At 27.6% G+C, this 57,671-nt stretch carries 41 protein-coding genes, 3 tRNA genes, 2 rRNA genes and 1 CRISPR repeat array; of the genes, 38 read left to right on the top strand and 8 right to left on the bottom strand.

Annotated elements, in window-relative coordinates:
- Positions 1-41: 41 nt before the first annotated feature.
- From HTZ87_RS00005 to HTZ87_RS00040, 8 genes are all read left to right on the top strand, one after another.
- Positions 42-1,460, top strand: coding sequence for a DnaA ATPase domain-containing protein (locus tag HTZ87_RS00005; RefSeq protein WP_174892539.1), 1,419 nt, complete (start codon positions 42-44; stop codon positions 1,458-1,460).
- A gap of 138 nt (positions 1,461-1,598) precedes the next feature.
- Positions 1,599-2,720: a DNA polymerase III subunit beta gene (locus HTZ87_RS00010; RefSeq protein ID WP_174892540.1), complete on the top strand. Its 1,122-nt coding sequence runs from the start codon at positions 1,599-1,601 to the stop codon at positions 2,718-2,720.
- Positions 2,720-2,932: an RNA-binding S4 domain-containing protein gene (locus tag HTZ87_RS00015; RefSeq protein WP_174892541.1), complete on the top strand. Its 213-nt coding sequence runs from the start codon at positions 2,720-2,722 to the stop codon at positions 2,930-2,932. The genes HTZ87_RS00010 and HTZ87_RS00015 overlap by 1 nt, the downstream gene beginning before the upstream one ends.
- Positions 2,933-3,046: 114 nt before the next feature.
- Positions 3,047-4,645: a DUF2130 domain-containing protein gene (locus HTZ87_RS00020; protein WP_174892542.1), complete on the top strand. Its 1,599-nt coding sequence runs from the start codon at positions 3,047-3,049 to the stop codon at positions 4,643-4,645.
- A gap of 253 nt (positions 4,646-4,898) precedes the next feature.
- On the top strand, positions 4,899-8,405 hold the full coding sequence (gene cas9, locus HTZ87_RS00025) for a type II CRISPR RNA-guided endonuclease Cas9 (protein WP_174892543.1): 3,507 nt from the start codon (positions 4,899-4,901) through the stop codon (positions 8,403-8,405).
- A 93-nt stretch (positions 8,406-8,498) separates the two neighbouring features.
- On the top strand, positions 8,499-9,395 hold the full coding sequence (gene cas1 / locus HTZ87_RS00030) for a type II CRISPR-associated endonuclease Cas1 (protein ID WP_174892544.1): 897 nt from the start codon (positions 8,499-8,501) through the stop codon (positions 9,393-9,395).
- Between the two features lie 4 nt (positions 9,396-9,399).
- The gene (gene cas2, locus HTZ87_RS00035; protein WP_254616016.1) at positions 9,400-9,705 is read left to right on the top strand and encodes a CRISPR-associated endonuclease Cas2; all 306 of its coding nucleotides are present in this window, start codon (positions 9,400-9,402) and stop codon (positions 9,703-9,705) included.
- Positions 9,705-10,466, top strand: a complete 762-nt coding sequence (locus HTZ87_RS00040; RefSeq protein WP_174892545.1) for a hypothetical protein — start codon at positions 9,705-9,707, stop codon at positions 10,464-10,466. Before cas2 ends, HTZ87_RS00040 begins: the two co-directional genes overlap by 1 nt.
- A 31-nt stretch (positions 10,467-10,497) precedes the next feature.
- Positions 10,498-12,649: a CRISPR direct-repeat array (repeat unit 36 nt; unit sequence ACTTTAGTGCTATACTATTTTTAAGCAATACAACAC).
- 207 nt (positions 12,650-12,856) lie between these two features.
- Here the strand turns inward: HTZ87_RS00040 and HTZ87_RS00045 are convergent.
- The gene (locus HTZ87_RS00045) at positions 12,857-13,252 is read right to left on the bottom strand and encodes a hypothetical protein (protein ID WP_174892546.1); all 396 of its coding nucleotides are present in this window, start codon (positions 13,250-13,252) and stop codon (positions 12,857-12,859) included.
- Between the two features lie 201 nt (positions 13,253-13,453).
- Here HTZ87_RS00045 and HTZ87_RS00050 point away from each other — a divergent pair, with 201 nt between their 5' ends.
- From HTZ87_RS00050 to HTZ87_RS00095, 10 genes are all read left to right on the top strand, one after another.
- Positions 13,454-14,449, top strand: a complete 996-nt coding sequence (locus HTZ87_RS00050; RefSeq protein WP_174892547.1) for a hypothetical protein — start codon at positions 13,454-13,456, stop codon at positions 14,447-14,449.
- Between the two features lie 201 nt (positions 14,450-14,650).
- Positions 14,651-17,503: an excinuclease ABC subunit UvrA gene (gene uvrA / locus HTZ87_RS00055; protein WP_174892548.1), complete on the top strand. Its 2,853-nt coding sequence runs from the start codon at positions 14,651-14,653 to the stop codon at positions 17,501-17,503.
- A gap of 44 nt (positions 17,504-17,547) precedes the next feature.
- Entirely contained in the window at positions 17,548-18,483 is a 936-nt protein-coding gene (gene hprK, locus HTZ87_RS00060) for an HPr(Ser) kinase/phosphatase (RefSeq protein WP_174892549.1), read from the top strand.
- Entirely contained in the window at positions 18,476-19,465 is a 990-nt protein-coding gene (gene lgt / locus HTZ87_RS00065) for a prolipoprotein diacylglyceryl transferase (protein WP_174892550.1), read from the top strand. The genes hprK and lgt overlap by 8 nt, the downstream gene beginning before the upstream one ends.
- Before the next feature lie 7 nt (positions 19,466-19,472).
- Entirely contained in the window at positions 19,473-20,402 is a 930-nt protein-coding gene (locus HTZ87_RS00070; RefSeq protein ID WP_174892551.1) for an NAD(P)/FAD-dependent oxidoreductase, read from the top strand.
- A gap of 52 nt (positions 20,403-20,454) precedes the next feature.
- Positions 20,455-23,154, top strand: a complete 2,700-nt coding sequence (locus tag HTZ87_RS00075) for a cation-translocating P-type ATPase (RefSeq protein ID WP_371813976.1) — start codon at positions 20,455-20,457, stop codon at positions 23,152-23,154.
- A 58-nt stretch (positions 23,155-23,212) separates the two neighbouring features.
- Entirely contained in the window at positions 23,213-23,647 is a 435-nt protein-coding gene (rplM, locus tag HTZ87_RS00080; protein WP_174892552.1) for a 50S ribosomal protein L13, read from the top strand.
- Between the two features lie 2 nt (positions 23,648-23,649).
- Positions 23,650-24,045, top strand: a complete 396-nt coding sequence (rpsI, locus tag HTZ87_RS00085) for a 30S ribosomal protein S9 (RefSeq protein ID WP_174892553.1) — start codon at positions 23,650-23,652, stop codon at positions 24,043-24,045.
- Between the two features lie 62 nt (positions 24,046-24,107).
- Positions 24,108-24,184, top strand: a tRNA-Ile gene (locus HTZ87_RS00090).
- A 122-nt stretch (positions 24,185-24,306) separates the two neighbouring features.
- Positions 24,307-25,791 carry an APC family permease gene (locus HTZ87_RS00095; protein ID WP_174892554.1) on the top strand — a complete coding sequence of 495 codons (1,485 nt, stop codon included), beginning with the start codon at positions 24,307-24,309 and terminating at the stop codon, positions 25,789-25,791.
- A gap of 106 nt (positions 25,792-25,897) precedes the next feature.
- Here the strand turns inward: HTZ87_RS00095 and HTZ87_RS00100 are convergent.
- Positions 25,898-25,973: transfer RNA gene (locus HTZ87_RS00100), tRNA-Lys, on the bottom strand.
- A gap of 6 nt (positions 25,974-25,979) precedes the next feature.
- Positions 25,980-26,065, bottom strand: a tRNA-Leu gene (locus HTZ87_RS00105).
- Between the two features lie 210 nt (positions 26,066-26,275).
- Between HTZ87_RS00105 and HTZ87_RS00110 the strand changes: the two genes are divergently transcribed.
- The 14 genes from HTZ87_RS00110 to HTZ87_RS00175 all read left to right on the top strand — a co-directional run bounded on the left by HTZ87_RS00110 (position 26,276) and on the right by HTZ87_RS00175 (position 44,629).
- A complete protein-coding gene (locus HTZ87_RS00110; RefSeq protein WP_174892555.1) occupies positions 26,276-27,100 on the top strand; it encodes a TIGR00282 family metallophosphoesterase in 825 nt (274 codons plus the stop codon).
- Positions 27,101-27,235: 135 nt separating this feature from the next.
- Positions 27,236-28,741: ribosomal RNA gene (locus HTZ87_RS00115) — 16S ribosomal RNA — on the top strand.
- A gap of 311 nt (positions 28,742-29,052) precedes the next feature.
- Positions 29,053-31,939, top strand: a 23S ribosomal RNA gene (locus HTZ87_RS00120).
- The 16S and 23S rRNA genes sit together here, the layout of an rRNA operon.
- Before the next feature lie 223 nt (positions 31,940-32,162).
- Entirely contained in the window at positions 32,163-33,989 is a 1,827-nt protein-coding gene (locus HTZ87_RS00125) for an ABC transporter permease (protein WP_174892556.1), read from the top strand.
- Entirely contained in the window at positions 33,989-34,705 is a 717-nt protein-coding gene (locus tag HTZ87_RS00130; protein WP_174892557.1) for an ABC transporter ATP-binding protein, read from the top strand. The genes HTZ87_RS00125 and HTZ87_RS00130 overlap by 1 nt, the downstream gene beginning before the upstream one ends.
- Positions 34,683-35,699 carry an aromatic motif membrane protein gene (locus HTZ87_RS00135; protein ID WP_174892558.1) on the top strand — a complete coding sequence of 339 codons (1,017 nt, stop codon included), beginning with the start codon at positions 34,683-34,685 and terminating at the stop codon, positions 35,697-35,699. The genes HTZ87_RS00130 and HTZ87_RS00135 overlap by 23 nt, the downstream gene beginning before the upstream one ends.
- Positions 35,686-36,561, top strand: a complete 876-nt coding sequence (locus tag HTZ87_RS00140) for an aromatic motif membrane protein (protein ID WP_174892559.1) — start codon at positions 35,686-35,688, stop codon at positions 36,559-36,561. The genes HTZ87_RS00135 and HTZ87_RS00140 overlap by 14 nt, the downstream gene beginning before the upstream one ends.
- Complete coding sequence (locus HTZ87_RS00145; protein WP_174892560.1) at positions 36,548-37,558, top strand: aromatic motif membrane protein; 1,011 nt, start codon at positions 36,548-36,550, stop codon at positions 37,556-37,558. Before HTZ87_RS00140 ends, HTZ87_RS00145 begins: the two co-directional genes overlap by 14 nt.
- A 232-nt stretch (positions 37,559-37,790) precedes the next feature.
- Positions 37,791-38,945, top strand: coding sequence for a hypothetical protein (locus HTZ87_RS00150; protein ID WP_174892561.1), 1,155 nt, complete (start codon positions 37,791-37,793; stop codon positions 38,943-38,945).
- A 134-nt stretch (positions 38,946-39,079) separates the two neighbouring features.
- Positions 39,080-40,096, top strand: a complete 1,017-nt coding sequence (trpS, locus tag HTZ87_RS00155; RefSeq protein WP_174892562.1) for a tryptophan--tRNA ligase — start codon at positions 39,080-39,082, stop codon at positions 40,094-40,096.
- A complete protein-coding gene (thrS, locus tag HTZ87_RS00160; protein WP_174892563.1) occupies positions 40,083-41,828 on the top strand; it encodes a threonine--tRNA ligase in 1,746 nt (581 codons plus the stop codon). The genes trpS and thrS overlap by 14 nt, the downstream gene beginning before the upstream one ends.
- Entirely contained in the window at positions 41,821-42,264 is a 444-nt protein-coding gene (locus tag HTZ87_RS00165) for a hypothetical protein (protein ID WP_174892564.1), read from the top strand. The genes thrS and HTZ87_RS00165 overlap by 8 nt, the downstream gene beginning before the upstream one ends.
- Positions 42,265-42,374: 110 nt before the next feature.
- Positions 42,375-44,195, top strand: a complete 1,821-nt coding sequence (gene mnmG, locus HTZ87_RS00170; RefSeq protein ID WP_371813982.1) for a tRNA uridine-5-carboxymethylaminomethyl(34) synthesis enzyme MnmG — start codon at positions 42,375-42,377, stop codon at positions 44,193-44,195.
- Positions 44,195-44,629, top strand: a complete 435-nt coding sequence (locus tag HTZ87_RS00175; protein ID WP_174892566.1) for a 23S rRNA (pseudouridine(1915)-N(3))-methyltransferase RlmH — start codon at positions 44,195-44,197, stop codon at positions 44,627-44,629. Before mnmG ends, HTZ87_RS00175 begins: the two co-directional genes overlap by 1 nt.
- Positions 44,630-44,795: 166 nt before the next feature.
- Here the strand turns inward: HTZ87_RS00175 and HTZ87_RS00180 are convergent, their stop codons facing one another.
- The 3 genes from HTZ87_RS00180 to HTZ87_RS00190 form a co-directional block, all read right to left on the bottom strand.
- On the bottom strand, positions 44,796-45,569 hold the full coding sequence (locus HTZ87_RS00180; protein WP_174892567.1) for an MAG0110 family membrane protein: 774 nt from the start codon (positions 45,567-45,569) through the stop codon (positions 44,796-44,798).
- 50 nt (positions 45,570-45,619) lie between these two features.
- Complete coding sequence (locus HTZ87_RS00185) at positions 45,620-47,752, bottom strand: transglutaminase domain-containing protein (protein WP_174892568.1); 2,133 nt, start codon at positions 47,750-47,752, stop codon at positions 45,620-45,622.
- Between the two features lie 169 nt (positions 47,753-47,921).
- Positions 47,922-48,893: a hypothetical protein gene (locus HTZ87_RS00190; protein ID WP_174892569.1), complete on the bottom strand. Its 972-nt coding sequence runs from the start codon at positions 48,891-48,893 to the stop codon at positions 47,922-47,924.
- A 335-nt stretch (positions 48,894-49,228) separates the two neighbouring features.
- Here HTZ87_RS00190 and rpsD point away from each other — a divergent pair, with 335 nt between their 5' ends.
- From rpsD to asnS, 5 genes are all read left to right on the top strand, one after another.
- Positions 49,229-49,828 (top strand): 30S ribosomal protein S4, encoded by a 600-nt coding sequence (gene rpsD, locus HTZ87_RS00195; protein ID WP_174892570.1) that lies wholly within the window; start codon positions 49,229-49,231, stop codon positions 49,826-49,828.
- Between the two features lie 21 nt (positions 49,829-49,849).
- Positions 49,850-50,065, top strand: a complete 216-nt coding sequence (rpmE, locus tag HTZ87_RS00200) for a 50S ribosomal protein L31 (RefSeq protein ID WP_174892571.1) — start codon at positions 49,850-49,852, stop codon at positions 50,063-50,065.
- A gap of 77 nt (positions 50,066-50,142) precedes the next feature.
- On the top strand, positions 50,143-50,487 hold the full coding sequence (rbfA, locus tag HTZ87_RS00205; protein WP_174892572.1) for a 30S ribosome-binding factor RbfA: 345 nt from the start codon (positions 50,143-50,145) through the stop codon (positions 50,485-50,487).
- Entirely contained in the window at positions 50,487-50,954 is a 468-nt protein-coding gene (locus HTZ87_RS00210; protein WP_174892573.1) for a YhcH/YjgK/YiaL family protein, read from the top strand. Before rbfA ends, HTZ87_RS00210 begins: the two co-directional genes overlap by 1 nt.
- A 1-nt stretch (position 50,955) precedes the next feature.
- Positions 50,956-52,314 carry an asparagine--tRNA ligase gene (asnS, locus tag HTZ87_RS00215; protein ID WP_174892574.1) on the top strand — a complete coding sequence of 453 codons (1,359 nt, stop codon included), beginning with the start codon at positions 50,956-50,958 and terminating at the stop codon, positions 52,312-52,314.
- A gap of 436 nt (positions 52,315-52,750) precedes the next feature.
- On the opposite strand, the gene HTZ87_RS00220 is transcribed toward asnS, so the two are convergent.
- Both HTZ87_RS00220 and HTZ87_RS00225 read right to left on the bottom strand, forming a co-directional pair.
- Positions 52,751-54,628 (bottom strand): AAA family ATPase, encoded by a 1,878-nt coding sequence (locus HTZ87_RS00220; protein WP_174892575.1) that lies wholly within the window; start codon positions 54,626-54,628, stop codon positions 52,751-52,753.
- A complete protein-coding gene (locus tag HTZ87_RS00225; protein WP_174892576.1) occupies positions 54,628-55,011 on the bottom strand; it encodes a hypothetical protein in 384 nt (127 codons plus the stop codon). Before HTZ87_RS00225 ends, HTZ87_RS00220 begins: the two co-directional genes overlap by 1 nt.
- 570 nt (positions 55,012-55,581) lie before the next feature.
- On the opposite strand from HTZ87_RS00225, the gene HTZ87_RS00230 reads away from it, so the two are divergent.
- Positions 55,582-57,633, top strand: a complete 2,052-nt coding sequence (locus tag HTZ87_RS00230; RefSeq protein ID WP_174892577.1) for a leucine-rich repeat domain-containing protein — start codon at positions 55,582-55,584, stop codon at positions 57,631-57,633.
- The last annotated feature ends 38 nt before the right edge of the window (positions 57,634-57,671 follow it).

The raw sequence follows: 57,671 nt of genomic DNA on the forward strand, positions 1-57,671 counted from the left end.
ATTAGGTTTTAATAAATGAAAAAAAGTTATAAAATTAGTATATGAATTTAATAAATAAATATTCAAAAGAGAACGAAGAAAACGTTTTGTTGAATTACACAAACGAAATTAAAAATTTTATGAAAGAACATATTAACGATAATATGATTTGAAAAACTTTCATAAAAAATTTAAGCGTAACAAAATATGATGATAATATAGTAAAAATTTACATTCCAAATGTTAGTGAGAGTATTTTAAAAGGTCACCAAAAAAATTATGGTGATTTATACGAAAAATGTATTGTTAAAATTTTTGGAAATAATGCACAATATGAATTAACTCATATTAATCAGATGGAAGAAAATAAAAAAATAATAAAACAAAAAATTGAAGATAGCATAAAAGAAACAATCAGTATAAAAGCAGAAAGTAATAAATTATTAAACAACTTTCAACCGAATTATACATTTGATAATTACTTAAAATTAGACTTCAATAAAGAAGCTATAGATATATGTAAATCTATAATAAACGATAATAACGGATTTGATATTTTATATATATCAGGTTCTTCTGGATTAGGTAAAAGTCACCTGCTACACGCGCTAGGTAATGAATTTAAAAAGAATCAAAAAAATGGTGTTTATATAAGTCCTGAGCTATTTACTCGAAAGATTTCAGAGATGTATACAGAGAATAATTCTAAGAAAATTTCAAACTTACTAAATTTCTTTTCTAACTTGGACATAGTCATTTTCGACGATTTTCAAGTATTTGCAGAAGGGCAAAAGAAACAAACAAAAAACTTTATATATCAGATTTTAGACAATAGAATTCAAAATAATAAAATGACAATAATTTCGTCTGAAAGTGAATTGTTCCAATTAGAAAATCAATTTGAAAATAAAATCTATACAAGGCTTCAATCAGGTTTAGTTACAAAAATAAATACACCTACTGAAGATGATATGAACAAGATATTATTATTCCTTTTAAAACAAAAGAATTTCGACACTTCCTTACTCGATGAAAACTCAATCAATTATATAGTTAGAAATCATATCGGATCAATTAGATCTCTAATCGGTGCTGTTAATAGAATTAACATTTACAAAAGTTCATTCACAGAAAATGAATACGTTGAAGGAATAATAAAAAACATTTTTGAAAACGTTATAAAAAATAACGATAATGTATCTCATGAGAGTATAATAAAGCATGTTGCTAAATATTATAAAGTTAGCTCAAAAGAAATATTAGGTAAATCAAGAAAAAAAGAAATCGTTCTCGCAAGACACTTATCAATAATAATGGTTAAAAACATTTTAAATAAGTCTTCTACAGAGATTGGTAAAATTTTCAACAGAGACCACACAACGATATTAAGTGCTTTAAATAAATTAAATGATGAAACACAATCAATATCAATAAACAAAACAATAAACGAACTAAAAAAAGAAATATATGGGAAAAAGTAGTTACTTATTAACACTTTAATAGGTTGTGGATAAGTCGTAAAAGTTAAAAAAATGCTTAAAAATAGGTTATTTTTTAACTTTTCAAATAATTATTAACATATTCACAAAGTATAATTATTTTAAAGAAAAAGGAGAAATATGAATTTCACAATTAGCAAAAAAATTATAGATGAGGCTATTGAATTTTTATATTCATTTATAGATCAAAATGATTCTTACTTACCTCAAAGAGGTATTTACATGGAATTAAATAATGAACAATTAACATTAATAAGTACAAGTTCATCAATATCTGGAAAAAGAGTTATTAAAGTTAATGAAAAAGATTTAAAAATAAAAAGAACTGGTAGAACATTATTAAATTCAATTATTTTAAAAAATATAATTAAAAAATTTGATAAAGAATTAACTTTTTCAGTTGAAGATAATGTTGTTAATATATTTGAAAATAAAACAAAATATACAATAACTCAATTAGATCATAATAAATACCCAAAAATTAATTTTGAAGAAACAGAAAATTCATTTGAAATTAATTCTGAATTATTAAATAAAGTAATAAATGATGTTTATATTTCAACTGCTCATTCTACTAATAACGAAAGATTAAGTGTTGCTGTTTTTAAATGTATAAACATAAGTAGTAAAAGTGATGGTTACTTAAGATTTTTATCTACTGACTCATATAGACTTTCAAGTGAAAAAATTAAGATAAACAAAATTAATGATATTAATATTAATATCGATGCTAAAAACTTAAAAAAATTAATTACAAAAGGTGTGCCTAAAAAAATTAATGTATTTTACAATATTGATAAATTTGGTATTTCTTACGAAGGTTCAATTATACAAACCGCTATTTCAAAAATCAATTTTATTGATTTAAATAATTTATTAGAAATTAAATACAACAAAACAATTGAAATAGATAAAGATGAATTATTAAAAATAATTAACAAAGTTGTTTTTCACAATACTGAAAAAGCTAAAAAATTACAATTCAATATTTCTAAAGAATCTATAAATATTACTTTTGAAATACCAGAAATTGGTATTAGTGAGGTTTCTACAAATAAACATACTTTAGTTGGTAAAGATTTTGAAATTGATGTTGATTATCAATTCCTAAAAGATGCCGTTTCAGTTTTAGCTAACGGAATAATTAAATTGTATATTACCGAAAATGATGATAAAATTTACTTAATATCTGAAAATGAAAAAGATAATATTCAGTTAATTACACCAATTAGGAAGTTTTAATGATAGTAAAAATAAAAGATGAAACAATTAAATTAGGTCAATTCCTTAAAAAAATAAGAGAAATATCAACAGGTGGAGAATCAAAGTATTTTTTACAAAATAATGATATAAAAATAAACGGTGTTGTTCCGGTTGGACGTTCAACAAAAATACACGCTGGTGATACCGTTTGAATTAATGACACTTTAATAAAAGTAATCAAAGAAGATTAAAAATTAATTCTTGAACAGATGTTCAAGAATTTTTATATTAAATATTTAAAATTAAAAAGATATGTTTATATAATTTAAATATATAAATACAAATTGTAACTAAAAGGTGGTATTATGAAAAATATAAAAATTAAAATTAAAGATATTGAAAAGTTAGAATTCATCATTGAAGAAGATGCACAAAAAGGTGATTATTTCACTTTAAAAAACTTATTAGATGATCAACAATCAATTATTGAAGATGCTAAATCAAAATTGATTGAAAAATTAACTAATTCATATAAAAATAATTGAGAAAAAGAATGAAAAAACAAATACGATAATGAAAAAGAAATTGAATTATTAAAGTGAAAAAAAGAGAATGAAGAAAAAATCATTGCTCAAACTAAAAAACAGTTAGAGATAGAAAAACAAAAAGAAATTAATTTATTAAATGATACTTTTAAAGCAAAATTAGAAAAAGAAGCTCTCGCTATTAAAACAAATGAAAAAACATTATTTAACAACGAAATAAATGAATTAAAACAACAAAACATCAAGCTTAACGAATCTTTAAAAACTAAAGATCTTACTGCTAAACAAGAACTTGAATTACTTAAAAATAAATATGAAGTAATGGTTTCTCAAAAAACAACAGAAATAAATAATAATTACAATAATAAAATAATTCTTTTAGAAACTACTAAAAATAAATTAGAAGAACAATTAAAAACAGTTAAAGATCAAGAATTAATTAAATACGAATCTCAATTAAAAGATATTAAAATGCAATTGAGTGAAGAGTTTCATAAAAAAGAAATGAATATGTCTAATAACTATGAAAACATGCTTCAAAAGCTTAAATTCGATAACGATACACTAAAACAAAAAGAAATTGAATATAAACAACAAATTAACGCTTTAGAAATTTCAGAACAAAAACATTTAGATATTATTAATAAAAATGTCGGGTTTTCAACAAAACAAGTTGGAGAAAATTTTGAAAACAACATTTACAACTTACTAGAAGATAGTTTTGGATTCATGAGTAGTGATATTAAGTTTTCAAAAACTACAGAAAACGTGGATGGAACAAAACCGGATTTTGAAATTAATATATTTAAAGAAAAAGAAAATATCGGAAATATTATCATTGAAGCAAAATCTAAACAAACTGAATCAGGAAGTACCACTAATAAAAAACACCTTCCAAAATTATTGAAAGATATGAAAAGTTACAAAGGTACTTTTGGTGTATTAGTAACAGAACTTGAACCAGAACATAACTTCTTATTTAAAGTTTATGAAGATTACCCTAATATTTTTGTAGTTAGATTTGAAGGGTTAAAACCTTTATTACAATTATTAATTAATTTCATCAAAGAAAGAGCTAATATCGGAGATTCACAATTAGATATCGAAGAACAACGTAACTTAATTGTTGCATGAAACGAAAAACACTTCAAAGCAATAGTTAAAGCAATGGCTAGAATTAAAGATGATTTTGATAATATCAGTAAATTTGTTGATAACATTGAAAAGAATTTAGATGAATTAAAACAATCACTTGAGATATCAATTAGAAAGCACATTGATAGTTTCACAAAAGCTATTGTTGGATCAACAAAAAGCAACTTATATAAAAACATTAAAAACATCGAACCTAAATTAACTAAAGAAAATTCAAAATACCTAGAGATGGACACATATCTTAAATTAGAAAAAGATGAATAGAATTAAAAGAACTCTAAACGCTTATGTGTTTAGAGTTCTTTTTTTATAAAAAAATATCGAAGAATAAAATATTCAAAAAAGTATTAAAAAACCCCTTACGGGGCAAATTCGGCAGGCTCTAAAAGCCGCCTTGTTTTAGCACTTTACTATTCTTAAGCAATACAATAGATTTAGTACATAATTATTATATATCATTTTTGAAATAGTATAATATTTTTATATAAAGAAATATTTTTTAAAGTAAAAGGAATTTATGAGTAAAGAAAATAAAGTTATTGATGTTACATTAGGTTTTGATTTAGGTATTGGTTCTGTAGGTTGATCTATAGTTGATAATTCAACTAACGAAGTTCTAGAGTTAGGTTCAAGATTGTTTGATGAACCTAATTTAGCTGTCGAACGTAGAGGATACAGAAGTATAAGAAGAAGCATAAGAAGAAAAAGATATAAGAACGATAAATTTGACAAATTAATTTTTAGATACAAAGATATGTTTGGTTTAGAACTTCAAAATAGATATGAAGTAAATAATATTTACAAAGAAATGTCATCTAAAAATCCAAATATAATTTTTATTAAAAATAAAGCATTAGACGAAGTTGTAGATAGTAAAGAGTTAGTATGAATATTACACGACTACTTACAAAATAGAGGGTTTTTCTATGATGTTATCGAAGATGAAGAGTCTAAGAAAAAAGAAGAAGGTGCGAAAATTTTATATAACAGTGAATATGATTTTCCAACAAAAGAACAATTTAAATTCTTTAACAAATTTGGTTACTTCAAAGGTTTAGAACAATATGTTGATGTTAAATTTTCACACTTAAAATGAAAAAATGAATTAGAACACGTTTTAAACAATATTCAATCGCAAAAATATGATAAAGAACAATTTAATAAATTTGTAAGTGAATTTATTAATATTTATGACTCGATGCGTGAATATGCTAAAGGTCCTGGTAGCGAACATAGTTATAGTGAATATGGTATTTATGAATACACAGATGATGGTAAAACTTTAATTCAAAAGTACAATAACATCTGAGATAAAACAATAGGAAAATGTAGCGTTTTCATAAAAGAAAATAGAGCACCACAACAATCACCTAGTGTTGAGTTGTATAATTTATTATCCGATTTAAATAACGTTAGACATACATTGGCTAATGAGTGAGTTTTATCAACCAATGATAAAAGAGACATTATAAATAATCTAATTAAAGATAATTTAAAAGAGGGTAACGCTAAAAATGTTGCTTATAAAATAATATTAAAATACTTAAAAGCATGAAATATTGATTTCAATTTAGAACTTAAAGTAGATGATTTTAAAAACGAAGATAAAAAACTATCAACTTTAGAATCGACAATTATTTTTATGAAAACATTCATAAAAAATGGTGCTAATTTAGCTGATTTAAATGTGGATACATTATTTGAATTTGCAAAAGGTTTAGATAACATTTTTGTAGTTATTTCAAATTATAAAGAAGTAGAAAAAAGAATTCAAAATATTAAAACTAAGCAAAATATAGACTTCTTAAGTCAATATTTTGATAATGAAGAGCAAGTAAATAATTTTATAGAAGATATTGCAAACAACTCTAAATTTAAGGTTTCTAAAACACATTCTTTATCATTTAAAGCAATTTATTTAGTAAACGATGATTTACTAAATACATCTAAGAATTTATCTAACTTTAAATTCGAAAAAGAATTTAATTTGTATAAAGAAATTCAAAGATATAATGAAGAGTTAGAAAAAGAAGGGTTGTTAATAACTAGTTCAAATTCTAAATATATGGATAGTTCATTTTTACATGAAGCAGTAATTAGTCCTGCTGTTAAAACTTCTTTAGCGGAAACCATCAAAGTCTTTAATCAAATATTAAAAGAATATAAAAATAAATATAAAGTAACTAAAATAGGTTTAGAAATGTCTAAAGAAAATAACATGGACGCGGAGAAAAAAGGTATTGCAAACCAAAACAAAAAGAATAAAGAACGTATTGATAAAATAATTGCCGTTTTAAAAGATAGTTATGGAATAGTTATATCAGCAGATGATATTAATCTTAAAACTAAGCAAAAACTGCTTTTATATTTCCAACAAGATGGTTATGACGCATATAATGTTAAAGATAAAATAGATGTTAAAAAACTTATATTCGATCCAGGTTATACAGAAATTGATCACATTATACCGTATAGCGTCAGTTATGATGATTCTATGACAAACAAAGTAGTTGTACTTAAAAGCACAAATCAAGCTAAATCTAATAAGTTACCAAGTGAATATTTAGGTGTTCACACAACAGATTTTACGTTATTTAAACAATTCTGAACAGAAAATAATGACAAGAAAAATAGTTTCTTTGATTCTAAAAATAAAGAATATAATCGCAAAAAAGAAAATTTATTCCGTTTAGAAATTGATGATAAAGATAAAATTGAATTCGCTAACAGAAACTTAAATGATACAAGGTATTCAAGCAAGGTTTTCTTAGAAAAACTTAATGAATACGCTAAAAGTCATGATAAACAATTTAGTGTCGTCACTTTTAGAGGTAAATATACAAGTATGTTAAGAAAAATGGGTGGTTTATCACCAAAAGATAGAGATCATTATTCACACCATGCTATTGACGCTTCGCTATTAGCAATTTCTGCAAATAACTATAAACCAAATATGCAAAAATTATTGCTTAAACCAGAAAAATACTACATCGAAAAAGGTAGAGTGTATGACAGAGAAACTGGAGAAAGTGTCGGTACAATTAACGAATTCACACTTAATTTAAATAATATTTCATTAATCGTAAGAGAAAAGATGAGCGAAAAAGATGGTGATGAGAATTCTAAATTAACTAAAACAAAAGATTCTATAATGAAAAAAATACGTTATTCAAGAAAGGTTAAAAAAGATTACAATATAGAATTGTTTAACCAAACAACTTATGGTACAAGAGTTGATTATAATGGTGTTCTTAAAAAAATAATGAAAAAATCTATATTTGAAATAACATCATATTTAGGAAACGAAAAAGAAGAACTTATCGTAATGAAACACACTAATCCAGAACAATTAGATAGAATTAAAAATATACTAGATAAATATAAATGATCAAAAAAACCTTTATTCGACTATACATTAGATATTTTTAAAGAATATAAAGAAGAGTTATGTATTGACCCTAATAATTGAGAAAAAGAAGCAAAAAACTTCTTAAATAACAAAAATAGAATGGCATTAATTTTAAAAACAAACAATGGTTTTGAATATATCAAAAAGTTTAAAACATATTTTAAATTAAATATTAATAATGTAAGTTTTATAAAAAATCAAAATAATAAGAGTTTTAAAGATACGTTTAATTGGGTAGCTCTATTAGTTTATAAAAACAACAAAGATAATTATGTTTTGGTTCCTGTAAACGCAAAGATATATAGATTTCAAAATAATAAAAAACCTAATTTTTATGATGAATCAGTATTTTTACAAGAAGAATTAAAAAAAGAAAAAGAATTAAAAAATATTCCTTTAGATAATAAGGTTTTAGATGTAATTTACAGAGGTACAATATATGAAAATCTTGAAGGAGTCGGTGATGAAAGGTTTGTTTATATAACTGTAGCTGACACAAAGGCAAATGGGGTTGAATATGAATATTGTTCAAAAGAGAATTCAGATATAAAAAGAAAAACAATAAATGTATTTTTAAAAACATTTAAAAAAGTTCACAAATCAGTTTTAGGATAATTTTAAATAGACATAATCGATTTAATTATGTCTATTTTTTTATAGTTCAAGTAATCTTTTTATGTCTACTGTAGTAGGCGGAAAGGTTAAAAAATGAAAAAAATAATTGATGTATCACAAAGTGAATACGTATCACTTTTTTTAAATAATTTAATTGTTAAAAACAATCAAGGTAAAATCACAATACCTACAAACGATATTGAAACAGTTATATTTGAAAATACAAGAGTAAATATTAGTATGCCACTAATAAACAAACTTATTGAACAAGGTGTTAATGTTATTTTTTGTGATCATAGGCATTTACCAATTGCTCAAATAATACCATTTAGTGGTTATTTTGATAATAAGGTCTTTAACACACAAATTAATTGAAATGATGAATACAAGGGTAAAACATGAAAACATATAGTTGAATTAAAAATATTAAATTCAAAGAATTTAATTAAATCTATTATTCCCGATTCGTTTGAAGTTGTCACAAAATTAATTGAATACCAAAAAGATATCAAGCCATATGATTTATCAAATAGAGAAGGTCATGCCGCAAAGGTTTATTTTAATTTACTTTTTGGTAAAGAGTTTAAAAGAGATAAAAACATAGCAAAAGACTTTGTTAACATATGTTTAAATTACGGTTATACAGTAATGATTGCATATGTAAGTAGAGCACTAGTTTCAAAAGGTTTTGATAATAGAATCGGGATATTTCATAAAAGATTTGATAATAACATTCCTCTTGCGTGTGACATTGTAGAACCAATTAGATGTTACGTAGATAAAATAACTTATGAAATCGTCACAATGCAAAAGAAAGATAAAAGCATTAATTTTAAAGACTTTAAAAAGAAATTTTTTGAAGGATTACAAGAACATATTATTGTTAACTCAAAGAGAATTAAAGTGGTTGATTATATTAATTTATTAATAAAAGGTTTGTTAGAACACAAAGATATAAAGGAGCTAGAAATTGACTGAATTTCAAAATAGATATATGAAAATAATATTAATGTACGATGTTTCGATGGATGAAGATAATACAATTAATTATGCTAAATTCAGAAACAGTTTATTAAAAATGGGTTATATAATGATCCAATATTCAATATATGTTAAGACAATTGGATTCAAAACAATATATGAATATGAAAAGCAAAAATTAATAAATATAATACCAAAAAGATCAAACGTTAGAATATTATTAATTACTGAAACACAATATTCTAATATTGATATTTTATCAGGAGAAAAAACTACAAACGAAATTTATAACGAAAAAGAAAGGTATATAGAACTATAATGCTAAAAATAAGAAACTTAAACACAATAGGCGAAATAGAATATCAAGGTATTTTTATTATAGAAAGCAAAAATATTGATAAACTAATCACGAACTTTTATAAATATGAATACGAAAATAACGAAGATGTTTTCTTGATAAATTCAAAAAGTTATTCAATTCAAGATGTCATTATAATATCTAATTTAACAAGGTTAACCGACTTATATAATTTAACTACTAAAAATGTTTTGACTAAAATGGTAACTAATGATGATAATTTAAACATTGAAAACAATATAGACAAAATTAAATTTTTAAATTCATTAGATGTTGTAAACAGAAAAATAGGTGGTAATTTATTGAATTTAAATTTTGATAAGGTTAAAATATTAAAATCATTAATTTCACTTGACGACAGTATTTTTATCGATAAAGAAATGTTGTTAAATTGAATGGATAATTATGATTCAACAACTAAACCATTCATCATTTTAAATAATATAAATTTTATTAATGTTAGTTTAATTGAAAAATACATTAATAAATTTAATATATTAATAATTACTAATGATTTATTTAATTTTGTAGATGAATATGAAGAATTAGAAATCAGTTCATTAGAAAAGAATGAAGATTTAATACTAATAAATAATTATTTACCAATACATTCTTGAATAGAAAACAAGATTAACAACTTTAAACTTAGTTATGAAAAAAGTTTTAATCTTCTAAAGAATAATAAATTTTTAATACTTGAGTTATTAAACAATTTAAATTAAAACATTTTATCTAATTTCTACTAGATTTGACACTTTAGTGCTATACTATTTTTAAGCAATACAACACCAAAATAGAAACAAATGAAGCAAGTTCCGAACTTTAGTGCTATACTATTTTTAAGCAATACAACACACCCATACTTTTTGACTCTTTCACCTTGATACTTTAGTGCTATACTATTTTTAAGCAATACAACACTTGCTTCTGGTTTATTTCCCGAAAGCATAAACTTTAGTGCTATACTATTTTTAAGCAATACAACACATTTTGGATTTTTTTGTATTATTTTGTTGAACTTTAGTGCTATACTATTTTTAAGCAATACAACACTCTTCCGCGTTGATTACCTTATAAACACGAACTTTAGTGCTATACTATTTTTAAGCAATACAACACGTTTTATCCACAAGACAAAATGAGAGTTTAACTTTAGTGCTATACTATTTTTAAGCAATACAACACTCGTTAGTTATTAGCTTCTCGGGGTCATCCACTTTAGTGCTATACTATTTTTAAGCAATACAACACAGTTTAATGAAATTGTTGAAATAATTAAGAACTTTAGTGCTATACTATTTTTAAGCAATACAACACGCCCATGCTTTTAGATTCTTTAACCTTGATTACTTTAGTGCTATACTATTTTTAAGCAATACAACACATATGATTTTAGCAAGTTAATAGCTTCTTAACTTTAGTGCTATACTATTTTTAAGCAATACAACACTTATTTAGAAAAAAACAATAATGTTAATGAACTTTAGTGCTATACTATTTTTAAGCAATACAACACAATATCTGTTGTACTTGATAAGTCAATACCGCTTTAGTGCTATACTATTTTTAAGCAATACAACACTTGAAGGAGCTGGTAAATGCATGCAGTCAAACTTTAGTGCTATACTATTTTTAAGCAATACAACACTCGCCATTTATAACTAGTTTTAAATCACCAACTTTAGTACTATACTATTTTTAAGCAATACAACACTTCTAGCTGTTTTGCTTCCAATTTCTGTAAACTTTAGTGCTATACTATTTTTAAGCAATACAACACAAACTTTCCAAGTTATTATCGTCTCCGCCTACTTTAGTGCTATACTATTTTTAAGCAATACAACACACCTAAATTCAGTCACCTTTTAACGTTGTTAACTTTAGTGCTATACTATTTTTAAGCAATACAACACTTATTTTTGTATTTAATACCTTGATTTTTTACTTTAGTGCTATACTATTTTTAAGCAATACAACACATCTTTCTCCCTTCTATATCGTGATAAGGTACTTTAGTGCTATACTATTTTTAAGCAATACAACACAAAATTAGCAAAACACTACCACTCACAATACTTTAGTGCTATACTATTTTTAAGCAATACAACACAACAGTATTGTTGACAGTTGAAGAAATAGAACTTTAGTGCTATACTATTTTTAAGCAATACAACACCCCTTCCGGACTAAATGTAACTGTCTCGTTTACTTTAGTGCTATACTATTTTTAAGCAATACAACACACTAATTTAATATCACTAAAAATTTCTTTAACTTTAGTGCTATACTATTTTTAAGCAATACAACACGTTAAAAGACGTTATAAAGTTAGACCCAGAACTTTAGTGCTATACTATTTTTAAGCAATACAACACTTCTAGCTGTTTTGCTTCCAATTTCTGTAAACTTTAGTGCTATACTATTTTTAAGCAATACAACACTTTATAATTATCTTCGCTTTAAAATTCATTACTTTAGTGCTATACTATTTTTAAGCAATACAATACGCTAATCATTTTCAAGTTGCTATACTGTTTACTTTAGTGCTATACTATTTTTAAGCAATATAACACTAAAGATAAAACAAACCCTATTTTATTAGGAACTTTAGTGCTATACTATTTTTAAGCAATACAACACGAACTATAAAGAACCATTTTTATTAATCAAAACTTTAGTGTTATACTATTTTTAAGCAATACAACACCTAAATCTATACTTATATAAGTCTCGCTATACTTTAGTGCTATACTATTTTTAAGCAATACAACACGTGTATAATAAATATATAAATGAAAGGAAAACTTTAGTGCTATACTATTTTTAAGCAATACAACACAGATGATGATATTGATGCGGTTCAGCTTTTACTTTAGTACTATACTATTTTTAAGTAATACAACATAAAAAATAAATCAAATAACAAAAATATCGAGCATATTATTAGTATGCTTGATATTTTTAGTAAATTAAATAATTATTTTTATTCTTATATTAATTTGATTTAAATTTTATTTTATCTAAATATGATAAAAACCTATTTTTTAAATAAATCAAATAAACAAATTATGTCAAATATACTGAAAGATGGATTATAACTTATTCTTGTTTCCTAAAATTTTCTTGAATAATCTGGTTTATAGTTTTTATCATAAATTAAAAAATCGTATAAATCATATTTTTCTTCTGAATTCATGTATTGATCAACATAACCCTTAACAGCTTCGTTAATTTCATCTTCGTTCCCTATACAAATCATTTCTCAATTAGGTATATTGTGATCAAATAAAATTTGATTTATTTCACCTTTAGTTTCAAAATTTTCTAACCTTGCATTTTTTAACGCTTTTAAAACTACATCTACGCTATATTTAGTACAAATTAAGATATATCTTCCGTTTACATCATAAAGTAAATCAAAACTTTTACCTTCAACAATTTCGATTTTTAACACATCTAACTTTCTTTCGAATTCTGGACTAATATTAGTTTTGTTTATTTTAATCATAATTGCCTTCTTATTAATTTGATTATATCAAAAATAGGAATAAAATGATTTAATGCATAGTTGTAAATAAAATTAATTATTTTAAATTTTTGATTAATTTTTTATTATAAAAAAGTTTTAAAAGTTATCCTTTTACAATGGATAAAAGGCTAATTTTTAAAAATAATATATAATTTTATCGATTAAGAAAGAGAGATTAATATGACTGAAGTAAATAATTATAAAATTGTATCAACATTAATTGGAAATTCTAATGGTGAAGTACATTTAGTTAAATCAACCTTATCAAGAACTAAAAGAGATAAAATATCATTATTCACATTTTATCAAAGAAACTTTGATTCTATTATTGATAACCCTAATAATATAAAAATTAAGCATTCATACAATTTAATTTACATAATTGTTAACGAAAAAGAAAGTAGTTTGTATATAGGACAGACTAAAAAAGGTTGATTTGGTAGAAAAGGTGGACACATCAAAAATAATAAGGTTGATGAAGAATCAAAAATACATTTATTTAAATTGGATAAAAACGAACAAAAATGGAATGCTGATGATTTAAACGCTATCGAAGAAAATTTAATTCATATTTTTAAGGAAAAATTTAATTTAACAAATGTTATCAAATATGGCAAATATCCTGTAAAGGCGAACGCTAACCAATCAGATGCTATCGAAGGAATAATTACTTTATTTAATTCGTTATATTTAGATAGTGATAAGTATAAAAAAACAAATAACATTGGTGTACAAATTAAAAAACAAGAAGAAAAAACAAATACAAAAGATAATAATCAAGTCGACTTAAACAACACAGTAAGCAATGACAATATAATATACTATTATGGTAAAGTAGATGTTAAAAATAATAATCTTAAAAAAGATGAATATAATGTCTTTTTTAAAAAAGAAGCCGATGATGTTTATGTGTTATTAAAAGGATCTTTTATTAAATATCAACCGGAAAATTACCTTAAAAGAAAAAGTATTCATCAAATAGAAAAAAGAAATGAACTTACAAAAGATGGTAAAAGCACTTTCCTTGATGAGGATTTAACTTTTAATAAGAGAATTCACACTGTTATGTTCGCAAGAGGTTATTCATACAATAATGATAGAGATTTTCAAAAAACTACATCAAAAGATGAATTTTACAAATTATACGAGAAACATAAATCTAAAAATAACATTTAACTAAATTTAAATGTTATTTTTTTATTACTTACTTACAATAAAATAAAAACAATTATAGCAACCTATCCCAAACTAAATCAGGAATAAAAAAGAACTAAAATTACGAAAATCAACTATCTAAAAAAATGTAAACTAATATTGTAAATTTATAACTTATTGTCTAATAATTGTTAAAATATATATTAAAGGGGGTAATAAGCTATGAAAAATGATTTTTTAATTATAAAAGGAGCGAGAGAAAATAATCTTAAAAATGTAGATTTAACAATTCCTAAAAATAAATTGGTAGTATTTACAGGACTAAGTGGTAGTGGTAAAAGTTCTTTGGCTTTTAATACAATTTATGAAGAAGGGAGACGTAGATACGTAGATTCTTTGAGTTCTTATTCAAGGATGTTTTTGGGTGGAACTAAGAAACCAAATGTTGATAAAATTGATGGATTAAGCCCTTCAATTTCTATTGAGCAAAAAACTGTTCACAACAACCCGCGTTCAACTGTTGGAACAGTTACTGAAATATATGATTATTTCAGGTTACTTTTCGCTACTATAGGTAAAGCATATTGCCCTAGACATAATATTGAAATTACATCACAAACAACAAAAAGTATTTTAAAATCAATATATGAATACGGTGAAAATACACAATTGATTATTTATGCACCATTAGTAGACAACGAAAAAGGTACACATCAAAATTTATTTGAGAAATTAAGAAAAGAGATGTACCTTAGAGTTAAGGTTGATGGTGTAATTTATAAACTAGATGATGAAATTAATCTTGATAAGAACACAAAACATAGTATTGATTTAGTAATAGATAGAGTTAGTGTTAATGAAAATAACTACAATAGAATTTCAGAAGCAATAGACATTGCTACTGAAAAATCAGAAGGATATGTAAAAGTAGAAAACTTAGCAACTAATAAAATTGAATTATTTTCTAAGTTACATGCATGTATTTATAAAGATTTTTCAATTAAAAAAATTGAAACAAGGCTGTTTTCATTTAATGCACCTTATGGTATGTGTAATAACTGTAAAGGTTTAGGTGTTGAATTTAAACCAGATGTTGACATTTTAATTCCTGAAACTTGAAGAACAATAGAACATGGAGCAATTAAATACTTCGAAAATACCGTTAATACTTCTAATTTAGAATGACAAAGATATGCTAGAATGCTAGAACATTATAAAGTACCTTTTGATTTACCTATTGACGAAATGAGTGAAGAACACTTTAGAAGAATACTATATGGAAGTGAAGAAGATGAAATAGAATTCGTTTTAGAATCAACTTCTGGTAATAAATATCGTAAAAAACAAGCTGTTCCAGGAATTATGACAATGATTGAAAGAGCTTATTACGAAACTTCTTCAGATAATCGTAGAGATTATCTGAAGAAATATATGGGTGTATTCACTTGTTTAAAATGTAAGGGAGCAAGATTAAATCCCGAAGCGTTAAGTGTTAGAGTTGATAATCAAAATATTTTTGAATATATTAAAAGTACAATTGGTGATTTATTAATTAAAGTTGAAAATGCAGTTTCAAAATTAGATGAATCAGATTCAAAAATAAGTTCTTTAGTTGTTAAAGAAATTTTAGATCGTTTGAAGTTCTTAAAAGACGTTGGTTTAGAATATTTAACACTTGACCGTAGTGCTGAAACACTTTCAGGTGGTGAAGCACAAAGAATTAGATTAGCTACCCAAATTGGTTCAAATTTAAGTGGTGTTTTATATGTTTTAGACGAACCTTCTATTGGTTTACATCAAAAAGATAATTTAAGATTAATTGACACTTTAAGAAAAATGGTAGATTTAGGAAATACCTTAATTGTTGTTGAACATGATGAAGATACAATGTTCGCTGCTGATCATATAGTGGATATTGGTCCACTAGCTGGAGCCGCTGGTGGTGAAATTGTTGCAAATGGTCAATTAGAAGATATTATTAAAGAGCCAAAATCTATTACAGGTAAGTATTTATCAGGTGAATGAGAGATTGAAATTCCTAAAACTAGAAGAGGTGGAAACGGTCAAACAATTGAAATTATCGGAGCAAAACAAAATAATTTAAAAAATATTGACGTAACAATTCCTTTAGGTAAGTTAGTTGGCGTAACTGGTGTTTCAGGTTCTGGAAAGAGCACTTTAATAAATGAAATACTTGTTTCAGGGATCCAACACATGGTTTCAAAAGACGCTTCAAAATTAAATAAAAAAATTAAATTTGAAAGCATCAAAGGATTAGTGCATGTTGATAAGGTTGTTCCAATTTCACAAACTCCAATAGGTAGAACTCCAAGAAGTAATCCTGCAACATATACAGGTGTTTTTGACGATATTAGAGATGTTTATGCGAACGTTGAAGAGTCTAGAATAAGAGGTTATTTAAAAGGTCGTTTTAGCTTTAATACACCTGGCGGAAGGTGTGAAAAATGTTCTGGTGATGGATACCAAAAAATAGAAATGCACTTTCTACCTGATGTTTACATTTCTTGTGATCAATGTGATGGAAAACGATACAATAAAGAGACTTTAGAAATAAAATACCGTAGTAAAAATATTAACGATGTTTTGGAAATGAGTGTTGATGAAGCTTTTGATTTCTTTGAAAAACATCCGAAAATTGTTGATAAATTAAAATACCTAAAAGATGTTGGTTTAGGTTATATTAAACTAGGTCAAATGTCAACAACAATGTCTGGTGGTGAGGCACAAAGAGTAAAATTGGCTACTTATTTACAAAAAAGACCTACAGGTAAGACTGTTTATGTTTTAGATGAACCTACAACAGGATTGCATGTACATGATGTTAAAAAATTAATAACTATTTTAAATAGAATTGTTGATAACGGTGATACTGTTTTAGTTATTGAACATAATTTAGATGTAATTAAAAATTGTGATCATATCATTGATTTAGGACCTGATGGTGGTGTTAACGGTGGTAGAATAGTTGCTAGTGGTACACCGGAACAAGTTGCCTTAAATGCTAACAGTTATACAGGTCAATTCCTTAACAAAATATTAAGCAAAAATAAATAAAATAAAGTATAATTAATATAAATTTATATTATTATCGAGGTGTAATGAAAACTGAAAAAAAGATTAATGTCGAAAAAATTATTAACTTTTTTAATTTAGAAATAATCAACAAAAATAAAGAAAATATCGAGTATAACGATATTTATCAACCGGCAATTAAGCGTGTTGGTTTAGATTTAGCAGAAAAAGTTAATAGTGATCGTATTAGTAATAATATTATCGCATGAGGTACAACAGAATCATTATGATTTCAAGGTATCGGGAAACATAGAGCTTGTGAAGCTATAGAACATATTTTTAAACAAAAGCCGCCATTAGTAATGCTATCAAAAGGTGTTACTAAACCGGCCTTAGAATGAATAGTTGAAGTAGCGGATATTTATAACGTTCCTGTATCGCTATCACAAACTAGTTCCTCTTATATATCAACTAACGTTGGTTCATATTTAAATAACTTTTTCTCTGAAGAAAAACAAATACATGGTTGTTTAGTTTTAATCGGAGGAACTGGAGTTTTAATTATTGGATCAAGTGGAGTTGGTAAATCTGAAGCAGCTTTAGAACTAGTTCAAAAAGGTCATGTTCTAATAAGTGATGATTCTGTATTAATTAAAGATACTGGAAATTTATTTATAGGTAGATCACCGGAAATAACACGTAATTTTTTAGAAGTACGTGGAATTGGTATTATCGACATTAAATACACCTACGGAATTAAATCTGTTGCTCCTTCTTCAATTATTAATTTAGTTGTTGAATTAGTAAGAACTGATAAACAACAAGAATTTGATCGTTTAGGCGTTGATTTTCTTAAATATTCAATATTTGAAAGACATATTAAGAAAATACAAATCCCAATAAAAGAAGGTGGTTCGACAGCTTCTTTAATTGAAGCAGCGGTTAGTTCTTATCTTTCTCGCCATGATGGCGTTAACGTTTTAGACGAAATAGAAAAAAGGAGGTTAAAAAGCAATGATTAATATGACATCTTATATTCCTTCACAACCAGCTTTTGAGGGTAGACCATGAAGTCCATTGATTGAAATTGGATCATTTCAAATACAAACATATTCACTTACAATGATGTTAGGTTATTTACTTTCAATACTTACCGTTATCTATTTTTGACGTAGAGAAAAACTACAAATGGACGTTGTTTATACATTAATTTTAATTACTATACCTATGGGTATTATCGGTTCACGTTTAGGTTATATTGTTGAACAATTAATTTATCAAGATGAACCATTTAAGGGTTCTGCTTGGTATAAAATCTGAGAAGGTGGACTAAGTATTCAAGGTGGTTTAATAACTACGATTATAGTTGACTTACTATATGTCTATACAAAAAGAGATATAGTAGATATTAGAAAAGCCGGTTCATTAATTATTCCAACTATTTTAATTGGACAATTTATTGGACGTTTTGGGAACTATGCAAATCACGAGGTTTATGGTAAAATAGATTGAACTGGTGCTAGCTCATTAGTTTGAGGAAAAACATTTGCAGATAATATGTATATAAGTGATGCTGTAACAAACGAATTAGGAATTCAAGCAGCTTATAGATATCCGTTGTTCTTATATGAAGCAATCGCAAACTTGGTGGGTTACTTAATTTTAGTTTGAGTATTCAATTATTTCTGACTTTTCAAACCAGGCGTAAATATAGGTATGTATTTAGTTTGATATGGACTCATACGTATGGGTATGGAGCCATTGCGTGAAGAATCATATAAACTATATGAATATGTTGCCCTTGGTTTTGTTCTTTTCGGATCATTATTAGTAATATACTACCAATTCTTCGGAAGAGTAAAATATGTTAGAGTTAAAAAATCAGAAACTCAAAGCATTACAACATATCAATATGCAAATTCTGAAATGTATTTATCTTATGTTCATGTAACATCATTTAAACACATATTTAAATTAATACTTTCAAAATTTAGAAATAAATAGGAGTGAAATGCAAAACAAAATTTATGATTTAGTGATAATTGGTGGTGGACCAGCTGGTCTAAATGCTGCCATTTATGCTTCAAGAGCAAATTTAAGCGTTATTTTTATCGAAAAAGGTGCTCCTGGTGGTAAATTATCAACTACAAGTAAAGTTGAAAACTGAATAGGTACCGAAAATATTGAAGGGTGACAATTAGCTTTAAACTTTTTTAATCACTCAAAAAAATATGGTGCAGTATACAAATATGGTAAAGTTGTTGAATTAAAACATAACGGTAAATTTAATAATGAAATCAGATTAGAAAATGGTGACGTTATTTTAGGAAAAACAGTTTTAATTTCAACTGGAATGAGAAACGTTGAACCTAACTTTATTGAAAACTTCCAAAGTTTTCTAAATAGAGGTGCAAGTTTTTGTGCTATCTGTGATGGTCCTTTATTTAAAGGATTACCTTCATTAGTTTTAGGAAATGGTAATTCAGCAGTTGAAGAAGCTAGTTATTTATCTACAATAGCTTCAAAAGTTTATGTTGTTATTAGAGACGATGAATTCAATGCTGAGCCAAGACTTGTAAATGATTTATTATCAAAAGAAAATGTTGTTGTTTTTAAAAATTCAAGAATTTTAACACTTAAAGGTGATGGTACTTTAGAAAACGCAATTATCGAACACAAAGATGGAACTACTTCAACAATTCGAGTAGCTTCATTCTTCCCATATATTGGTATGGAACCATCAACAGATTTTATTAAAAACAAAGAAATTTTAGATGAAAAAGGATTTATTATCACTAACAAATTTATGGAAACTTCTTTACCGGGAGTTTTTGCAGCTGGTGATATTAGAGCTAAAGAAATTCGTCAAATAGTAACTGCCGCTTCAGATGGAGCGATAGCTGCAAGACGTGTTTCTGATTTATTATTATCAGAAAAGTAATAAGATCGTACTTTTAAAGTATGATTTTATTTATATTATTAAAGGAGAAATTTTGTACAATCAAGAATACATAAAAAACAAAACTGGTTTATCTTCAACGGAAGTTGAAAGATTAATCAAACAAAATGGTTATAACAAAATGACCGTAAAAAAAGAAAAAAGTATTTTTAAAATGTTCTTAGAACAATTTAAAGACTTTATGATTATTTTACTTTTAATTGCTTCAGCATTTAGTTTTGGTGTGGCAATATATGAAGCAATAACAAACGAAAACCAAAAAACATCGGAGCTAATAATTTCATTTATAGAGCCGTTTATAATACTTATAGTAGTAGCACTTAATGCTATGCTTGGAACTTATCAGGAGATTAAAAGTAACCAAGCGGTTAAAGCTCTTTCTAAAAGTAATGAGTTATATGCCAAAGTTTATCGTGATGGTAAATTAATAACTATTCCTTCATCTGATTTAGTGGTAGGTGATTTAATAGTAGTCGAAGCTGGTGATATTATTTCTGCAGATGCAGATTTAATTGAATCATATTCATTTTATGCAGTAGAATCAGCGTTAACTGGTGAATCTATTGCGGTTGAAAAAGATGCAAATTTTGTTTCAACAGATAGCACTAATTTAGGAGATCAAAAGAATAAAATTTTCTCAGGAACATATTCTACACAAGGTAGAGCAATTGCTGTAGTTACAGCAATTGGTGATCAAACAGAAATTGGGAAAATTAATAATTTAATACAAGAACAAAAAGTTCCTTTAACACCACTTCAAGTAAAACTTAATAAACTAAGTAAAGTTTTCGGAATTATCGGAATTGTTCTATTATTCGTAACAGCAATATTACAAATAGTAATTCAAGGATCAATTACAAGTAATTGAACCAAACCAGAATTATATTCAAACGCTACAGTTATTGGTATTTCTTTAGCTGTTGCAGCGATACCTGAAGGATTAATAACATTCACAACAGTTCTTTTAGCAATCGGTGTTGCAAGAATGACTCGTGAAAAAGTTATAATCAAATCATTTGCAGCAATTGAAACAATTGGTTCAACAAGCATAATCTGTTCTGATAAAACAGGTACACTTACAGAAAATAAAATGAAAGTAGTTGATTTTATTAACTACAATAAAACTTTAAGTAATGAAAAAGTTTTAGAATACTTTGTTGCATGTTGTGATGCATCAATTCACAAAAATGATAAAGGTGAGTTTGTTGAAGTTGGAGATCAAACAGAAATTGGTATTTTATATTACGCAAATGAACATAATATAAATGACGAAAATATATATAATCATTTCTCAAAAATCAACTCATTACCATTTGATAGTGACAGAAAATTAATGTCAGTATTATTAAAAGAAAATGATCAAAACATTTTAATTACAAAAGGTGCTCCAGATGTTGTTTTTTCAAGAGTCAAAGATTTAGACGAATCATATAGACATAAAGTTGAAGAGTTATCAAATAAAAGTTATAGAGTTTTAGCTATTGCTAAAAAAGTTATTAACAAAGATAATATCGATTTTGACGATGAAAAAGACTTAGAATTTATCGGTTTAATTGCAATGGTTGACCCAGCTAGAGTTGGAGTTAAAGAAAGTATCAAACAAGGTTTTGAAGCTGGAATTAAACCTATTATGATTACAGGTGACCATTTAACAACAGCAGTTGCAATCGCAAAAGAATTAGGTATATTTGTTGAAGGTGATAGAGCTATAACAGGATTAGAATTATCTAACATGAGTGATGAGCAACTAAAAGAACAAGTTGAACATATTTCTGTTTATGCACGTGTTACACCATCAGATAAATTAAGAATTGTAAACGCATGACAATCACATAACCAAGTTGTTGCCATGACTGGTGATGGTGTAAACGATGCGCCTGCACTTAAACGTAGTGATAGTGGTATCGCTATGGGAATTACAGGTACTGATGTTTCTAAACAAGCGGCAGATATGATTTTAACAGATGACAATTTTAGTACAATTGTTAAAGCTGTTAAAAGTGGTAGAGAAACATATCACAGAATTAAATCTGTTATATTAAACTTATTAATTTCATCAATAACCGAAATTATAGTAATGTTATTTGGATTATTTGTATTTTCATTTGTATTCAAAGAACAATTCAAAAATACTGATGTAATAATATTATCTGCATCACAATTATTATGAATTAATTTACTTACACACGGTCTACCTTCTATTGCCTTAGGTATGACGCCGACTGATGTAAATGTTATGAAAAATAAACCAACAAAAAGAGATGAAAGCATATTCGCAAACGGAATGTTTAAAGAATTGATGTTACAAAGTCTTGTGCTTTCATTTGCTTCATTATTATCTTATGGATTAGTTGGAATGTTAGCTGTACAAGCAAATATTAGTGGCGAGAAATTTGTTAAATTAACTTCGAGTGCAATGTTTGTTACTTTAGGTATTGGAGCAAGTTTAAATTCACTTAATTTAATGAGTAAATCATCAATTATTTTCTCTAAATTTAAAAAATACAAATTAGTATATATTGCTAGTTTATTCTCTGTAGTATCAATGTTATTTGTAACATTTATTCCAGGGCTATCAAATGTATTTAAGATAACTTCTTTAGAAGTTTACGGTCAAAATTGATTATATTGATTTATACCTTTAATACTTTCTTTAAACTTAGTATTTTATGCTGAAATTAAAAAAATTTATTTTGTTATTAAAAATTCTTTAAATAATAAATCTATGATATAATAAAAAGGCAACTTAATATTAAAACATAAAAAAATTCAAAATTAACGTAGGAGGTTGTATGAGACAAACAACAATTGTTAATACACAAAAAGCAAATAAAAAGTGATATGTTATTGATGCTGAAGGTCAAGTTTTAGGACGTTTAGCAGCATACGTTGCTTCTGTATTAAGAGGAAAAAACAAACCTGAATTTACTCCAAATGCTGACATGGGAGATAACGTTGTTATTATAAACGCTGAAAAAATCGTTTTAACAGCTAAAAAAGAAGAACAAAAAATTTACTACTCACACTCAGGATACCCTGGTGGATTAAAAAGTATAACAGCAGCAAAATTAAGAGTAAAAAGACCTACAGCTTTAATCGAAAAAGCTGTAAGTGGTATGCTTCCTCATACAAAGCTTGGTAACAAACAACGTCGTAACTTATTTGTATATGCAGGACCAGAACATAAACAACAAGCACAAAACCCAGAAAGATTAGAGGTTAAATAATTATGAGTAAAAACATAGAATACCGTGGATTAGGAAGAAGAAAATCATCAGTTGCTCGTGTTAGATTAACACCAGGAACAGGTAAATTCGTAATCAACAAACGTGAAGCTCGTGAATACTTAACATCAGACATTTACTTAAAAGACGCTAATCAACCATTTGATTTAACAGAAACAAAAGGAACATTCGATGTTTCAGTTGTTGTTGCTGGTGGTGGTTTAAGTGGTCAAGCAGGAGCTATTAGATTAGGTATTGCTCGTGCTTTATTAGAAGCAAGTGCTGATTACCGTTCAACTCTTAAAGCAGCAGGAATGCTAACAAGAGATGCAAGAGCTAAAGAACGTAAAAAACCTGGACTTCGTGCTGCTCGTCGTGCAAGACAATTCTCAAAACGTTAATTTTATAATAATAAAAAGCTTTGCTATTACTGTTTATATGCTATAATAGTAAAGCAATATATGCGAGCGTAGCTCAGCTGGTTAGAGCACACGACTGATAATCGTGAGGTCGATGGTTCGAGTCCATTCGTTCGCACCATTTCAAGAAATTGACCAATAAGCCTTATGGCTTATTTTTTTATTATTTTTTAATAAAAAATTATTTAATTTTTATTTTAAGTTATACTATTAAATGGCCATTAAAAAAGCCAAGGAGTTTAAATGAAAAATAATAAAAAAATAGGCTTCGCCTTATCATTAATGATGTTAATAGGAACCGTAGTTGGAATTGGTATATTTTTCAAAAATATATCAGTTGGAAAAGCGGTTGATTATAACGGGTTAAGCTGACTGATAACTTGAATCATAGGTGGGATAATCTCAATTTGTGTCGCACTATGTTTTTCAGAAATCGGTTCAATGACTAACAAAAATTTTTCAGGAATATCCAACTGAATACACAGATTAAAGCCGGGAGCAACATCATATGGTATATCTTTAACATACGCACTATTTTATTTTGGATTATTATTTACAATCCTTGGTAGTTTCGGTTCAGAAATATTCTTTTATTTCTTATCTGTAATGGGTGCAATTAATTTTAACGATATTAAGATTTGAGCACACTTGTTATTAGGTGCATTAATTAGTATTTACTTTTTATCACTAGTTATCTTATCACAGCGTGCATCCGGGATTTTCCAATTAGTTGTAACAGTATTAAAATTTATTCCGTTATTTTCTGTTATGATAATAGGTTTAGTTTTAGCTAACACACATAACCTAAATGATGGTTCACAACCATTAAATGCATTTTTAAACGGATCATTTACACTTAAAGGTGTAATTGTCGCTTTACCAGCAGTTTTATTTTCATATGATGCATTTTTAATAGTTGGATCATTTGGTAACAAAATTAAAAATTCTAAAAAAAGATTACCTATTATAGTTGTAGTTGGGATGGTATCAATTACTGCATTATATACATTAATTGCATTATCATCAATTTTACACAACGCAAAAACAGTGGAAGGAATTTTATTAGATTCTCTACCTAAATCTTTAGGTACAGTTATTGAAAAAATAATTTACACTTTATTGTTAATTTCCACACTTGGAGTTATAAACGGGATAACTTTTGCCTATAAAAATGAAATGGAAATAATTCTTTCAAATAAACTAGTATTTGGATCTAAAAGTATTTTGAAAAAAATGAGTTTAAGAAAAGCAATCTTCTTGTATTGCACACTTACATTTTTATTTTACTTTGTAATTTTATTCGGTTTAAGTTTAAGTTTTAACACAGATTCATTTTTAGATTTATTTAGCAATTATCCTACTGTTTTCTTTTTTGCGGTTTATTTATATATTATTATCTTGTATGCTAAAAAGAGAAAAAATATTATTGATACTAAAAAAATAAATAACATTCTTTTTTATGTAGTAACTGTAATTTCATTCATCGGAATTACAACTATTGAAATAGCATATTTTATTACAATATTTTCAAACGCTATAAGTGGAGTTGCTAAAAATAATTACGGGGTATTTTATAATAGTTCAAAACTTTTATTCCCTGGTTGATTCGAAGTAATAATTTATTTCTTATTCTTATCATTCACTTTCAGTATTCCTGTTTTAAATTACTATCTTGAAAAATTTATTTTTAAAAGAGATTTAATCAAACGTATTAAACAACTATATTAACATTTAAAATCAAACTTCTAAATCTAGAAAAAAGATTTAGAAGTTTTTAATATCTGTAAAAGAATAAAAAAATAAGCCATAAGGCTTATTGGTCAATTTCTTGAAATGGTACGTCCTAGAGGATTCGAACCTCTGACCCAATGGTTAAAAGCCATTTGCTCTACCTGCTGAGCTAAGGACGCATAACATGGTACCCAGAACTGGACTTGAACCAGCACGATTTTGCAATCGAGGGATTTTAAGTCCCTTGCGTCTACCATTCCGCCACCTGGGCAATTTCTTGTGTTGCTAAATTATTATAACATATAAAAAAAATATCAAAGCATTTTTATAAATATTTTTTTATTTTTTTATTTTGATAATAATTATCAATTTAACAATAAAGAAAAACTTTATTATTAAATTTAATTAAATTATATAATATAAAAGAATATTGTTAGGATTATACTATTAAAATTACTTTAATAACGTAGTTAGGAATAAAATGCAAGATAAAATAAATTTACTATTTATAGGTGATATCTTTGGAACACCAGGGATAATTACGGTAGAAAAACTATTACCGAAATTAATTAAAGAAAATAATATTGATTTTGTTATAGCGCAAGGTGAAAATGTTACAGGTAGAAAAGGTCTTAATGCAGAAGACTATAATAGATTAAAAAAAGCGGGTGTAAACTGCCTTACAATGGGTAACCACGTTTGAGCAAATGAGGATATATATAATATTATAGAAAAAGAAGATATTATAAGACCGTTTAATATTGATTCAAGTTATCCAGGTTATGGAACCTTAGTTTATAAAGTAAAAGATTTTACATTAAGAGTTAGTTCGTTATTAGGTAATACATTTAATGAACTAAATTATCCTTGAAAAGAATCAAGCGCTTTACCATTCTTAATTTCAGCACATGAATTAATGAATTATAAAGATACTGATTTTCACTTTATTGATTTTCATGCTGAAACAACAAGTGAAAAATATGTGTTAGGTCTTGAAGTAGACGGAGTAATTGACGCAGTCTGCGGAACACATACTCACGTTCAAACAAATGATGATCATATTTTACCTAACGGAACTTGTTATATAACTGATGCAGGAACTGTTGGACCTATTGATTCAGCAATAGGAGCCAATTTTCAAGAAGTACGTGATAAGATGTTAGATCCGAGTTCAAGAAAAAGATTTCAAGTTAGTCCAAACAATACTCAATTTAATGCCGTGGTAATTACCTTAAAAAAAGACGGTCTAAAAAACAGAACACACGAGATTAGAAAGATAAATATTTTCGATATAAAAATTTATTAAAAAAAATAAAAAATAATTTTGAACTTTCTAAATATGGTGTTATAATAGTTAGGCAATCATTAAAAACAACAAGTAAAAATCATTGCAAAAAGTTCTTTGAAAACTAGATATATACAATAAAACATGACAGTCAATTTTTTCGAGAGTTTGATCCTGGCTCAGGATGAACGCTGGCTGTGTGCCTAATACATGCATGTCGAGCGGAGTTCTTCGGAACTTAGCGGCGAATGGGTGAGTAACACGTACTTAACGTGCCCTCTAGATTGGGATAACGATGAGAAATTATCGCTAATACCGGATACTTATTAGTTTGGCATCAAACTAATATAAAAGGAGCGTTTGCTTCACTAGGGGATCGGGGTGCGGAACATTAGTTTGTTGGTGAGGTAATGGCTCACCAAGACGATGATGTTTAGCGGGGTTGAGAGACTGATCCGCCACACTGGGACTGAGATACGGCCCAGACTCCTACGGGAGGCAGCAGTAGGGAATTTTCCACAATGGACGAAAGTCTGATGGAGCGACACAGCGTGCAGGAAGACGGCCTTCGGGTTGTAAACTGCTGTTATAAGGGAAGAAAAAGCAATAGAGGAAATGCTATTGCCTTGACGGTACCTTGTCAGAAAGCAACGGCTAACTATGTGCCAGCAGCCGCGGTAATACATAGGTTGCAAGCGTTATCCGGAATTATTGGGCGTAAAGCGTCTGTAGGTTGTGTGTTAAGTCTGGCGTTAAAACTTGGGGCTCAACCCCAAATTGCGTTGGATACTGGCACGCTAGAATTGTGTAGAGGTTAGCGGAATTCCTAGTGAAGCGGTGAAATGCGTAGATATTAGGAAGAACACCAACATGGCGAAGGCAGCTAACTGGGCACATATTGACACTGAGAGACGAAAGCGTGGGGAGCAAACAGGATTAGATACCCTGGTAGTCCACGCTGTAAACGATGATGATTAGCTGATAGAGAACTATCGGCGCAGCTAACGCATTAAATCATCCGCCTGAGTAGTATGCTCGCAAGAGTGAAACTTAAAGGAATTGACGGGGACCCGCACAAGCGGTGGAGCATGTGGTTTAATTTGAAGATACGCGTAGAACCTTACCCACTCTTGACATCTTCCGCAAAGCTATAGAGATATAGTGGAGGCTAACGGAATGACAGATGGTGCATGGTTGTCGTCAGCTCGTGTCGTGAGATGTTCGGTTAAGTCCTGCAACGAGCGCAACCCTCATCCTTAGTTAAATATCCTAAGGAGACTGCCCGAGTAATTGGGAGGAAGGTGGGGACGACGTCAAATCATCATGCCTCTTACGAGTGGGGCAACACACGTGCTACAATGGATAGTACAAAGAGAAGCAATACGGTGACGTGGAGCAAATCTCAAAAAACTATTCTCAGTTCGGATTGTAGTCTGCAACTCGACTACATGAAGTCGGAATCGCTAGTAATCGTAGATCAGCTACGCTACGGTGAATACGTTCTCGGGTCTTGTACACACCGCCCGTCACACCATGGGAGCTGGTAATGCCCGAAGTCGGTTTTGTTAACTACGGAGACAACTGCCTAAGGCAGGGCCGGTGACTGGGGTGAAGTCGTAACAAGGTATCCCTACGAGAACGTGGGGATGGATTACCTCCTTTCTACGGAGTACATAAGTTACAATTCATTTTAGTAACAATTACTAACTTTTAAGACCATTTTTATTTATTTAATATTTGAGTCATGGCTTTCTTTAATGGTCAGAAAGATTTATATATCTAGTTTTGAGAGAACTTCTCTCTTTGTTCTTTGAAAACTGAATAGTAAAGATAAATTAATATAACAACGACATCAAAAAAATAAATTAAATTAGTCAATTTGTTTTGTGATACCGAGTAATTATTATTAAAATAATAATTTATTAAAATGTCTTTGAATACATCAACAAACAATAGGAAAATATTGAAATAACTTTTAAATAAGTAAGAGTGAGTTGTGGATGCCTTGGGTCTGGAAGTCGAAGAAGGACGTGATTACCTGCGATAAGCCTCGTGGAGCTGGATATAAGCTACGATACGGGGATTTCCGAATGGGGAAACCTAATTAGAGTAATATCTAATTGCATTAGAATGAATACATAGTTCTAATGACGAGACACGTTGTGAACTGAAACATCTTAGTAGCAACAGGAAGAGAAAATAAATAATGATTCCATTAGTAGCGGCGAGCGAACATGGAAGAGCCCAAACCAACATTTATGTTGGGGTTGTAGGACTATCTACATGAAGTTACAAAATTTTGTCATAGCAGAATAAGTTGGGAAACTTTAGCATAGAGGGTGATACTCCCGTATGCGAAATGGCAAGATCTTCTGATAGTATCCTGAGTAGGGCGGGGCACGTGAAACCCTGTCTGAATCTGCCGGGACCATCCGGTAAGGCTAAATACTAACCAGACACCGATAGTGAACTAGTACCGTGAGGGAAAGGTGAAAAGAACCCCGGGAGGGGAGTGAAATAGAATCTGAAACAACTTACTTACAATTAGTCAGAGCGCGTTAATGCGTGATGGCGTACATCTTGCAGTATGGACCGGCGAGTTATGTTAACATGCGAGGTTAAGTGGATAAAAGCGGAGCCGTAGAGAAATCGAGTCTTAATAGGGCGCTTAGTATGTTGACATATACCCGAAACCATGTGATCTATTCATGAGCAGGCTGAAGCTTGGATAACACCAAGTGGAGGGCCGAACCGTAGTACGCTGAAAAGTGCCCGGATGACTTGTGAATAGCGGAGAAATTCCAATCGAACTTGGAGATAGCTGGTTCTCCTCGAAATAGCTTTAGGGCTAGCGTGTGATGTTAAACTTTGGTGGTAGAGCACTGAATATGGAATGGCCGCGCCTAGCGGTACTGACTATAATCAAACTCCGAATACCATTGTGTATTATCATGCAGTCGGAACCGGGGTGCTAACGTCCCGGCTCGCGAGGGCAACAACCCAGATCGTCGGCTAAGGTCCCAAAATCGTGTTAAGTCAGAAAGGTTGTGAGTTTTCATAAACAACTAGGAGGTTGGCTTAGAAGCAGCCACCCTTTAAAGAGTGCGTAATAGCTCACTAGTCAAGAGAACTTGCGCCAATAATGTAACGGGAGTAAAACACGATACCGAAGCCACGGGTACGAAAGTACGTTAGAGGAGCGTTCTTAGTGCGGCGAAGTCAGACCGTGAGGACTGGTGGAGCGCTAAGAAGTGAGAATGCCGGTATGAGTAACGATTTGAGGTGAGAATCCTCAACGCCTATTGGGAAAGGTTTCCTGGGGAAGGTTCGTCCACCCAGGGTTAGTCAGGACCTAAGGAGAGGCCGAAAGGCGTATCCGATGGATAACAGGTTAATATTCCTGTACTGGCTGTACGTAGTGATGGAGTGACGGAGAAGGATAACACTACCACTTAATGGATTGTGGGGTAAGTAACGACTGGTGGATATAGTTAAATGCGTATCCTCTAACCGGGAGTTGCGAGTCATAGGCCGAAAGGCTGAATTGTGTGATTTCATGCTTCCAAGAAAAGCTTCTAAACGTTTAAACGTATGGTCACCTGTACCGAGAACGGACACACGTTCCCAAGATGAGTATTCTAAGGCGAGCGAGAAAACCAATGTTAAGGAACTCTGCAAATTAACCCCGTAAGTTCGCGAGAAGGGGTGCCAACTTTTGGTTGGCCACAGTAAATTGTGAGGGGCAACTGTTTATCAAAAACACAACTCTCTGCTAAACCGCAAGGTGATGTATAGGGGGTGAAGCCTGCCCAGTGCCCGAAGGTTAAGTGGATGCGTTAGCTTATGCGAAGCGTTGAAATGAAGCCCGGGTGAACGGCGGCCGTAACTATAACGGTCCTAAGGTAGCGAAATTCCTTGTCGGCTAAATACTGACCTGCACGAAAGGCGCAATGATCTCTCAACTGTCTCAACATTGGACTCGGTGAAATTATGGTCCCAGTGAAAACGCTGGGTACCCGCATCAAGACGAAAAGACCCCATGGAGCTTTACTACAACTTCGTATTGGAACTTGGCCTAACATGTGTAGGATAGGTGGGAGACGCTGATGCTAAGACGCTAGTCTTAGAGTAGTCGACCTTGAAATACCACCCTTGGTATGTTGAGTTTCTAACCTGTCGCCGTCATCCGGCGAGGAGACAGTGCGTGGTGGGTAGTTTGACTGGGGCGGTCGCCTCCTAAAAAGTAACGGAGGCGTTCAAAGGTACACTCAATACAGTCAGAAACTGTATGTAGAGCGCAAAGGTAGAAGTGTGCTTAACTGCGAGACCTACAAGTCGAGCAGGTGCGAAAGCAGGACTTAGTGATCCGGCTGTACGTCATGGAACGGCAGTCGCTCAACGGATAAAAGTTACCCTGGGGATAACAGGCTTATCTTGCCCAAGAGATCACATCGACGGCAAGGTTTGGCACCTCGATGTCGGCTCATCGCATCCTGGAGCTGGAGTCGGTTCCAAGGGTTTGGCTGTTCGCCAATTAAAGCGGTACGCGAGCTGGGTTCAGAACGTCGTGAGACAGTTCGGTCCCTATCTGATGTGGGCGTTGGAATATTGATGAGAGCTGCTCTTAGTACGAGAGGACCGGAGTGGACGTACCGCTGGTGTTCCAGTTGTTCCGCCAGGAGCATAGCTGGGTAGCTAAGTACGGAAAGGATAACCGCTGAAAGCATCTAAGTGGGAAGCCTCCTCAGAGATAAGTATTCCCTTGAAATTCCTTGTAGACTACGAGGTTGATAGGATGGATGTGTAAGTGTAGTAATACATTTAGCTGACCATTACTAATAAATTGATAGGTTTAGAAGTTAAGGTGTATTTAAGACATTTTAATGAATTATTAATTTACTATTCAGTTTTCAGAGAATAAGCCCAGAAGGGCATTTTTTTATACCTTTTTTAAAACCTACACTATCAGATAAATATGACTAAAATTAAACTATTTAAGTGCAAAAATATTTATTTATTACAAATAATATAATATAATTGTTCTATATTACTGTATAGTAATATAATAAAACGGAAGGATAAAATGACAAATACAAAAAATTATATTCAGTTTTTACATAAATTAATTTTAAAGAAAAAAAACACAATTATAATACCGGCTATTTTAACTACATTAATGCTTATAGTTACTATTGTTTTTTCACAAATTAATTTAAATATAGATGCTAAAAATATTGTTTTTTATGTTGTTGTTTCAATACAACTAATTTTTACGTTATTTTTTGCATCACTTAAATCAATAAACCTTTTTAAAGATCTTAGTGAGGACGGGTTAGAATTATTGACATTTTCTAAACCATTATCAAGGAAAAGTATAATACTTGGTAAAACATTTGTTAATATGATTGTAGGTTTATATTGAGCAATAATACTTACAGTTTTAAATCTAATATTTATAGGTGTTTTAAACCCACAATGATTGTTACAAAGTTTTTATGTAACTTTATTAACAATATATCTAGCATATATTTTATTTGGTAATTTAAGTTTACTAATTGCTTATAAATTTAATACCAAAATAGCCTTAACATTACCAATAGTATTATTTAGCCCACTAGCTTTTGGTGGAACATTAATTTCAGGTAAAACAACTTCTGTTAGTGATAATTTTGCTTATTTCTTAAATTATAAACATGATAAAAACCCATCAGGCAACTTAGTTAATTCAGAAATGTTTTATTTAAAAAATGGTAAAGATAACTTCTATTTAATGGCTAACGGACTTAAAAATAAAACATTTAGAGCAGATCAAAAGCAATACATCCAAGAAGCGTATAAACACTCTAAAAACGCTCCTAAAACATGACAATTATATTCTTTACTAGTAACTCCTTATCAAATGCTAGATATGTTTAATTACGATAATACAAACATATTTAAACTATTCAGAGGAAATACAATTAATAATTTAGAAGGTTACTTTAATTATGATGACAGTGAAAGTTTCTTACATAATTATGAACTAAAGTCAGTTTCTGATTTACCTATGTATGAATATCATACATTTAATGAAGATGGTAGTCAAAATAATGAGGTTCTAAAATCATTTATAGTTCCTGGTGCATTAAAAAACGAATCACATATTAAAGGTCTAGAAAACACAAATATTATTTATGCTAGAGATAAAGCAGATTCGTTTAAATTTAAGTTCCCGGAAGATCAATATGTTTATTCTGCTGCCGATAATTTAGTTGGTGAAATAAAATGAGAATATTTAGATGAATTATTATCTGACGATATATTTAATGATTATGCAAGTAAGTTTTACAATAGTTTTATTAATAATAATAAAAATTTAAAAGAAAAATTAGATATTAAAAACACTTTAATACAACAAATTGAAAAAGAACTTAATGATGATAATAGCGAAATTAATAGATTAGAATCAGAATCAATTGTATTAAACCCTAGATCATTACAAAATAAAGATATACAAAATATAACAGATAAAAAAGTTTATATAGCTTCAAGTCTTTTATACTATGCGTACTTTAACTTTATGAATACAAGCAACCAAAAAATAATAGATTCAATTTTATCGAATAATTTTGAAGAATTAAAATATACACCATCTCAAATTTCTGTTCGTATTGGTGAGTTTAAATATAACATTGGTGGATATAGTCAATACACACCAAAACAAGAAGTTAATGATGAAAATAAAATAATAATAAGATATGAACTTACAAAATCAGATAACTATTTATTCCAAGCTACAGATGAGGTTTATGAATTATCTAGAACACAAAAAGTTGTTAATAAAGATTTATATTTACTAATTTGAATTGCAATCATCGCAATCCTAGTATCAGTTAATAGCGTTTTATACTACAAAAAGGATTATAAATAATGAATGATAATATTTTAGAAATTAAAAATTTAACAAAGATTTATAAAAACAATAAAAACGAACAAACTGGTGTTTTCTCACTTAATTTTAGTGTGAAAAAAGGTTCTTTCCATGCATTTATTGGTGAAAACGGATCTGGTAAAACAACAACTATAAAATCTATAATAAGTTCATATATTAATTACACAGGTGATATTTTAATTGACAATGTTGATGTTAAGAAAAATCCTTTGATTAAATCAAAAATTGGTTATGTTCCTGAAAGTGCAATCTTCCCTAAAGAATTAAATGTCTATGAATATTTACTTTATTTAGGTTGCTTAGGTTCTTTATCTAAGAAAGAAGTGCAAACAAAAATTGATTCATTACTTGAAAAATTCGATATTACAGACTTAAAATATAAAAAACCTTTTAACTTTTCATCAGGTCAAAAGAAGAAAATTTTATTAATTCAAATGTTGTTAAATGAACCTGAATTAATCATTTTAGACGAACCTGCAGCTAATTTAGACCCAACTGCAAGATATCAATTATTTAGTTTACTTGAAGAGCTTCATCAAAGTGGAACTACTATTTTTATCAGTTCTCACATATTAAGTGAAATCGATAAATATGTTGATTCATTCACTTTAATTCACAAAGGTAAAATCTTATATAACGGATTAAAAACAGAACAACTAGAGAAGGTTTTCTATGAAAAAATCATTAAAGTATAGCTTGCTTTCTCTTACAACATTAACCGCAATAATTGTGACTAGTTTATCAGTTGGTTTATCAGTTAATAATGCATCTATTAAACCTAAAGATAATAATTATAAAAATCATTTACAAACAAAAAAAGAAGAGAATGTATATTTAAAACAATTAGCAGATGAATTCTTTTTTAACTCAGAGTTAACAGATAATTTTAAAAACGATTATTTCAATAACCAAAATAATATTAATGACAATTATTTTAATGAATTAAATGTAGCTCTTACATATGCACCATTTCCGGTGGTTCACTTATTAGAAATTGCTAAAGACATTAAAATCAAATATGCTCGTCAATCGGTTGAAATATTTGAGAATTTATTAACAAATAATTGATATTGATACTTAACAAACTTAGATTCATTTTTATATCAATTTAATCCTTTTAATAGTAAATACAAGGATAATAAAGATGATAAAGGTAAAGATACAAAAGAAATTCAAAAAGAATTTGAAGAGCTATTTAATAAAAACGAATTGTTTTATAAAATAAAAAATACAGATATAACAGGTTATAAAACTTTTGAAATACCAAATCTTAAACAAGATGTTTATACTAATAAAAAAATAGGTTTTTTAAAAGTATCAAATAATGTTTTAATTCCTTTTTTTACATACACCAATGAGAAAAAGGAAAATATAATAATGATTACTCCTGATTTATTCGTTTTCAATAAAGAAATTGAAGATACAACGATTAAAAACATAGCTGACTTGTTTATTAGTTTAAGACAAGAAAGAATCGATTCAGACATTGCATACTTTAAAAAAATAAGTAGTTCAGGTCAATATGATGAAAACGAAGTTTATAAAACATATGATGACAAAACTTTATTTCAAATTTTTAATAAAAATAACTACTCTGAACTATTTTTCAAAGAATTATTTAGATTCAATCAATTAGATAATGATATTAAATTTAAAAGATTTACATGAGGTTTTAATGAAAAAAAATAAATACTTATTTAGTTTACTAGGTTTAGTTTCCGCTTCATTAGCTGTAAGTTCATGTTCTGATTTTTCAAAAAGTACTCAAACATCTTTAAATAAACATATTCAATTAGTTGATGAAGTTAGTCCTAAAACAGTAGACAAAAACAAACAAAAAACAGAAGATATCATTAATAAATTATTAAATCAAGTATTCAAAGGTAGTCAATCTAAAATATTACAATTTTTAGATGAACAAAAAGCAAATGAAGTTAAAATAAGACAAGAATTTTTAGAAGCTAAAGAAAGTTTTAAGGTTGCTAAAAGCAATGGAGAACATCCTGAATTTACTAACTCAGTAAATCAAAGAAATTTCTTTGCAAAAAATTGATACTTTTTCTTAACTCATTTAGATGAATTCGAATTTAATTTTGTAGAGTATGTTTTTGATGGACTAAAAAATGGTAAGACTGCAAGTGAAGAATATAAGGCTACTATAGCAAACAAGCCTGCAATTGATAGTTTTAAACTTAAAAATAATTTACTTGAGAATATTAAAAATGGTGATGAATCTAAAGAAATATCAAATACTAATGTTTACTATATTCTAAAAGGTAAAATGGTTTTTAGATTAAGTGTTAATGATTTAGATCAAGAACAACCAACAGTAACTATGTTACCTATGTTTTGATACTTCCCAGAATCAAGAGCTAAATCAATATCTATTGCATTAATTTCTTCGATTGTGCATACACTTTTTATTCATAACTATCCTCAAGCTTATTCTGAATTTGAAAAAGTTATGGTAGTAGACCAAAGATATGGTAGTCCTGTTTTCGTATACCCAACAATAATAGAGCAAAAAGGAGAAGAAAATGAAAGTAAATAAGTTTCTAAAAAATATATTTAAGTCATTAGTTTTTATATCTCCTATAGCACTTTCTGTTTCTTGTTCTAGTTCAAATAATAGTACAAATAAGTTAGAAATGATCAAGAATTCAATTGTTAAAACTGATAGTAGTAAAGAACAAGAATGAAATACATTTATTAATCAAAAATACATTCAAGTTATCTTAGATAGGTCATTTAATAGCAAGGAAGAAAAAGAAAAATTTATAGAGTCGCAAAAATCAATTAGTGATGAATATATAAATAAAATAAAAATAGCATCAAGATTTGGGAATAATATTATTTCTGAATTTGACGATGGTGGTGGTTTTTTATTTTTAGGTAATGTAAAGAACTTAATCACTTATAAATCAATAGATATTAAAGAAGAATTGTATTCTAAAAATTGATTATTTTTCTTATTTAACATACATCGTTTTAATTTCTTCCACTTTTCAGATATTGAACCTGATAAAGCATTTAAAGAAGACTTTATTGAAAGTTTAGAGACAAACAAGAAAATATTTGAAGACTTTTATACACCTAAAAAATTAAATATAATTGATCTAGCAGTTCAAGAATATGATTTATCCGAAACTAGTTCGGAAACATTTGAAGTTAATGAAGAAAACACTTCAAATAAGCCACAGAAAACTAAAGAAGTAAATTACAATTTTGAAGATAGAATTTATTTCTTATCTGAAGAAGGTTACATTTACTTTGTTAGACTATTCGGAACAAAAAAAGTAACTTCTTTTAGTGATGGAACTAAAAAAGAAGAGCAAACAATAAATAAAGTATACTTAAATCAATATCTATATTCATTTCCTAAATTAGTTGCTAGCAAGGATAAAATGAATGATTTCGATTTAAAAAAATACATTGATGTAGTTGCTCCTTGAGAAAATTCTAAATTAGGTTTTAGAGATGCTATTAGAATTTTATTTATTGAAGAATATGGTGGTGAGACCTTTAGATATACATTAATAGATGCCTAATTTTTATCTTTTTCCTTATTTTTATTTAATATATTTCAGTAAAAAATAATTACAAAATAAAATGACTTTTTATGTTTTTATAAAAAATATTAAAAAGCTCATTTTTTTACATCTTTTTTAATACTTTTGTTAATTTTTAAACCTTAGACATAGCGTTAAAATATTTTTTTACATAATAAAATGTATGGTAGAATAAATACCGAAAATATACAAATACATGATAGGAAATAATATGAAAATACATAAATATTTATTACTTTTAGGTTCTATTAGTATTGGAACCTTGGTTGCTAGTTGCTCAAATACTGTAGCAAATGACAAACAACAAAATAATGATGTTCAAAATGGTACTGGATCAAATACAGATGTAAAACCATTAACGCCAAATAATAATCCAATTGTAAAACAAGAAAACGGCACTACACAAAAAGGAATTCAAAATGAAGCTCCAAAAACAAAACAACAAGAAGAAATAAATGTAGCTCCTAAAAGCAAAGAAAATACTCCGCAAGATAATTCTAACGATAGCCATGTATCTCCAAGCGAAAACACCGATAATTCTTCAAATCAAAGTGATTCATCTGTAACTAAAGATGAAGAAATAACAACCCCAAATACTAAACAAGATTCTTCAGAAAATTCTAATGTTAGTGAATCTCCTAATAACAATACGGTAGATGATTCAAAAAAAGAAAGTCAATCATCTGAAACTGACAAAAATGATTCTACCGATACTAAAAAAGAAGTGATAAGTGAAGAAGAGAAAAATAATATCAAGATTAAATTATTAAATTTAAATCTTAGAACTATGACTATGTTAGTTTTTGCAACTTATACTACCGATGAAGCTTATAGACAATATAATGAATATATACCAAAATTAAAAGAGTTTATGAAATCGTTAGAAGTTTTTAATAACACCGAAACATTGGATGAAATTAAAAGAATCCAAGAATTCATTGATGATTATCAAGCGGCTTATAATAAAAATAATTTCGGTGATTTTTCTGCAGAAACTTTATATAGTATTGATAATGGTTGAAGAGGTAAATATAGTCCTTTATTCAAAATACTAGAAGATAATAGTACTGCAATTATTAGTAATTTAAACTTCCGTTGAGACAATATATTTAGAATGAAAATAATTAAAAGAATAGTAGAATTATTTGATAAAATAAACGAACCTACTTTCCTAAATTCGAATTTATTATATGAAATTCAATATCAATTAAATAGTTACTTAACAAGCGATGACAAAAATAAAGAGTTTAAAGATGAAGTAGAAGCGTTATTAAAATTAGTTAATAGTGCTATCGAAGGTAAAACACAATTCGATGCTAATATCATGACAAAACTTAGAGAACTTACATCAAAAGTAACTGAATAAAATCAATTCAATAAGGAACTAAAATAACTTTAGTTCTTTTTTTAAAATAATTACAATATAAGCACTTAAATAGTAATGCGAATTATAAATTGTAATATAATTTAATTAATTATTAACTAAATATGGGAGAAAAGATGAAAAAAACATTACTAAGTGGTATTAAACCAACTGGTAACTTAACTTTAGGAAACTATATTGGTGCTATTAAAAATTTTGTCGCGATGCAAAAAGACTATGATTCATATGTTTTTGTTGCTGACTTACACGCGTTAAGCACAGGAGCAGTAGATCCTATTGAGTTTAATAAAGCACGTAAAAGTATTATTGCAATGTATATTGCATGTGGTTTAGATTATAATCAAACCACCTTATTTTATCAGTCAGATATTCTGGCAACGGGTGTACTACAATGATTATGTACATCTTTAACAACAATTGGTGAATTATCTAGAATGACGCAATTTAAAGATAAATCTACGAAACTAAAACAAGGTAACGGTACTGAAAAAATTCCAACAGGATTGCTTATGTATCCACCTTTAATGGCCGCAGATATTTTACTTTATAACACTGATGTTGTTCCGATTGGTGAAGACCAAGTGCAACATTTAGAATTAACAAGAAATATTGCGGAAAGATTTAATTCAAAATATAATTTAGATTTAAAAATTCCAACCGGATATGTACCTAAGGTAGGGTCAAGAATTAGATCATTAACTGATCCTAATTCTAAAATGTCTAAATCTGACTCGAAGAGTGAAAAATCAATAATATATTTACTTGATGACCCAGAAAAAGCTTATTCAAAGATTATGAAAGCAGTTACAGATTCAGAAAATAAAGTATATATTTCAAATGGAAAACCTGGAGTTTTAAATCTATTAAACATTTATGCTTCAATCAAAGAAATAAGTTTAGAAGAAGCGGAAACATTATTTAAAGATTACAATTATAGAGATTTTAAAAATGAAGTTGGATTAGCGGTTAAAAACCTTTTAATTGACATCCAATCTAAATATTATGACGCACTTAGCAAAGTAGACGAAATTGCTAAAATAGGTGCTAAAAAAGCAAATAAAACAGCGAACGCAGTTTTATCAAAAATTATGAAAAAAATAGGATTTGAAGGAGAAGTAAATGAAAGCAAATAAATTATTAAATCATACAACAAGTCATTTACTAGGGGCAGCAGTAGAAAAACTTTTCCCAAATGTAAAATTAGGATTTGGTCCTGCTACTGATGAAGGATTTTATTACGATTTTGAATTTGAAACACCACTTTCAGATTCAGAATTAAATAAAATTGAACGTTTAATGAAAAAGTTAGCTTCAAGAAATTTAGTTATGACACAGGTTTCTGAAGAAGAATACAATTTTGAAAATAAGCCATATAAACAAGAGTTATATAACGAACTTAAAAAAGCGGGTAAACATATTACTTTCTACTCTTTAATTGACCCATTAAGTAAAGAAGTTATTTTTACTGATTTATGTGCTGGTGGTCACGTTGAAGATACAAAACACATTAAGCACTTTAAACTTTTAAGTCTTGCTGGTGCGTATTGAAGAGGAAATTCAGACAATATTCAATTAACAAGAATTTACGGTACTTCTTGAGAAACAAAACAAGAATTAGATGACTATTTAGAAATTTTAAAAGATCGTAAAGAAAGAGATCACCGTAAAATTGGTAAAGAAATGAAATTATTTACATTCAACAAATTAGGTGGTCAAGGTTTACCTTTTTGATTAGAAGACGGAATGGCTATACATAACGAAATTCGTAATTTAGTACTTAAAAACGACCGTAAATATGGATTTACAGAAGTATTAACACCACACTTTGGTGAAGAGGAACTTTACAAAATTTCAGGTCATCTATCACACTATAAAGATGATATGTTTAAGCCAATCGTAGTTGAAAACGAAAGACTTATCGCACGTCCAATGACTTGTCCACATCACATCATTTGTTACAACACAGAAAAACGTTCATATAGAGATTTACCTATTAGATATAGTGAGCAATCACAATTATATCGTTATGAAAAATCAGGTGCTCTTACAGGTTTAGAACGTGTTCGTGGTATGTTATTAACAGAAGGTCACTTATTCGTCCGTAAAGATCAAATTGCTCAAGAGTTTAAATCAATGTATAACTTAATTAAAGAAACACTTGAAGCATTTAAAATTAAAATTGACTATGTTTCATTATCACTTCGTGATCCGGAAAATAAAGAGAAATATTACAATGATGACAATATGTGAAATGAAGCTGAAAACGAATTACGTAATGTATTAAACGATTTAGATGTTAAATATGAAGAAAAAGTTGGGGAAGCTGCTTTTTATGGACCAAAAATGGATATTCAAATTTTCACAGCTTTAGGTCATGAAATTACAGTTTCTACATTACAATTAGACTTCTTGTTACCTAGAAAATTTGAAATATCATTCATTAACTCAAAAGGTGAAGAAGAAACTCCAGTTATGATTCACAGAGGTTTAATTGGAACATACGAAAGATTCGTTGCTATATTAATTGAACAAACAAAAGGTGTTTTACCATTCTGATTAGCACCAAAACAAGTTACAGTTATCCCTGCAACTAATTCTGATGAAGATTTTGAATATTCAAAATCAGTTAATGATAAACTTTTCGAACTTGGATTTAGATCAAAACTAAATTCTTCTGAAGAAAGATTAGGTAAAAAAGTTCGTGAAGCTCAAATGTCAAAATCTAAATTCCAAGTTATTTTAGGTGAACAAGAAAGAGTTTCAAACACAATTTCTTACCGTAAATATGGTGAAAACGAAACATACAACGTTTCACTTAATGAGTTCATTAAAATATTAGAAAGACTTAAAGAAACACGTGAATAAAAAAATATCTTGAATCTATAATATTTTATTTGCTTTAAGTGTAATTACTTTAATTTTAATTTCAGGTAGAATAGTACCTTGACATTTAATTGAATCTACAAAAGGTTTTAATTTAACTTTTTGAGTAAGGATTATTTTATCTACAGTTTTTAGTATTATCTTTATTTTAAGTGCGTTTCTACTATCTACATATTACTTTTACAAGTTTAAAAATATACAATGAATTATATTGTTAGTAGGGATAACCAATACATTAATGTGAATTCCTTTCACAAATGATGATAAAAGTTTTCAATGAGTTTGATATACAGGGGATGTTATTCCTGTTGTGGTAATATTTTCTACTATATATTTCTTATCAATTAAATTTATTACAAATGAAAATGTTTATAAGTTAAGAAAAATGTTAAAAGTAAAAGAACCATTAAAAAAGTAAAAAAATTATAAAAGTTAAAAATAACGCTGTTTTTACGTTGTTTTTAACTTTTTTGCTCTCTTTTTGCAAAAATAAACATAAATTTGATATAATAATAAATTATGTTTAATATATATAAAAAATATGATGCAATTGTAGTTGGTGGAGGACACGCAGGTGTTGAAGCTACATTTGCTTTAGCTAATAAAGGTCATAAAGTAGCTTTAATTTCATTTGATTTAAATCGTCTAGCAATGATGCCATGTAACCCTTCAATTGGTGGTCCAGCAAAAGGGATAATTACAAGAGAAATTGATGCCTTAGGTGGAGTCCAAGGTTATTTTTCTGATCTTGCAATGATACAAATTAAAATGCTTAATGAATCAAAAGGTCCAGCTGTTAGGGCTCTTAGAGCACAAATTGATAAAGATAAATATTCACAAATTATTCATGACGCACTTGAAAAACATCCGAACATTACTTTAATTGAAGCGGTTGTTGAAGAAGTGGTTGTAGATGAAAACAAAACTTTTAAAGGTTTCCAAGTAGAAGGATTAGGTTTAATTGAAGCTAAAGTGGCAGTTATTACAACAGGTACTTACATGAATTCAAGAATTCTACGTGGTGATGAAATTACAATTAGTGGTCCAGACAATCAAAAAACTACACCTAAATTAAGTAAATCACTTGAGAAATTAGGGTTAGAATTACAAAGATTAAAAACTGGTACACCAGCTCGTGTTTATGCTGATTCTATTGATTTTTCTGAAGTTGAAAAAGAAGTTTTAAATGATACAGCTTTAACTTTTTCATCTCGTTCAGGAGTTAAATTAGCAGAACAAATTTCATGTTATTTAACATACACTAATGAAGAAACACATAAAATTATTGAAGAAAATATTTCAAGATCAGCGATGTATTCAGGTTTAATTAAAGGTGTTGGGCCAAGATATTGTCCAAGTGTTGAAGATAAAGTTATGCGTTTTAGAGATAAAGAACGTCACCAAATTTTCTTTGAACCAGAAACAGCGGACGGAAGTATTATTTATGTTAATGGTATGTCAACTTCAATGCCAATTGAAGTTCAAGATAAAATGTTAAGAACTATTCCTGGTCTAAAAAATGCAAGAATTCAAAAATGAGGTTACGCAATTGAGTATGACGCACTTAATCCATTACAAATTTCAAGTACATTAGAATCTAAAGTTATTGGTAATTTATTTACTGCAGGACAAATAAATGGTACAAGTGGTTATGAAGAGGCCGCTGCACAAGGTTTAATCGCAGGAATTAACGCAGGTCAAAAATTAGAAAATAAAGAACCGCTTATATTAAGAAGAAATGATGCTTATATAGGTGTTTTAATTGACGATTTGGTAACAAAAGGTACAAAAGAACCTTATAGAATGCTTACAAGTAGAGCAGAATACCGTTTATTACTTAGAAATGATAATCCAGACATTAGATTAACTAAGTATGGAAATAATGTTGGTTTAGTTAATGAAAAAGATTATCAAAAAGTTATTGACAAATATGAATTAATTAACAAAAAAATTGATGAATTATCTAAAGAATTCGTTTCCTCAAAAAGTGAAATTGGAATTAAATACAAAATAGATAACGGTATTTCAATGCTTAAAGCTTTAGCAAGACCTGATGTTGATGCAAAAGATATTTTAGGTGATTTTGAATTTAAAAATGAATTAACAACAATGGTACGTTTAGATGGTTACATTAGAAAACAAGAATCACTTGCTAATCGTATGTCTAAATTAGATAATTTCAAAATTCCAGATGATATTAATTATCGTAAAGTTGCAAATTTAGCAACAGAAGCAATGCAAAAACTTGAACAAATTAGACCTAAAACAGTTGGTCAAGCTTCTCGTATTTCAGGAATAAATCCTGCCGACATACAAATGTTAATGTTTCATATTGCATCACAAAAATAATGAAACTTAACATTATAGCAGTTGGTAGTTTATCAAAAGAATACCAAGTCATTTTTAATGATTATTTAAAGAAAGTTAACTTTTTCGCAAAAGTTAATGTAATTGAAATTAAAGAACAAAAAATACAAAATATAGAGTTAAAAAAGCAAAAAGAAACTGAATTAATATTAGAAAAAATACCTAAAAATTCACCAGTTATTTATTTATCAACACAAGCTAAACAAGTCACATCAGAAGAGTTTAGTGAAAAAATCACAAATTTAGATAATATAACATTCGTAATAGGTGGTTCAAATGGTGTGATTGAAAGTCATTTTGATATTAAGTTAAACTTTTCTAAAATGACATTCCCGCATCAACTTTTTAGGGTGATGCTAATTGAACAAATATACCGTGCATTTACTATTAAAAATGGTATAACATATCATAAATAAAAAGTAAGTTATTTAATAGCAACTTACTTTTTTGTATGAATAGTAGGGGTTTTAGTAACTTTACGAACTTGAAACTATACATTTTTGAGTACAAAAATATTCAAATTTAAAATCAAAAAAGTAAGCTACTGATTGGTAGCTTACTTTTAAATAACTATTTTAGTTTCTAATTATTTCTTGAAAAAAGTCTTAATAAATGTATTAACATTGTTGAAGTGTTAATGAATAATCTAGTTGCTAAACTTATTCCGTAACTATATATTTGTGAGTTAGATGATACGTATGCGAAATTTTGTATTTCTTTTTTAACATAATAAAATTCATATGCTGTTGTTGCCGAAATAAATAATATGCTAATTAAAGAGTAGTATCATTGTACTTTTAAAACAAAGAATGAAACTACAAATAAAACCATAAGTGATATTCCAAGTAGAACCATTGTAATTTTAATTATGTGTTGGTTAATAAGTCCAAAGTATCCAATTGCCGCACAAAACATTAAAATAAGTACAGGTAAGCAAGATAATAGAAGGAAATTTCTAAAACTAAATGTTTCATTCGTTCCTGTTATTGTTGACTGTCTTTCATACACTTTTAAAAGGAATAAAAGTCCAGTTATTATTGCGGTTCAAACCACTACGTTAAATACTGCAAATAAAGATGATTTTCATAAGCTAGTATTTTGACGATGACCACTAAAAATTGAAAGTATTAAGTTAGATATAAAACCAAATATAATTAAACCTAAAGCTATATAGTAAGCTTTTTGTTGTCCTGTTTTAGAATTATATAATATGTTTTCAAGTATACTTGTTCCTGCAATAGATAACAAAATAGTTAACATAAATAAAAAGGCATATGTAAAAACTGTTATAAAAATTACTTTTCTAGCTCCTACAAATGTTTTATCCTTAGTAAAAATTTTTGTATTATTTTCCATAGTTTTAATTATAGTGTTTTTTTAGAATTAATTAAAAAATTGATTTTTAATTAATTATTTACTATAACCTCATATTTAAAATTATGTTTTTTTGCAAAATCTCTAACTATTTCATTATCTTCGTGTGTTTTAAGTGTTACATTTCTAATTCCTAAAAATGCTTCATTCTTAATTTCTTTAATTGTAGAAGGGAATATAACGTATTCAAGTCTATTAAGTGTATTGAAAGTAAAATCTTCAACTACTGTAATTCCTTCTGATAAAGTAACGGTTCTTAAGTTATCTTTAAATGAAATTTCTTGTCCTTGAAATTTAACGTCTGGATGAACAACTAAATTTGTCGTACCGTTTGGTATTGATATTATTTGACTAAAATCATTATTATATAAAACACCTTTATATGATGCAAAAGAGTAATTACCAGGTTCAACAATAATTTCGCTTACTGAATTTGATTCAAATAAATCTTTTCCGTCATTTAAAGTTGATGTTTCTTTAGGGATAGTAACGGTTTTTGAATTTAAATTACTTGGAGTCATTAATATTCTTGAAAAGTCTTTGCTATATAAAATACCATTTTGAGATGCAAAGAATTTATTATCTTTTGAAACTTCAAAAGCATATGTTCCTTTTGTGCCTGGGTACTCTATATGTTTAACAAATTCAGGGATATTTAATGTTTTAACTTTATTGTTATTTAAAATAGTGTCAGAAATGTTCTCTACTAAAATATCATTTAATTTATCAGGAATATTAGGGCTGTCGATGTTAGCGTCTTTCACTGAAAGACCATTTCAGTATTCATAAGTAATGTTGTCTTTGAAGTAGTTTAAATCTAGAACACGTTCAACTCTATGGTCATTTGAAATTTGATCTGCTGTTAATCTAAAATATCTTTCACTAACTGTACCTCATGTTGCATCGGAAAAGAATCATTCGTTAGTTTCTGGGTCTTGAATAGCGTTTCATTGGTGAGCACCAGCTGAAGATCAACCAATTACCATAACAGTTTTAATTCCTAAAATGTCTAACAATGATTTGTATAAGATACTGTAACCACCACAAACTGCTGATAAAAATTGTTTAACTTCAAATGGGTTTAATTTTGCTGATCTAACATCATTTGCATATTTAACATGTTTTGTTATTCATTTAAACACTAAAAATATTTGTTCTTTTTTGTTTTTTTCATCTTTAATTACTTCATCTTCTAAAAATTTAGTTAATTGAGCTTTTTGAGAAGGGTTATATCCATTATCATTAAAATCAGATAAATTCTCTTTTGATAAATTAACAAATTCTAATGCTTTTTTATTTATTAAAGCATTAACTTCATTTTTTTGTCTATTACCATCTTTAGTTGATTTTTCAATAGCATCTAGTTCTGGATAATTACTGTAATCATTTTTAGATTCATTTTCTTCTTTTTTAACTGCATTCTTGTCAAAATTACCAGCATAATATTGTGGTGCAGTATCTGCATTTAATTTTAATGTTTCTTTTAATGAAACCATTTTGTTAAATTCTACTTCTAAAGTTTTATAACTTTCATTATATTTATCTAATTCTTCATTATCATATTTCAATGGTTTTTCTAATTTATCAAAATTTTCTGTAACTTGGTTGATGCTGTCGAATAAAATTTCATATTTAAATTCAGAATTGCTTTCACCTTTGGTGGTTTTTAATAAATTAATAAATTTCTCTTGTTCGTTAATAATGTTTGAGTATGTTTCTATAACTTCTTGCTTTATTTTTTCTTGATTATCATTATTATCTTGTTCACCATTATTTGTTGAATTATCTCCAGGATTTTCTATTGGTTCACTTTTGTCGTTTTCGGAACTTGTATTTTCGTTATTATCTACTTCGCTATTACTTGAACTATTATCAGACTTGTCTTCAATTTCTTCATTCTTGTTAGCAGGAACTTCTTCTACGACTTCACTATTACTTGAACCTTCAGTTTGGTTTTTATCATTAACTTGTTGATTATTTGAATCAGTATTTTCGTTATTATCAACTTCTTTATTATTACTTGTTGAATTATCTACAATTGTGTTTGGAATTTCGTTTGTTTCTTCCTTCTGAGCACTATTTGTAGAAGAACATGAAATAATAAATACTGGACTTGTACCTAAAAAAGGGATTAAGATTTTTTTAAATATTTTGCTTTTTTTCATATTACTTACCTCGTTACTAATTTCTTTGAAATAAAGAATATTTTAATTATATTGCTTTTAACAAGAAAACATTAAATTTAGTATTTTTTTATGATAAAAACCATATTTTATAAAAACATTAAAAATAAACCCCTTATTGAGGAGTTTATAATTAATAAATATATCTTAATTATTGTGCGTTTGTTTCTGCTTTGCTTTTTGCATCATTTAACATTTGGTTTAATTCTTCTAAAAATGTATTTGCTTTTTCTTGGTTTAAATTATTTTTTTCAGAATAGTATTTTTCTTTAAATTTATTTAATTTAGCTAATAATTCATCGCCAATAGAAGTTTTATCTTCTTCAAGATTATCTGTGTAATCATAAATTTCTAATATTTTATCGTCTATCGAGCTTGTGAAATCATTGTCTCCACTATCTTGTTTTTCTTCTGTTTCACTTGGAGATTCTGTTTCTTCTTCATCTTTAACTTCACTTGTTTTATCTTCGTTTGGAGTTTCTACTTCTTCATCAGTATTTTCTTCAACAGTTTCATTTTGTTCTTTGTCAGGATTATCTATTTGATTTTTTTGATTTTTAATTACATCTATAAAATCACTTAGTGATTTATAAGCTTTTACTACTTCTTCTCCTGCGAATCCTTCATTTGGCATTTTTTCACTTATTTTGATTAATTTGTCAAATAATTCTTTAACTAAAGCATCGTATCTTTTTTCAGGATCATCAGATAATTCGTCATGTAAATCTCAAGATGTTGAGACTAATTCACCTAATTTATCTTTTGTAATTTGTTCATCACTTGTTTCGCTTGTATTAGTTTCGGTTTCGTTTTTTTCTTCTGGAGCATCTTTTTTCTCAGTTTCGGTTTCTTCTGTTACTGTAGTTTCGCTATCGTTAGTTCCTTTGTTTTTCTCATTAGGAACTTCAGTTTCTTTTTTTACTTCATTATCAACTTCAGTGGTTATGCCAGTGTTATTTTCTTCGTTTGCTTTTTTACTATCTGTATTATTAGTTTCGGTATTTCCTGTATTTTGGTTGTTGTTTACATTATTTTCTGAATTATTTGAACATGAAACAACAATAATAGAGCTTGTTCCTAATAAAGGTAACAATAACCTTTTTAAGTAATTTATTTTTTTCATTTTTTCCTCATTTATTATTTATTTTCAATTTGTTTAAACATTACTGTTTAGTAATATAAAAGATTATAGCATAATTATTCAAAAAATAATCACTATTTTTATTAATTTATTATTATAAAATTCAACACCAAAATTAGTAATAAATTTAAATTTAGAAAAAAATAAAAAAATGATAAAATAATAAAGCATAAATTAAGTTACAGCAGTTTATTATAACTAAGAAAAATTTAGCATGTCAAACTTTGCGAGTAGTTTAAGCTGTTTAAACGAAAACATTAAGCTAAATTTTAATAGCTAGAAATAAACCCTCAAACTTCTATGCGGAAAGAGGAAAAATGTCAAGATATACAGGACCAGTTTTCAAAAAAGCTCGTCGTTTAGGTTTTTCTATTTTAGAAACAGGTAAAGAATTTTCTAAAGGTAGAAAAAGAACTTACGCACCAGGGCAACACGGAAACAAAAGAGTTAAATTATCAGATTACGGATTACACTTATACGAAAAACAAAAAGTTAAACACTTATTCGGTGTAAACGAAAAACAATTACGTAAAGCTTTTGAAAAAGCAGTTAAAGCTAAAGGAGTTACAGGTACAAACTTATTACAATTACTTGAAACTCGTTTAGATAACGTAGTTTACAGAGCTGGATTTGCTACAACAAGAAGACAAGCTCGTCAACTTGTTAACCACGGACACTTTACATTAAACGGTAAAAAAGCTAACATCCCTTCAATGGTTGTATCATTAGGTGATGTTGTTGAATTAAAAGAAAAATCAAGAACAAACAAACAAATTGTTGAAGCTTTAGAAACAAAACAAGCTTCAGCATGAATGACAAGAAAAGACTTTACAGCTAAATTAGATAGATTACCAGAAAGAACAGAAATTCACTCAGAAATTAAAGATGCTTTAGTTGTTGAGTTCTATTCTAAATAGTCGAAAGGATAAGAAGAAAATATGAAAAAAGATTTACATCCTGCTTACCACGAAGTTAAAGTTGCTTGTTCAACTTGTCAAAAAGAATACACTTTTAAATCAACAAGAAAAAACTTTACAGTTGACGTATGTTCAAACTGTCACGCAGTGTTCACTGGAAACAAAACTCAAATCAAAGCTACAGGTAGAATTGATAGATTTAACAAACGTTTACAAAAATCAAACACAAATAAATAATCGTTAAGAATCAAGCTATTTCCTAGCTTGATTTTTAAATAATTTTTTACTTAAAATAATATATAATTTAAATACTTATGAATAATATAAATTTAAAAAGAAAAGAAGCATTAATTAGAAATATGATTGCAGATATTTTATTTAATGAAATAACAAATAAAAATATCATTGATCCAGTTGTTATGGATGTTGAGTTATCATCAGATTTAAGTTATCTTAAAGTTTATGTAAACTTATTTTCAAATAAAGAAAAAGGTTTAATTGCACTTAATAATTCTGCAGGTATTGTAAAAAGAATTTTAGCTAAAAGATTAAATTGAAGAAAAGTTCCGTCAGTTAAATTCTATTTTGATGATGTATCTTCAATTGGAAGTAGAATTGATGAAGTTTTACTTAAAATTAAGAGCGAGGAAAATAATTAATGATATATGACAAAGTTGTTAATGCTGATGTTTATCAAACTAAATATCCAGCATTAAATCGTGCTTTAAAATTACTCAAAGAATTTGATTTTAACACTTTAGATTTTGGTATCACACAAATTGATGAGAAAATTAAAATTGTTAAAATGAAGTATAAAGAATTATTTCCTGAAGAAACTTTTGGTGAAATTCATGCTAAAAATGTGGATATACATATTTATGCAGGAGAATGTGATGAGATATTTGGATATGATTTAAATCCTAAATATACTGAACAAAACGTTTTATTACATAAACCTGAGAATGATGTTGTTTTCGTAAATTACGATAATAAAAATAATTATTTACGTTTAGCAGAAGGATATTTTGCCTTATTTTTACCAGGTGAATTACATTGTCCGCTAATTACTGATAAAACAAAACAAGAAATAACTAAAATAATAATAAAAATTAATATAGAGGAATAATATGCATACTATTAAAAAAATGATTTTAAAACCTAACTTTTATGATGGGTGAAATGATGTTACTGTTAAAGGTTGAGTTACATCTAACAGAGGTAGCAAAAAAATTCGTTTCATTGAAATGAATGATGGTTCAACTGTTAAAAACTTACAAGTTGTTTTTAAAGGTGAACAATTCGATTTTGATTTATTAGATCAATTAAGAAATGGTGCAGCTATCGAAATTAAAGGTTCTTTAAATGCAACACCTAATTCACCACAACCAATTGAAATGAAAGCTACAGAATTAATTGCTTATAAAAATGTTGATGAAGATTTTCCTATCCAAAAACAAGAGATGAAAATTGAAACATTAAGAGAAATTCCACACCAAAGACATAGAACTAACTTATTTAGATCAGTTATGTTAATCCGTTCAACTTTAGCTAAAGAAGTACATAAATACTTTGATAATAAAGGATTTTACTACATGAATAGCCCTATTATCACAAGTAATGATGGAGAAGGAGCTGGAGAAACATTTTTAGTAGATGACTCATCTAAAGAAGGAAACTTTTTTGGTAAAGGTAATAAAGCTAGTTTAGGTGTTACAGGTCAGTTACATGGGGAAAGTTATGCATTAGGTATGAATAAAATTTATACTTTTGCACCTACTTTTAGAGCGGAAAATTCAAACACAAAAAGACACTTAGCAGAGTTTTGAATGATTGAACCTGAAATGGCTTTTTATGACTTAAATAAAACTATTTTATTAGCTGATGATATGCTTAAAGTAGTTATTAGAAACACTTTATCAGTTAACAAATTAGAAATCGAATATCTAAACGAACATGTTGATAACAACTTAATTGCTCGTTTAGAAAGTTACATTAATACACCACTTAAAATTATTGATTACAAAGACGCAATTGAAGAATTATTAAAAGTTAAAGATAGATTTGAAAATCAAGATATTAAATTTGGTTTAGACTTAGGAAGCGAACACGAAAAATACTTAACAGACGAACTTTATAAAGCACCTGTTGCCGTAATTAACTTCCCTAAAGACTTTAAAGCATTCTATATGTATCAAAATGAAGATGGTAAAACTGTTGCTGCTTTTGACCTTTTAGTTCCAGGAGTTGGAGAATTAATTGGTGGTAGCCAAAGAGAAACAAATTATGACAAACTTGTTCAACGTGTAAATGAATTAGGTATCGACCAAGAAGATTTACAATGATACTTAGATTTAAGACGTTTTGGACACATGCAATCATCTGGTTTTGGAGTAGGGTTTGAAAGACTTGTAATGTATGTTGCAGGTATGGAAAATATTAGAGATACAATCCCTTATCCAAGAACACCAGGAAACATTAAAATGTAATAGCAAAAGTAAGTTTCGACTTACTTTTTTATTATTTTGAGCGGTTGAAGGATTAGTTATGAAATTAAGTAATCGCCCACAAATAATATGCTGTTTTAGGAGAATGATAGTTCAACTATAATTTGAAAATTTGAATTTTTATAACTATAAATTAATTTGTACAAATATATAATACGTTTAAAAATAGTTTTATTATATCGTAATATTATAGAGTTACTTTTGAATGATTTATGAACATAAAAAAGATTTTAATGTGTAATTTATAATAAAAATATATTTTAAGATTTAAGAAAACAAGTAAAGTTTTTTACTAAAAAGTGATTCAATAATGTGAAAACGTCAAATTAATATTAAAAATGTAGCAAACCTCTAAATCCGAACCAGATTTAGGGGGTTCACTACAAAATAGCTTTCTTAACACTATTTTTATTTATTTTTATTCTCCTAATAAATAGTCAAATAGATTCTTAAAGTTTTCTATTGTTTTATCATTAATTTCTATTTTATCTGCTAAAATTTGTTTTTTAAATGCTGTAGCAAATTCAAATGTTTTATTGTTTTTCATATCATATTTTTCAAAACCATTAAACATGTCTTCTATTTCAACAATTGATTTTAATTTTGGTACATCTTTAAATTGAACAATGTTTTCAAACTTTTCTTTTAAATCATTTTTGAATTCATTGCCAGCTGAATCTCCATCAACTAAAAAGTTTGGTGTTTTTGTTATGTTGAATAAATGTTTAATGTTATTTGAAGATTTTTTAACACCTTGAAAAGGTAAAAATTTGATATTATCATATTCTAACTTTTCCGCCATTGCTGTTAGGTAACAATAATCTGTAATACCTTCCACAAAGTAGATTGGTGATTTATCTTTATCTAAGAATACATTAGATGACACAGCGAAAGAATTTAATAACGGATTCAATGCATTTATATGATTTTGATCAATATCATGAAATTTGCTTAATACAGTTGAACTAATTAATCCATCGTATTCGTTTTGTATCACAAATCTAAGCTCTTCAAGGTAATTTGTATCAATTAAAAATGGGTCATGTGTAGTTACGATGAATATAATCCCTGTTTTATAAGCAAATTCTCTCAGTTTAGATACTAATAATTTTCTCGATTGAGGAGTTATGTTGTTTCCAAATGTTTCATCAATTAGCACAAATTTTGGTTTCATTTCGTTGTTTGTGTTTAATTTTAGCCAAATAAATAGTTCAAAAAATCACTTAAATCCATCAGATTGTTTTTCAAAATCAAGTGGTGAATCATTTTGATAAAAAGCAAATTCAATTAAACCTTCTTCAATAATAATTTTAAATTTATATTCAGTGTTTTCTGTTGTTTTGATAATTTTATTAAATTCACTAGAAAGATTATTGAAATCTTTTACTAAGCGTTCTTCTAACCTTCTTCTAAATGCTGAAGAACTTTGTTTTAATTTTGATAACACATCTTTAAAATCATTATTTGTTATTTCAAATAATTTATCGATACTACTTTCTTTATTTTCGTTTTCATTTTTTAATGAATATAAAAAAGATTTGTTATTTAAATTAAGTTTTTGATAATCAACAATATCATTAAATTGAATGTTGTAATTGTCTTTTAAAATATAGCAATAAATTTCAAAAGTGTTTTCATCTTTTTCGACAAATTCTTCTATTTCCATTCCTTTTGTTGAGGTTATATCAATGTATCATGGTCAGTAATTATCATCTCCTTTATAACAATATAATTGAGTAATTTTTCCATTTGGGTTTATTTTTTTGGTTGACTCTTCAGTTGGACCTTTATACCCATTGTATGAATTACTATAGTTAAATTTATAATCTAATGATTTAATAGTTATTTTTAAATAAACATAATCATTTTGAGAAAGTTTAATGTTTGCTTTATTTTTAAGAACCGCGCATGTAGCTTTTGTTTTTGCACCATGACTTTGTATATTTATAATATCATCTATGTTTAATTTGATATTATCAAAAGTATAAGGCTGTTGTTTTTTGCTTGAAGAAAAAACGTTATATATTTTCACATTCGTTTCATATGTTGTTTTCATTTCGGTGAAATTTGGCTTTGAATTTTCTATGTTAGGATATTGAGCGTATTTTAATGCTTCCAAAACATTAGATTTACCAACGTTATTTAGACCTACAACAAATAGTAGGTTTCCTATTTTTTCTTCTCCTTCTTCAATATTTGTATTCAATAAAATACTTTGTTTCTTATTTTTATCATCTTCAAAATTTAAGTTTTTGAAGTTTTTAATTTCTAATTTTGTTGAAATAATATTGTTCATTAGAATTCCTTTCTGTTAAGTAAAATATTAATTTCTTTCTTTGCTTCTTCAAAATTAATATCATCTAAATTTATTGTTAATTCTATTAATTTTTTTTTAAGTTTAAACATTTTGTCTTTTTTATTTAATTCAAACATCAAGAGTTTTTTATTGTTATATTTGTCGTTTAGCACTGAAATATAATTCATAACATAGTAATTGCTTATATATTCATTTTCATCGATAAATTTTAATAACTCTTTTACCTTAGCGTTAATTTTAGTTGTTTTTTTTCGATCATATAAGTCAATAAACTTATACAATGTGGGCCTGCTTATATTTAGTGCCTTAGATAGACTAGACAATCTTAAGTCAGAATTTTCTATTTTTTCTTTTATTCCCATATTCATATTATACAAATATTTTACAAATTTTGTAAATATTTAACAAAAAATGTAAATTTTATATTTTTTTATTTAATAATAATTATCTCATGTCAACTTTAGTTAAAGGACGCAATAAATATAATTAAAAAGACTAACTATAGCAAACCTCTAAATCCCGACCGGGTTTAAGGGTTTGTTACAGAGCACTACTTTTTATGGAATTTTTAATAAAAGTTGGGGTCGGAGGAATAGTTACGAATTATCCAATTATTAAGCAATCGCCCGAAAACAGTACTTTTGTGGGCGATTCAAAAATAATGTGGGCAATTATAAATATTCTTAAAATATCTATTTGTAATTATTTTGTTTAATAACTCATTTTTTATTTATTAGAAATAGAGTCCAAAAGAAAGCCATCGAATTTAATAAAGTCCAATATAAAGTTATATAATATTTTTATATAAATTTAAAACACAAAAAAGGTTTATAAAAATGTTGAATTTTAAGTTACATATAACAAAATAACTTAATTATTTTGTCGTTTATTATAGATATATAGTGTTAAAAGTTGAAAACACGGAGATAGAAATGAGTGTAAAAAATAATTTAATTATAAGTGATACAACGGGGTATTTAGTAATCGATAAAAGCAATATAGATAAATATATTGAGGAAGGTTATATATCTAAAAATAATTATTTTGATTGATATGAGTTAGTAAAATCAATCGATAATTATTCATCAATTAAGTGAATGTTAGATAAAAATTTAAAAATAAACACAAAAGTCAAAATTTTACATTTAAGTCTTCCGAATGTAACTGTTATGGTATATGAACAGTTCAAAAATAATACATCCTTAATAAGTATCGATATGCCAAACGTAGCAGTAGTTGTTAGAGGAGCATTTGAAGGAGCTACATCTTTAATGAATGTTAATTTACCAGGTGCAAAAGAAGTTCATGATCAAGCTTTTAAAAACACCTTATCTTTAACCAATCTTAATATCCCTAATGTAAATTATATCGGAGCTAATACATTCGAATCATCCAAATATATTGATATTTTGGTTGATTCCAATAAAAACAATCTTGCTATTATTAATAACATACTTATTGACGGCACAAAGGCTACAGGTGATATTAAAATACCAGAACATGTAACTTCAATTTATGATAGTGCTTTTAAAAACAATACATCCCTAACGAGTGTTGATATGCCAAAAGTGACCAAAATTGGCTTTCATTCTTTTTGAGGAAATACGTCTTTAATTAGTGTTAACATGCCAAATGTAAATGAAATTGAGGGATATGCATTTGCTAATACGACTTCTTTAATTAATGTTAATGTTCCAAATCTGATTAGTATCAGTACAAACGCATTTGAATCATCCAAATATCTTGAAAATTTAATTGATTCAAATAAAAACAATTTAGTTGTCATTAACAATATACTTATTGACGGCACAAAAGCTATAGGTGATATTAAAATACCAGAATATGTAACTGAAATTTTAAAATATGCTTTTAGAAATAATAATTCTTTAACTAGCGTAAACATGCCTAATGTAACTAAAATAGGTAGTGGTGCTTTTGAACGCAATACCAATTTAACAAGTGTTAATATGCCAAAGGTTAAGGTTATTGGTATTGACGCTTTCCGTAATAATGTGTCTTTAAAAACTGTAAACATGCCTAATGTAACTAAAATAGATAGCTATGCTTTTTATAACACTTCATTGACAAATGTTGATTTGAAAAATTTAGTTCAAATTAATGAATCGTCTTTTGCTCATAATAAATTATTAACAAGTGTTAATATGCCTAATTTAACAGAAATTGGTGTGAATGCATTTGAATGAAATGTGTCTTTAAAAACTGTTAATTTACCTAATATAAAGGTAATTCCTTGAGGTGTTTTTAGTCGCACTAAATCTTTAGTAAGTTTAAATATACCAAATGTAACTTCTATTTATTATCGTAGCGCATTTAAATCATCAAAATACCTTAAAAACTTAATTGATTCAAATAAAAACAATTTAGCTATTATTAACAATATACTTGTTGATGGTACAAAAGCTACAGGTGATATTAAAATACCGGAACATGTAACAAAAATTAGTAGAGGTGCTTTTGAGAGCAATAATTCTTTAACTAGTATTGATTTAGCGAATATAACTGAAATTAGTAGTGAATCTTTTATTAAAAATACTAGTTTAATAAGTGTTAATATGCCGAATGCGACCGAAATTCATTTTAATGCTTTTAAGGATAATACATCCCTAAGGAATGTTAATATGCCTAATGTAACAACAATTGGAGGATATGCTTTTGAAAATAATACATCATTAGCTAGCATTGATTTACCAAATGTAAAGGATATTTATGAAGGCGCTTTCAAAAACAACAGATCTCTTACAACAATTAATATGCCAAAAGTAACTAAAATCGGTAACGAAGCTTTCGAGGGTTCAAGATATTTAACAAGTGTTAATATGCCAAATATAAACTATATTAGTTTTAATGCATTCGAGAACACAAATATTACATATGAAAAATCAATAGTACCTTCATCCATGTCAAAAAATGAATTTTATGATTTAAAAAATAATCTAACAAAGCCATATAAAAAAGAAAAATAATATACAAAAAATTAACATTTCATACAAATGTTAATTTT

The organism is Mycoplasma sp. OR1901 (assembly GCF_013348745.1).
In the GTDB taxonomy this organism is placed as follows: domain Bacteria; phylum Bacillota_I; class Bacilli_A; order Mycoplasmatales; family Metamycoplasmataceae; genus Mycoplasmopsis.